General features: G+C 50.2%; 62 protein-coding genes and 2 pseudogenes (1 of these 64 running past the window's edge). 54 read left to right on the plus strand and 10 right to left on the minus strand.

Annotation, left to right across the window (positions count from 1 at the left end; genetic code table 11):
* Nucleotides 1-89: 89 nt before the first annotated feature.
* The 5 genes from SK50_RS24240 to umuD form a co-directional block, all read right to left on the minus strand.
* Complete coding sequence (locus SK50_RS24240; RefSeq protein ID WP_004197636.1) at nt 90-392, minus strand: hypothetical protein; 303 nt, start codon at nt 390-392, stop codon at nt 90-92.
* Nucleotides 389-1015: a ParA family plasmid-partitioning AAA ATPase gene (locus SK50_RS22385; protein ID WP_004197649.1), complete on the minus strand. Its 627-nt coding sequence runs from the start codon at nt 1013-1015 to the stop codon at nt 389-391. The genes SK50_RS24240 and SK50_RS22385 overlap by 4 nt, the downstream gene beginning before the upstream one ends.
* 631 nt (nt 1016-1646) lie before the next feature.
* Nucleotides 1647-2522: a RepB family plasmid replication initiator protein gene (locus SK50_RS22390; RefSeq protein WP_004197644.1), complete on the minus strand. Its 876-nt coding sequence runs from the start codon at nt 2520-2522 to the stop codon at nt 1647-1649.
* 411 nt (nt 2523-2933) lie between these two features.
* Complete coding sequence (locus tag SK50_RS22395; RefSeq protein ID WP_004197646.1) at nt 2934-4205, minus strand: Y-family DNA polymerase; 1272 nt, start codon at nt 4203-4205, stop codon at nt 2934-2936.
* Nucleotides 4205-4636 carry a translesion error-prone DNA polymerase V autoproteolytic subunit gene (gene umuD, locus SK50_RS22400; protein ID WP_001568036.1) on the minus strand — a complete coding sequence of 144 codons (432 nt, stop codon included), beginning with the start codon at nt 4634-4636 and terminating at the stop codon, nt 4205-4207. The genes SK50_RS22395 and umuD overlap by 1 nt, the downstream gene beginning before the upstream one ends.
* Nucleotides 4637-5042: 406 nt before the next feature.
* On the opposite strand from umuD, the gene ltrA reads away from it, so the two are divergent.
* The 16 genes and pseudogenes from ltrA to SK50_RS22475 all read left to right on the plus strand — a co-directional run bounded on the left by ltrA (nt 5043) and on the right by SK50_RS22475 (nt 15883).
* Nucleotides 5043-6530 (plus strand): group II intron reverse transcriptase/maturase, encoded by a 1488-nt coding sequence (gene ltrA / locus SK50_RS22405; protein WP_162781987.1) that lies wholly within the window; start codon nt 5043-5045, stop codon nt 6528-6530.
* A gap of 248 nt (nt 6531-6778) precedes the next feature.
* The gene (parM, locus tag SK50_RS22410) at nt 6779-7750 is read left to right on the plus strand and encodes a plasmid segregation protein ParM domain-containing protein (protein WP_001568038.1); all 972 of its coding nucleotides are present in this window, start codon (nt 6779-6781) and stop codon (nt 7748-7750) included.
* 2 nt (nt 7751-7752) lie between these two features.
* Nucleotides 7753-8424: a plasmid partitioning/stability family protein gene (locus SK50_RS22415; protein ID WP_015345000.1), complete on the plus strand. Its 672-nt coding sequence runs from the start codon at nt 7753-7755 to the stop codon at nt 8422-8424.
* A 62-nt stretch (nt 8425-8486) separates the two neighbouring features.
* Nucleotides 8487-8717 carry a hypothetical protein gene (locus SK50_RS22420; RefSeq protein ID WP_001568040.1) on the plus strand — a complete coding sequence of 77 codons (231 nt, stop codon included), beginning with the start codon at nt 8487-8489 and terminating at the stop codon, nt 8715-8717.
* A gap of 195 nt (nt 8718-8912) precedes the next feature.
* Nucleotides 8913-9082 (plus strand): annotated as a pseudogene (locus SK50_RS23965) (hypothetical protein); the annotation flags it as partial.
* Nucleotides 9083-9153: 71 nt separating this feature from the next.
* The gene (locus SK50_RS22425; RefSeq protein WP_011977792.1) at nt 9154-9855 is read left to right on the plus strand and encodes a DNA methylase; all 702 of its coding nucleotides are present in this window, start codon (nt 9154-9156) and stop codon (nt 9853-9855) included.
* The gene (locus SK50_RS22430; protein ID WP_001568042.1) at nt 9855-10076 is read left to right on the plus strand and encodes a hypothetical protein; all 222 of its coding nucleotides are present in this window, start codon (nt 9855-9857) and stop codon (nt 10074-10076) included. Before SK50_RS22425 ends, SK50_RS22430 begins: the two co-directional genes overlap by 1 nt.
* Nucleotides 10077-10085: 9 nt before the next feature.
* Entirely contained in the window at nt 10086-10505 is a 420-nt protein-coding gene (locus SK50_RS22435) for a DUF1380 domain-containing protein (RefSeq protein WP_001568043.1), read from the plus strand.
* Nucleotides 10506-10558: 53 nt separating this feature from the next.
* Nucleotides 10559-11326: a hypothetical protein gene (locus SK50_RS22440; protein WP_001568044.1), complete on the plus strand. Its 768-nt coding sequence runs from the start codon at nt 10559-10561 to the stop codon at nt 11324-11326.
* A 680-nt stretch (nt 11327-12006) separates the two neighbouring features.
* A complete protein-coding gene (locus tag SK50_RS22445; protein WP_001568045.1) occupies nt 12007-12435 on the plus strand; it encodes an antirestriction protein in 429 nt (142 codons plus the stop codon).
* Nucleotides 12436-12477: 42 nt separating this feature from the next.
* Nucleotides 12478-12984, plus strand: coding sequence for an antirestriction protein ArdA (locus tag SK50_RS22450; RefSeq protein ID WP_001568046.1), 507 nt, complete (start codon nt 12478-12480; stop codon nt 12982-12984).
* 42 nt (nt 12985-13026) lie between these two features.
* Nucleotides 13027-13218 (plus strand): hypothetical protein, encoded by a 192-nt coding sequence (locus SK50_RS22455; RefSeq protein WP_001568047.1) that lies wholly within the window; start codon nt 13027-13029, stop codon nt 13216-13218.
* A 187-nt stretch (nt 13219-13405) separates the two neighbouring features.
* Nucleotides 13406-13660 carry a DNA polymerase III subunit theta gene (locus tag SK50_RS22460; RefSeq protein WP_024191981.1) on the plus strand — a complete coding sequence of 85 codons (255 nt, stop codon included), beginning with the start codon at nt 13406-13408 and terminating at the stop codon, nt 13658-13660.
* 34 nt (nt 13661-13694) lie between these two features.
* Complete coding sequence (locus SK50_RS22465) at nt 13695-14015, plus strand: hypothetical protein (protein WP_001568049.1); 321 nt, start codon at nt 13695-13697, stop codon at nt 14013-14015.
* A gap of 684 nt (nt 14016-14699) precedes the next feature.
* The gene (locus SK50_RS22470; RefSeq protein ID WP_001568111.1) at nt 14700-15521 is read left to right on the plus strand and encodes a DUF932 domain-containing protein; all 822 of its coding nucleotides are present in this window, start codon (nt 14700-14702) and stop codon (nt 15519-15521) included.
* Between the two features lie 32 nt (nt 15522-15553).
* On the plus strand, nt 15554-15883 hold the full coding sequence (locus SK50_RS22475; protein ID WP_011977736.1) for a DUF5983 family protein: 330 nt from the start codon (nt 15554-15556) through the stop codon (nt 15881-15883).
* Nucleotides 15884-15915: 32 nt separating this feature from the next.
* Here SK50_RS22475 and SK50_RS22480 read toward each other — a convergent pair whose 3' ends face one another.
* Nucleotides 15916-16401, minus strand: coding sequence for a transglycosylase SLT domain-containing protein (locus SK50_RS22480; RefSeq protein WP_001568108.1), 486 nt, complete (start codon nt 16399-16401; stop codon nt 15916-15918).
* 421 nt (nt 16402-16822) lie between these two features.
* Between SK50_RS22480 and traM the strand changes: the two genes are divergently transcribed.
* The 35 genes from traM (at nt 16823) to SK50_RS22645 (ending at nt 50579) form a co-directional block, all read left to right on the plus strand.
* Entirely contained in the window at nt 16823-17209 is a 387-nt protein-coding gene (traM, locus tag SK50_RS22485; protein ID WP_001568107.1) for a conjugal transfer relaxosome DNA-binding protein TraM, read from the plus strand.
* Nucleotides 17210-17428: 219 nt separating this feature from the next.
* Nucleotides 17429-18118, plus strand: coding sequence for a helix-turn-helix domain-containing protein (locus SK50_RS22490; RefSeq protein WP_001568106.1), 690 nt, complete (start codon nt 17429-17431; stop codon nt 18116-18118).
* A 174-nt stretch (nt 18119-18292) separates the two neighbouring features.
* Complete coding sequence (locus SK50_RS23575; RefSeq protein WP_071594636.1) at nt 18293-18457, plus strand: TraY domain-containing protein; 165 nt, start codon at nt 18293-18295, stop codon at nt 18455-18457.
* Between the two features lie 78 nt (nt 18458-18535).
* Nucleotides 18536-18904, plus strand: a complete 369-nt coding sequence (gene traA, locus SK50_RS22495; protein WP_001568105.1) for a type IV conjugative transfer system pilin TraA — start codon at nt 18536-18538, stop codon at nt 18902-18904.
* A gap of 79 nt (nt 18905-18983) precedes the next feature.
* Nucleotides 18984-19352 carry a type IV conjugative transfer system pilin TraA gene (traA, locus tag SK50_RS22500; protein ID WP_001568104.1) on the plus strand — a complete coding sequence of 123 codons (369 nt, stop codon included), beginning with the start codon at nt 18984-18986 and terminating at the stop codon, nt 19350-19352.
* Between the two features lie 13 nt (nt 19353-19365).
* On the plus strand, nt 19366-19671 hold the full coding sequence (gene traL, locus SK50_RS22505; RefSeq protein ID WP_024191986.1) for a type IV conjugative transfer system protein TraL: 306 nt from the start codon (nt 19366-19368) through the stop codon (nt 19669-19671).
* 18 nt (nt 19672-19689) lie between these two features.
* Nucleotides 19690-20256 carry a type IV conjugative transfer system protein TraE gene (traE, locus tag SK50_RS22510; RefSeq protein WP_001568102.1) on the plus strand — a complete coding sequence of 189 codons (567 nt, stop codon included), beginning with the start codon at nt 19690-19692 and terminating at the stop codon, nt 20254-20256.
* The gene (traK, locus tag SK50_RS22515; RefSeq protein ID WP_001568101.1) at nt 20243-20983 is read left to right on the plus strand and encodes a type-F conjugative transfer system secretin TraK; all 741 of its coding nucleotides are present in this window, start codon (nt 20243-20245) and stop codon (nt 20981-20983) included. The genes traE and traK overlap by 14 nt, the downstream gene beginning before the upstream one ends.
* Nucleotides 20983-22395 (plus strand): F-type conjugal transfer pilus assembly protein TraB, encoded by a 1413-nt coding sequence (gene traB / locus SK50_RS22520; protein ID WP_001568100.1) that lies wholly within the window; start codon nt 20983-20985, stop codon nt 22393-22395. Before traK ends, traB begins: the two co-directional genes overlap by 1 nt.
* On the plus strand, nt 22388-22624 hold the full coding sequence (locus SK50_RS22525) for a hypothetical protein (protein WP_001568098.1): 237 nt from the start codon (nt 22388-22390) through the stop codon (nt 22622-22624). Before traB ends, SK50_RS22525 begins: the two co-directional genes overlap by 8 nt.
* 18 nt (nt 22625-22642) lie before the next feature.
* Nucleotides 22643-23212 (plus strand): type IV conjugative transfer system lipoprotein TraV, encoded by a 570-nt coding sequence (traV, locus tag SK50_RS23580; RefSeq protein ID WP_001568094.1) that lies wholly within the window; start codon nt 22643-22645, stop codon nt 23210-23212.
* Nucleotides 23213-23325: 113 nt separating this feature from the next.
* Complete coding sequence (locus tag SK50_RS24245; RefSeq protein ID WP_001568093.1) at nt 23326-23739, plus strand: hypothetical protein; 414 nt, start codon at nt 23326-23328, stop codon at nt 23737-23739.
* 4 nt (nt 23740-23743) lie between these two features.
* Nucleotides 23744-24142, plus strand: coding sequence for a hypothetical protein (locus tag SK50_RS23765; protein WP_001568092.1), 399 nt, complete (start codon nt 23744-23746; stop codon nt 24140-24142).
* 462 nt (nt 24143-24604) lie between these two features.
* Nucleotides 24605-27244: a type IV secretion system protein TraC gene (gene traC, locus SK50_RS22545; protein WP_001568090.1), complete on the plus strand. Its 2640-nt coding sequence runs from the start codon at nt 24605-24607 to the stop codon at nt 27242-27244.
* Nucleotides 27244-27621, plus strand: coding sequence for a type-F conjugative transfer system protein TrbI (gene trbI / locus SK50_RS22550; RefSeq protein ID WP_001568089.1), 378 nt, complete (start codon nt 27244-27246; stop codon nt 27619-27621). Before traC ends, trbI begins: the two co-directional genes overlap by 1 nt.
* Nucleotides 27618-28247, plus strand: coding sequence for a type-F conjugative transfer system protein TraW (traW, locus tag SK50_RS22555; protein WP_001568088.1), 630 nt, complete (start codon nt 27618-27620; stop codon nt 28245-28247). The genes trbI and traW overlap by 4 nt, the downstream gene beginning before the upstream one ends.
* 31 nt (nt 28248-28278) lie before the next feature.
* A complete protein-coding gene (gene traU / locus SK50_RS22560) occupies nt 28279-29250 on the plus strand; it encodes a conjugal transfer pilus assembly protein TraU (RefSeq protein WP_176602138.1) in 972 nt (323 codons plus the stop codon).
* Nucleotides 29251-29262: 12 nt separating this feature from the next.
* Nucleotides 29263-29889 carry a type-F conjugative transfer system pilin assembly protein TrbC gene (gene trbC, locus SK50_RS22565; RefSeq protein ID WP_001568086.1) on the plus strand — a complete coding sequence of 209 codons (627 nt, stop codon included), beginning with the start codon at nt 29263-29265 and terminating at the stop codon, nt 29887-29889.
* Complete coding sequence (gene traN / locus SK50_RS22570) at nt 29886-31778, plus strand: type-F conjugative transfer system mating-pair stabilization protein TraN (RefSeq protein WP_048230010.1); 1893 nt, start codon at nt 29886-29888, stop codon at nt 31776-31778. Before trbC ends, traN begins: the two co-directional genes overlap by 4 nt.
* Before the next feature lie 12 nt (nt 31779-31790).
* Nucleotides 31791-32051: a conjugal transfer protein TrbE gene (gene trbE / locus SK50_RS22575; RefSeq protein ID WP_001568084.1), complete on the plus strand. Its 261-nt coding sequence runs from the start codon at nt 31791-31793 to the stop codon at nt 32049-32051.
* Complete coding sequence (locus SK50_RS22580) at nt 32048-32380, plus strand: hypothetical protein (protein WP_001568083.1); 333 nt, start codon at nt 32048-32050, stop codon at nt 32378-32380. Before trbE ends, SK50_RS22580 begins: the two co-directional genes overlap by 4 nt.
* 15 nt (nt 32381-32395) lie before the next feature.
* Nucleotides 32396-33145 carry a type-F conjugative transfer system pilin assembly protein TraF gene (gene traF, locus SK50_RS22585; protein WP_001568082.1) on the plus strand — a complete coding sequence of 250 codons (750 nt, stop codon included), beginning with the start codon at nt 32396-32398 and terminating at the stop codon, nt 33143-33145.
* A gap of 10 nt (nt 33146-33155) precedes the next feature.
* On the plus strand, nt 33156-33389 hold the full coding sequence (gene traQ, locus SK50_RS22590; RefSeq protein WP_001568081.1) for a type-F conjugative transfer system pilin chaperone TraQ: 234 nt from the start codon (nt 33156-33158) through the stop codon (nt 33387-33389).
* 19 nt (nt 33390-33408) lie between these two features.
* Nucleotides 33409-33945 (plus strand): type-F conjugative transfer system pilin assembly thiol-disulfide isomerase TrbB, encoded by a 537-nt coding sequence (gene trbB, locus SK50_RS22595; protein WP_032160235.1) that lies wholly within the window; start codon nt 33409-33411, stop codon nt 33943-33945.
* Complete coding sequence (gene traH / locus SK50_RS22600) at nt 33932-35302, plus strand: conjugal transfer pilus assembly protein TraH (RefSeq protein WP_001568079.1); 1371 nt, start codon at nt 33932-33934, stop codon at nt 35300-35302. The genes trbB and traH overlap by 14 nt, the downstream gene beginning before the upstream one ends.
* Complete coding sequence (gene traG, locus SK50_RS22605) at nt 35302-38151, plus strand: conjugal transfer mating-pair stabilization protein TraG (protein ID WP_001568078.1); 2850 nt, start codon at nt 35302-35304, stop codon at nt 38149-38151. Before traH ends, traG begins: the two co-directional genes overlap by 1 nt.
* A 2-nt stretch (nt 38152-38153) precedes the next feature.
* Nucleotides 38154-38684 carry a hypothetical protein gene (locus SK50_RS23595; protein ID WP_001568077.1) on the plus strand — a complete coding sequence of 177 codons (531 nt, stop codon included), beginning with the start codon at nt 38154-38156 and terminating at the stop codon, nt 38682-38684.
* Between the two features lie 177 nt (nt 38685-38861).
* The gene (gene traT, locus SK50_RS22610; RefSeq protein ID WP_045889127.1) at nt 38862-39593 is read left to right on the plus strand and encodes a conjugal transfer complement resistance protein TraT; all 732 of its coding nucleotides are present in this window, start codon (nt 38862-38864) and stop codon (nt 39591-39593) included.
* 184 nt (nt 39594-39777) lie between these two features.
* Complete coding sequence (gene traD / locus SK50_RS22615) at nt 39778-41985, plus strand: type IV conjugative transfer system coupling protein TraD (protein ID WP_001568075.1); 2208 nt, start codon at nt 39778-39780, stop codon at nt 41983-41985.
* Complete coding sequence (gene traI, locus SK50_RS22620) at nt 41985-47240, plus strand: conjugative transfer relaxase/helicase TraI (protein ID WP_001568074.1); 5256 nt, start codon at nt 41985-41987, stop codon at nt 47238-47240. The genes traD and traI overlap by 1 nt, the downstream gene beginning before the upstream one ends.
* Before the next feature lie 80 nt (nt 47241-47320).
* Nucleotides 47321-48043: a type-F conjugative transfer system pilin acetylase TraX gene (gene traX / locus SK50_RS22625; RefSeq protein WP_001568073.1), complete on the plus strand. Its 723-nt coding sequence runs from the start codon at nt 47321-47323 to the stop codon at nt 48041-48043.
* Nucleotides 48044-48141: 98 nt separating this feature from the next.
* On the plus strand, nt 48142-48726 hold the full coding sequence (locus tag SK50_RS22630; protein ID WP_001568072.1) for a fertility inhibition protein FinO: 585 nt from the start codon (nt 48142-48144) through the stop codon (nt 48724-48726).
* Nucleotides 48727-48844: 118 nt separating this feature from the next.
* Nucleotides 48845-49633, plus strand: coding sequence for a DsbA family protein (locus SK50_RS22635; RefSeq protein WP_001568071.1), 789 nt, complete (start codon nt 48845-48847; stop codon nt 49631-49633).
* Between the two features lie 3 nt (nt 49634-49636).
* The gene (locus SK50_RS22640) at nt 49637-50173 is read left to right on the plus strand and encodes a phospholipase D family nuclease (RefSeq protein WP_001568070.1); all 537 of its coding nucleotides are present in this window, start codon (nt 49637-49639) and stop codon (nt 50171-50173) included.
* A gap of 136 nt (nt 50174-50309) precedes the next feature.
* Nucleotides 50310-50579 carry a replication regulatory protein RepA gene (locus SK50_RS22645; protein ID WP_001568069.1) on the plus strand — a complete coding sequence of 90 codons (270 nt, stop codon included), beginning with the start codon at nt 50310-50312 and terminating at the stop codon, nt 50577-50579.
* Nucleotides 50580-50602: 23 nt separating this feature from the next.
* Here SK50_RS22645 and SK50_RS24305 read toward each other — a convergent pair.
* Nucleotides 50603-50713: pseudogene (locus SK50_RS24305) on the minus strand (replication protein RepA).
* An 82-nt stretch (nt 50714-50795) separates the two neighbouring features.
* Between SK50_RS24305 and tap the strand changes: the two are divergent.
* The 3 genes from tap (at nt 50796) to SK50_RS22655 (ending at nt 53632) form a co-directional block, all read left to right on the plus strand.
* Nucleotides 50796-50870, plus strand: a complete 75-nt coding sequence (gene tap / locus SK50_RS23600; RefSeq protein ID WP_071594637.1) for a RepA leader peptide Tap — start codon at nt 50796-50798, stop codon at nt 50868-50870.
* Entirely contained in the window at nt 50851-51744 is an 894-nt protein-coding gene (repA, locus tag SK50_RS22650) for an incFII family plasmid replication initiator RepA (protein WP_101706504.1), read from the plus strand. The genes tap and repA overlap by 20 nt, the downstream gene beginning before the upstream one ends.
* A 1411-nt stretch (nt 51745-53155) precedes the next feature.
* The gene (locus tag SK50_RS22655; RefSeq protein WP_045341329.1) at nt 53156-53632 is read left to right on the plus strand and encodes a hypothetical protein; all 477 of its coding nucleotides are present in this window, start codon (nt 53156-53158) and stop codon (nt 53630-53632) included.
* 101 nt (nt 53633-53733) lie between these two features.
* On the opposite strand, the gene SK50_RS22660 is transcribed toward SK50_RS22655, so the two are convergent.
* From SK50_RS22660 to SK50_RS22670, 3 genes are all read right to left on the minus strand, one after another.
* The gene (locus SK50_RS22660; protein ID WP_045341327.1) at nt 53734-54654 is read right to left on the minus strand and encodes an AbiTii domain-containing protein; all 921 of its coding nucleotides are present in this window, start codon (nt 54652-54654) and stop codon (nt 53734-53736) included.
* A gap of 507 nt (nt 54655-55161) precedes the next feature.
* On the minus strand, nt 55162-56946 hold the full coding sequence (locus tag SK50_RS22665) for a UvrD-helicase domain-containing protein (RefSeq protein WP_032635024.1): 1785 nt from the start codon (nt 56944-56946) through the stop codon (nt 55162-55164).
* On the minus strand, nt 56943-57671 hold the final stretch of the coding sequence (locus SK50_RS22670; protein WP_032635023.1) for an AAA family ATPase. Its footprint extends 1410 nt past the window's final position; 729 of the gene's 2139 nt are visible here — the last part of the coding sequence; the start codon falls outside the window, past its right edge; it ends in the stop codon at nt 56943-56945. The genes SK50_RS22665 and SK50_RS22670 overlap by 4 nt, the downstream gene beginning before the upstream one ends.

Raw genomic sequence — 57671 nt, forward strand, 5'->3', positions numbered from 1 at the left:
AACAAGATAACAAGATAACAAGATAACAAGATAACAAGATAACAAGATAACAAGATAACAAGATAACAAGATAACAAGATAACAAGATATTATCGTTGTTTCGCTTCTGCGATTAATCTGGATATCTCTGTTTTTGATAAACTTTTTAGTGCCTCTACCGCTGCCCTGACTACGTCAGAACGATTCACTCTGCTTTTACCTGAAATCATTTCACCCGTTATAAGATCATCAATGTCTTTTAAGTTTTCTTCAAAAAAGGAAATGCTCACTGGTTTTGCTTTACTTACAGCCAATGGTCTCTCTGAAGTCACTTTGGTATTATCAATACCAGCAGTACCACCGTTAATAAACGCTGCCTCATCACGAGATGGAGTATTTGCTCTATTTCTCACAGAATAACCTCTTTAACTAACGATTCGATTTCTTGTTGTGCTTTGTCATTTTGCGTTTCAAAAATTGTCATTGATTCTGCCCAAGCATCTCGATGCGCTTTTCGATCACAAACTCGGGAACTAGCCAGACGCATTTCAGGATAATCCTTGAGTACGTCAGCTGCCTGATTTGCTTCATTGACAAACATGTTCGTGGGCGTCATGTTTAAAACGAGATATCCCCGGACGTCCTCATTAAAATCTTTTGCTGCTGTAAAAACAGAGCATGTATGAGGCACTACATCCAGGTCCATCTGAGAAGGCCGCAACGGAGAAATGAATACGTCAGCGGCCATCAACCCACTACGCATTTCTGCACTGTCGCGGCCAGCACAGTCTGCGATGACAAAGTCATAAGATTTCTCGTGTTCCTTTAGCATGGCTTTGATGTTGCCTGTTGCGCCAGTAACCGGAATATGGGGAAGATCTTCAGGACGATTGTTGTACCAGGTCAATACAGATTTCTGGTCATCTGCGTCGACAATGATCACTCGATTGCCCAGTGACATCAGATACGCAGCTATAGATACCGCCAGTGTACTTTTACCAACCCCACCCTTTTGACTACCCAATACTATTATCATCATAGCCTCATATTAAGTTGTTAAGTTAACAACTTAATATTGCCAAACAGGCGACAATATTGCAATTTCTTTATTAAGTTAATATCTTGTTAAGTTGTTAACTGTGTGATTTATAACTGAATTGTTTTTGTATCTTAACAAATTAGTAAGATGTTAGGATGACAAGATAACAAGATAACAAGATAACAAGATAACAAGATAACAAGATGGCAAAGTGGTGCCTTTATCCGAAATCCCCATAGAACCACATAATGCGGCTTTCAACTCCAGGCTACCTTTAGGGAGGGTAGTATCAACCAGTTATGACCGCGTGAAGCAAAAAGTGGGGCGTAGTGGGAAGCCTTTGAATCTTCGGTGTGTCGAAGTGGGGAGTCGGTGAGACAAATTTGGTAAAAGGTGGTGAGAAGCGGGATAGCTTCTCACTTCTATCCAAAAAGGTGTGTTGAAGTGGGAAGGTGCGTAAGTATATACAGATAAAAACACACATTTAACAGGTTCTCATCCCGCTACAACACACCTATTAAGACGTTTAAGGCGAGGCTTCCCCCTACAACACACCTATCAAGATGTTTAAGAAGAGACTCCCGTTTCAACACACCTTAATCGCGTTGCTTTCCCGTTTTGACACACCTTATACAGCTGTTCCTGGTTTCAGATTTGCTGAGCGACGGTGGATCAGAATGAAAGTCTCTTTACCTTTTTTGGTGATGCTGTGGTCAAGGTACCCAATATCCTGCAACTGCTTGAGGGCCAGTTTAATGATACGGTTCTGTTCCTTTACCGGAGAGAGCAATGAGAGCCTGTCTCGTATCCGTTTGAAAGATATGGGGACTGGGTTCGTAGGCAGGCTTTCGATGAAAGTATACAGGGCCTGAGCTGCTTCCTTTCGGGTTAAAGCGTTTATCGGCTTATGTCGTAGCAGAACAGTGTAATCAGTTTGGTAGAGCTCCCATAGTCGCTGATCAGCTTCAAGTTCCACCAGGTCGTTTGCAAAATCCAGTTCACCTGTCTTAAGCAAACCTGTTACGGAAACTTTTTGAAGGCCCTCTGAATCGCTACGGGTAAAGGTAATGGTCTTGCCACGTATCCTGGTCAAAGCTTCTGAAATACTTTTTCTAAGACGGGAATCGAATCTCTTAGACTCAAAGCGGCACATTCCAGCAAACTCATGAAAAGTAAGCTTAATGCTGTTGGTTTTTAAACCGTACTTACTGAAAGCTTCTATGATACCGACCCATACCTTGAAGTCGATGGCCATACTCAACCGTTCACCGGTTATACGAATATCGTCGTACCCCTCCCGCCTTGAGAATTCCAGATCCTTGAGAACAGAGGTCGCATCGATTGATGTTCTGGTGCCCTTTGCAGGCCTGCTTGAGGGAACAAAAACATTTAATCTCATCAGGGCTACAGGCTGAACTGTGGCCTTACTTGTGACGGTGAGTTTATTGTTAACACTTTCACAATCTGGACCTATAACCTCGCCAATATAAACATTCTCATTCATATAGTTATATCCATTCATAGCATATGATCGATATGTGCCTAAATATTAACTATTTCCCGTTTCGACACACCTTTCTTCCCGATTCTACCCACCCTTACCCCGTTTTGACACACCTTTTTCCCGCTTCAGAACACCTTTTTCCCACTACGACACACCTGAAATCGCTACGAAGCCCGTAAACAAAGGTTTTGCCGCTAAAGGGATCAGTTTGGATCTATTTGGATAACTAAGGGTAAGTTATTGGATCTACTCAAAGGATATGTGGATAACTCATTATGGAATCTATAGAACTTAAGTGCGTAAGGTGCTTTAAAAGGCTTCAGCTCCCCTGGTGCTTCCTCGCTCACTCGCGGGCTTCGCCCTGTCGTTCGGCTGCGGCGAGCACTGCTGGCTCTCTCTGAAAGGCAAAATTTAACCGATCCTCGCAACGGGGATATCTCTCCAGCGAGTGGTGTACGCAGGGGAGAGCATATCGCGTTTCATTTGCCAGGATGGCGCAATTCCTCTACCGGCAAACCATACTTTACCCAGCCCTGAGTTGTTGATCCCGTCCAGAACCCTCATCAGCTCAGCACTGTGAGGGCGTGGCGGGCGTTCGTCAAACAGCTGCAGCTGCGAAACGCCGGAGCCGGTGAAGTCATTCAGCATAACTCCGGCTTTGGCATACCGGTGCCCATCCCTCCAGATACGCTCCAGAGCCATTGTGGCGGCTGCAATGATGTCCCTGGTGTCCTGAGTGGGTGTAAGCAGTTTTTCCGTAGCCACGTTGCCGTAGTAAGGCTCTTTAATGGCGAACGGAGACGTTTTGATGAAAACGGAAATATGCCGGCAATACTGGTGCTCTTTACGCAGTTTTTCAGAGGCCCGCTCTGCGTGCTGACAGATAGCCTGACGGAGTGACTCGTACTCCGTGATCTTCACGCCAAAACTGCGGCTGCAGACAATTTGCTGTTTCGTCGGAGGGGCTTCCTCAAGCGAAAGGCAGCTTTCCCCGTTCAGTTCCCGTACCGTTCGCTCAAGGACCACAGAAAAATTTTTGCGGATGAAGGCCGGGTTCGTCAGAGCCAGATCGAGCGCGGTTTTTATGCCCAGCACATTTAGCTTGCGTGCAATACGGTTACCCACCCCCCAGATTTCTTCAACCGGCTGCAGTGAAAGCAGTTTCCGCGTCCTTTGCGGATTTCCCCTGGTCAGCGCGAGTACGCCACGAAACTGTTTCCACTCTTTTGAGGCCCACTGGGCTGATTTTGCGAGGGTTTTCGTTGGTCCGGCGCCCACGCCAATGGTCAGGCGGGTACAGTCATACACGTGCTGACGCAGCTGCCGGCCGAAGTCCTCAAGCCCCATACAGTGCTCCACGCCGGTCAGGTCGAGGAACATCTCATCAATGGAATACTGTTCCACCCTGGGGGCCAGTTCCTCCAGGCAGTTCATCACGCGCGCCGACATCGAGGCGTAAAGTTCATAATTACTTGAAAACGCATATATTTTTTCCGGGTACCTTTCGTTTTTTATCTGAAACCACGGAGTTCCCATTTTGATCCAGGGCTTCGCCTCGGCACTGCGAGCGATTACGTTCCCGTCGTTGTTGCTCAGGACGACTATCGGCTTTCCTTTCAAATCCGGGCGGAAAACACGTTCACAGCTGGCATAGAAGCTGTTCACATCGGCCAGGGCAAACATCAGTACATCTCCCTCGGGCGGTGGATGATATGCGTGACAACGCCAAAGATATCCAGCTCGTCGGGATCAGGATAAATCGGCGACCAGGAGGCATTCATGGGCTGCAGCGTCAGTCGCGGCGTCAGCAGAAGCCGTTTCACCGTAAACTCCCCCTGTACGCTGGCGACAACGATATCGCCGTGCCGCGGCTTTTCAGCACTGTCCACAACCAGCAGATCGCCATTGTACAGACTGCCGTCGGCCATGCTGTCTCCGCTGGCACGCAGGTAGTACGTCGCGCTCGGATGCCGTATGCAGTAATCATGGAGATCCAGATCGGACTCGACATAGTCAGCAGCAGGGCTGGGAAAACCGCAGCTGGCCAGATCGGCAAACAATGGATGGGCCTGTGGCGGGAGTTCTTTCCCGGTGCTGAAAAGTTGTAGTTTCATCTTTCCTCCTGACACTCTAATTTTTACTGGTTATACATACAGTGTGCGCCGGGAGACCGGTAAAGATCAAGGGGTGAAAGTCCCCGACCATTGAAGGACCAGCAATCCACAGGGTCCCCGAGTCATGCGTTGTATACCGTGAGGTATGGGGCGAAGCGTTGACAGGGGTGTTGACAGGCCAGCCATTGAGCCACGAAATGTATATTAAATTCCCGGGTGCCGACGTTGTACTGTTTACGGAAGGCAACATCATAGGGTGCGTTACTGCGAGTGCTATATGGACCCGGCGGGGTCTGAGACCCTGGCATGTCAATACGATCTTTACGCGGGAACCGGGAGATCTCCCCTCTGACCATCTGCCAGTGCCGGAGATGGCCCGCACCGGGAAGGCGAGGAGCCGAAGCCGGTGATGTACGGAGAGGAGAAGTCGGACTCGCTCATAGTAGCTGCGAATCTGGCGAACAATCCGCAAGGAGCGGAGTCAGTGGAGCGAAGGAGCGGGGCCAAGGGAAACGCGGAACAGCCACACATGCGCCGGACGCAGAGCCGGGAAAGTATGTCACAGAGGCTGTCACGCGTGCGGGAAGCTGCGAAGCAGCGGAAGAAAGAACGGTTTACCGCATTGTTCCACCTCCTGACAGCAGAGGCACTGGAGAACGCATTCCTCTCCCTGAGCAGGAAAGCGGCTGCCGGAGTTGATGGTGTCAGGTGGAAGGACTACGCCGAAAACCTGAAGGTCAACATAGCAGATCTGCACCGGAGGCTTCATCAGGGTAGTTACAGGGCTCAGCCCGGCAGGCGGCACTACATCCCGAAAGCGGATGGAAAACAGCGCCCGCTCGGCATCGCCTCACTGGAGGACAAAATCGTCCAGTATGCGCTGGTTAAGATCCTGAATGCAGTCTACGAAAATGACTTTATGGGGTTTTCATACGGGTTCAGACCCGGGCGAAGCCAGCACAATGCGCTGGACGCACTGGCCACAGGGCTGGTTCGGACCAATGTAAACTGGGTACTGGATGCCGATATTAGTCAGTTCTTCGACAAGGTAAGCCATGAATGGCTAATCAGGTTCATAGAACACAGAATCGGCGACCAGAGGGTAATCAGGCTCATACGAAAGTGGCTCACAGCCGGGACCTCAGAGGAAGGAGAATGGCGGGCATCGGAGGAAGGCACCCCACAGGGTGCGGTTATCTCGCCGCTGCTGGCAAACATCTACCTCCACTATGTCTTCGATCTGTGGGCGCATCAGTGGCGACGCCGCCATGCCACAGGCAATGTGGTCATGGTCAGATACGCAGATGACATCGTCATCGGGTTCGACAAACGATACGATGCCCGGCGCTTCCGTATAGCCATGCAGCGCAGACTGAGGGAGTTCGGACTCACGGTTCACCCGGAGAAAACCCGTCTGATGGAGTTCGGCCGCTTCGCTGCCGAAAACCGTGCCATCAGGGGAAAAGGCAAACCAGAAACGTTCAACTTCCTCGGGTTCACGCACATCAGCGGGAAAGATCGCAACGGCAGGTTCATGCTGATACGAAAGACCCGCCGGGATCGGATGACGGCAACTCTGAAAGCCATCAAAGACGGTCTGCGAAGGCGCTGGCATTACTCAATCCCCGAACAGGGAAAATGGCTCAGGAGAGTGGTTCAGGGATACCTGAACTATCACTCGGTACCGGGCAACTTCCCCACCATGCAGAAGTTCAGGACACACGTAACAAACCTCTGGCGCCGGGCGCTGAGGCGCAGGAGCCAGCAGGATGATACGACATGGACGAAAGCAAACAGACTGGCAGCCGTATGGCTGCCGAAGGTTCGGGTTCTGCATCCATGGCCTGTGGAGCGGTTCACCGCCAGACACCCAAGGCAGGAGCCCGGTGCGTGAATCGCGCACGCCGGGATCTGTGCGGGGGGTACCCGGTAACGGGTATCCCTACCGCGACATATTTAACAGCGTGACGATAATCCAGATCGCATGCCTTAAGAACATTTTGAGTAAATAAAGGTGTTCAAAATGCTTATATTAATCATTTTGATGTTTTTATATTGCTCATATTGAGAAATATTGTTTTGATTTTTTCATTTTGCTCTTATAATTGGTATCAAATTGAGTGTAACTAACGGAGCATATTGATGAATATTTACTGCGATGATGGTTCAACTAATGTTAAGCTGGCATGGTTTGAAGGCGATGAGCTTCAGACCCGGGTTTCTGCGAACTCCTTCCGGCATGGCTGGAAAGTGGCGGAATTCAGTGCGGCAACGTTCAACTATCAGGTGGGGACGCTGAAATACACCTGGGACAGCGTCAGCCGGGATGCCATCCCGACAACAAACGTGGAATATCAGTACGGTGATCTCAACCTGCTGGCCGTGCATCATGCGCTGCTGAACAGCGGACTGGAGCCGCAGCCGGTGAGCCTGACCGTGACGCTGCCCCTGAGCGAGTATTACGACGGGGACTGCCAGCGGAACGAGGAGAACATACGACGCAAACGGGAAAACCTGATGCGTGAGCTGGTTCTGAATAAGGGCAGGGCATTTACCGTAACGGACGTGAAGGTGATGCCGGAATCACTACCGGCGGCGTTCTCCCGTCTCGCGGAGCTGAAGCCCGGCCCCGCTGAGACCACCCTGATTATCGATCTCGGTGGCACCACGCTCGATGCCGGTGTGATTGTCGGCCAGTTTGATGATATCAGTGCGGTGCACGGTAATCCGTCTGTCGGCGTGTCACAGGTCACCCGCGCAGCTGCAGGCGCGCTGCGGGCGGCAGACAGTGAAACCAGCGCCCTCATCGCTGACACTATCATCCGCAACCGCAATGATCGTCAGTATCTGCAGCGTGTGATCAACGATGCCGGTAAAATCGACGAGGTTCGGAACAAAATAACAGAGGCGATCACTTCCCTGGGGGCGCGTGTCACCAGTGAGCTGACGGCCTTCAGGAACGTTAACCGGGTATTCCTGGTCGGGGGAGGGGCTTCCCTCATAGAAGAAGCTATCCGTCAGGCCTGGCCTCTGGCTCCTGACCGTATCGAGGTTATTGGCGATCCGCAGATGGCGCTGGCCAGGGAGATTGCCCTTTACAATAAAGAGGACTAAACGTGCCGGACGGCCAGTATTCTTTCTATCTGCACAGCGACGATCGCACCGACATCGCGGCAATGGCAACCATCAGCACCATCTCACAGCCCCTGCGCGGTGAGTTCATCCGTACCGCCGCCACCGCCGGGGCGGTGGTATACCAGGTGGATGCCCGTTTACCGGCGCTGATCCCGGTGTTCTTTGCCGGGCAACTGAGCGCTGTCCGCCTTTGCGCCGTGATGGCCCTGGTCTCCGGAACCTGGTCCTCACTCACCGGCCTTCCGGATGAGCCCGAAAATGGTGAGGCAGCTCTGCCCGTGTCACCGGAGACAGAATACCAGCGCCGGCGTTACACCCTGACGCTTCAGAATGGCCGGAGTGGGGAACGGGTGGAAAGTGTGCTGACGGAAGCGTCATCCCGTCTGCGTGGGGATCTGCTGAGAAACCTGATTATCACCGGTCTTGCCCTCCACACGACGGCGCCGGAACTGCCGCGCCTGCTGGCCAGTATGCCGGTACCGCCCACCTCGGTCAGTGAGCTGCAGGCACTGGTTCAGCAGATGGCCGGCACCGCTGACGTGAACAGGGCTGCAGCTGCAGTACCGGATACGCCGGCAGCATCTGCCGCGCCGGTGTCCGGGGCGGATACCCGGGAAATAAAGAAAAATATGCGGCGTGCATTCGGCGACTAACAGTACGAATCACATCCACTACTACACCGATTTCAAATGACTGGCATCCCAGGGAGGTTCTCATGTCACCAGGATTCAGAAATGTTCTCCGTCTCGCCCGCATTCCCGTCGACAGCAGTGAACCGGTGCGAAGAAAATTTGGCAGCCGGCTGATTGGCATTGTGACGGTATGTCTGCTTCCGCTTCTGGTTTTCGACGTTCCGCAGTGGGTTTTCATTTTGTCGCAGGTCATCTGGGGGGCTGGCGTCTATATTGGCCTGTCCCTGGCCGGGGATAAATCCCTGAACCGCTGATACAAACTTTCCGGTTGTTCAAAAAAAGAACAGACGTGGTGGCGTCTGTTCTCCCGCGCTTCTCCGTCGTTTGCCTTCAGGTTATCCACAATTTTAAGCCCCGGATTTGTGGACAGGTATGCCGGTAATTCCCCGTTCGCCTGGAGTTAACGCCAGCCTGCCGCCCGCTGCCAGTGTCTCGCGTCCGGTCTGGTACGGGACGGGCGGTTTTTCCGCTCCGGCCCGGCGTCGTTGAGAGTGTGCGCCAGTCCCTCGCCCTTTTAAGGAACGCCCTTCAAGCCGCTTTCGCGGCATATCCTTGCCGTCCAAAAGACGGACGGCTGCGGTATTCCACGGTCGGCCTGACCCGTGACCGGACGCGATGAACAGGCAGCGTGCGGCAGGGAACGGTATCGCGGTGATGCCTCCTGCCCCCTCAGACTACAGGAGTGCTGCCATGTCCAGATTCATTCTCGGGAACTGTATTGATGTGATGCGCGGATTCCCCGACCGTGCCGTGGACCTTATTGTGACCGATCCGCCTTACCTCGTCGGTTTTAAGGACCGTCAGGGCAGACAGATTGCCGGGGATGTGACGGACGAATGGCTGCAACCGGCCACGCTGGAGATGTACCGCGTCCTTAAAAAAGACGCACTGATGGTGAGCTTCTACAGCTGGAACCGTGTGGACCGCTTTATGGCCGCGTGGAAGGCGGCAGGATTCTATGCCGTGGGCCAGCTTGTGTTCACCAAAAACTATGCCTCCAACCGTCGTAACGCCAGGGCCCGACGCGGATTTGTGGACTACTGCCATGAAGGGGCTTATGTCCTTGCCAAAGGCCGCCCCGTGCCGCCCCTTAAACCGCTGCCGGATGTGCTGCCCTTCCCGTATACCGGTAATACCCTGCATCCGACGCAGAAACCGGTGGAGGCGCTACAGCCGCTGATTGAGTCATTCAGCGCCCCGGGCGCGATTGTTCTCGACCCGTTTGCCGGAAGCGGTTCGACCTGCGTCGCTGCATACCGTGCCGGACGCCGCTATATCGGCATCGAAATGCTGGCGCAGTACCACCGGGCCGGAACCGAACGACTGGACGCCATGCACCGGGCCGTAAATACCCCGGCGGCGAACGATGAATGGCTCCCGGAGGCCGCGTAATGAATTACGACGGACACGAAGCCCTGCGCCGCGATATGGCCGGGCTGGCGAACAATCTTTGCGACCTGAAAACCACCCTGAAAGTGCTGGAAGACACGTACCACTACCGGTACGACGGACTGGCGGAACGGCTTGCCGGTATCAGTCTGCGACGTCTCAGCGTCCTGATGGATGAGGCGTTCAATATTGCACTGATGCTCGATGAAAGCTTTCTGGATTGAGGAGAGAACATGTACGGAACCCGTGAAGATCTTTGCAGGATGCTGAATGAGCAATATCCCGCAGAAACCCCGCTGAACCTGATTATCTGGACCCCGGCGGATATTGAAGCACTGGCTGACGGGATGGAATATTCCTTTTCAGAACATGACGTAAGGGCAGTACTGGAACGCATGGACACTATACCGGAAGAACAACGGCTTGAGTCGGGCGTGTCAGCCGGCCTGGTGATGGCACTGATAGACCAGGTGAAAGAGAACGGGCAGAGGGTGACTGTGCCGGTTGACCTGCTTGAAACCCTGCTGATTACCGCCGAACAGGCATTGTGGGACAGGGAATGGACCGCACGGGATCGCAATCTCCCGGTGCCGGAAAGCGTAATGCGCCGCCTGGCGGATACAGCAAAAGTGCGGGCATTACTGAAAAGCTGACAGCAGATCGCCCCGCCACGCGGCGGGGTGATATAACCCGGACAGAGACGATAATGATGAAAAAAGAAACCCTTAACACGCTTATTCTGCGTCACGGCGACCGGATGCTGCGCCAGGCTGGCTGGCCCGACACTGTTGATATGGCGCCCGTCGCCCCCGAAACCGTACCCGGCTGGCTTGCCGCCTGCGGCTCTCTCAGTGGCGTGGAAATCCTCACGCTTACGGAACAGCTTTGTCAGCCGCTGACGTATGGCCGGGCAGCGTTGTTGCTCGCCAGCGCCCGGCGGCTGGCGGGAACCCCGGCTCGTCTGCATCTCTTTCCGGTGCAGGCATATCCGCATCCGGAGCGGCTGGCTGACTGTCAGGTTATCCGCCTGCCTTACGCTCAGGAGTGGCTGACAGCGGCGGAATGTGACGATCTGCTGGCCTTCCTGAAAGCCTCCCTCACGCAGATATCGGAAATCGTCCACCGGGATACGAAGCGCATCGCCGCCGCGCTGACGCCGTCCGTCACTCCCCGTCTGATGGACAGGCGGATCGGTGACTGGCGCTTGCTGGCCGTGGAGTATGATCATGATAACTGCCTGGACGAAGACGAAACCGACAGGCTGGATCAGGTCCTCGATGCCATTCTGATTCGCGATGCGCGATTCTGCCCGGTCCTGCTCACCCTGGTTAACGAGCGGGAGGAAACTATCAGGAGCGCAGGGGTTATCGCTGATCAGCTGCGTTTTACGGACACTCCGGTCCGGCGCTGGTTTGATCGCCGGGTTTTAAGGGAAATGGTGAGAGAGGCCCGCGCCAGCAGAACTCAGGAGTGACAGCCCGGAGCGTCAGGGGAGGGGGACCCTCCCTTGTCAGCCTGCCGGCACAGGAGGTGTGGTGCGATAAGGATGTCGCCGTGCCGGCTCCGCGTCCACCCGGCCCGGTTTCCGGGCCTTTTGGGTGAACACAACCCTCTGTTATCGCCGTGCCGTGTGCTGGCTGTGCCGTGCCTTCACTTTAGCCCGGCAGCCGCAGAGGCTGGAGTTCGCTGGCGCCGCCATCCCCGGATAAGGCAGTCGCCGGCTTGCCGTTGCCGCCGGCTCCGCTTCACCCGGCCCCATCCCTCCGGTCCGTGGCCTTATTACTGCGTCTGTCGCGTTGCGACATCTGCTTCCGCTTTTCTCCCGGTGGTCAAAAAACGGGGGAGAGAAACCCTGTATTCAACCTCCTGCATCGCGACGGGTAGTGCCGTGCCTTCACTTTAGCCCGGCCGCTGCAGATGCAAGGGTGCGCTGACGCCGCCATCCTCGCCCGGTCGCAGGTTTTTTATGATGCTCGCCGTTCTTCCCGTCGTTTTCTCGCTCAGGTTTCGCTCGAAAACCGTCCAGACCAGCTTCGCGCTATATCTGCGCTGCGGCCTCCGGTGTCGCCCCTGCATCTTCCGCTTTTCGCCGGGCTGTCGTGTCGGCACGGCACTACCCGGTGCCGCAGTCTATGTGATTACGGAGGTTTATCCATGCAGTATGTGAATACATGCCCGGTCCTGAATGTTGAGGAGTCCGACCGCCTGTCTTTTATGCCGTACCTGTTCGGCACGGATTTCATGCTCGCGGAATTACAGGTGTACGCTCTGGCCAAAAAATGGATGCCCGAATATGAGGGCGGCTTCTGGCATTTTATTCGCCTGCCGGAGGGGGGCGGCTACATGATGCCGGATTGTGGCCGGGTACATCTGGTCAGTAGCGAAAACTGGTTTGATCGCACTGTCAGCGCCGACGCGGCGGGCATTATTCTGACCAGCCTGGCGATTAATCGCCGTCTGGCGGCCCATCATGACAGCAGTAACCCGGCGCTGACCCGCCTTTATATGCTGCGTGATGCCCAGCTCTGGAATCACATCACCTTTCACCCCGAATGCAGTGCTATTTACGCCGCGCTGGACTGATTAACGACCGGGGCGGTTACACCGCCCCGCAGGGAGACAAAAATGACTTCATCAGTAACCGTTCCGGCCGTCTACGTGGGCACATATCACCAGTACAACGGCGGCAGTATTTTTGGCAAATGGTTTGATTTAACCGACTTCGACGACGAAGACGAATTTTATGACGCCTGCCGGGCGTTGCATGCCGCCGAGGATGACCCCGAGTTTATGTTTCAGGACTGGGAAGGGATCCCGTCTCAGTTTGCCTCTGAATCCTCTGTTAAGTGGGCGTTTATCGAGGCATTCCGGCAGGCGCAGGACGAAGGACGCGCTGCCGCGTTTGTGGCCTGGGCGGACTATACCGGCGAGTGCGACTATGACGCCTTTGATGAGGCGTATTGTGGCGAGGCTGAAAGCGAGGCGGATTTTGCTTATGGCTTTGTGGAGGATCACGGCCTGTTAAACGAGGTGCCTGAATCCCTGCGCGTCTATTTCGATTATGAGGCTTATGCGCGGGATCTGTTCAGCAGCGGCTATGTCTTCCATGAAGGCTATGTATTCAGCAACTGATTACTATCCGGCGGGGAAGCCCGCCGGTTAAGGAGAAAGCACATGAAACTTGCACCACAAAGCCGCGATATCCTGCGACAGTACAAAGCCCTGATTAATGCCCGCCGCCGCGATGCCGGTCAGCGGGAACTGACCACTGCGCAGGTGATGGATGAAATCTGCGAATACATGACCTGTCAGTGCGCCGTCTATATTGGCGGCCATTTCATTCTTCAGGGGGGAAAGGCACGATAAATCACAGGGCAGGGGGGAACCTCTGCCGCTTCCGGCCGCGCGAAAACCCGGGCAGGCTGCGCCTGCCGGAGAGAGACGTCGCCGCGCCTCCGGCGCCGCGCACTCTCCTCTCCGTTGTCAGTCGCTGTTGCCCCGGAATTCGCGTATTATCAGGGATATCTTCCTGTAAAGCAGACCGGTGATGCATATGTCAAAGTGGAATATCGCCTCTTTTTCAAAGGAGGAGCAGGATAAAGTTGCCGTCGATAAGGTGGCCGCTGCTGTTGCCTGGCAGGAACGCATGAACAAGCCCGTCATGCCGGAACTTGTTGAACGGGAACAGCCTGAACACCTGCGCGAATATTTCCGTGAACGGCTCTGCGTACATCGACTGAACAGTCAGCAGCTGCCGCGCGCAAATGCGCCCGAATATAATAAACCCGGAGATGAGCAGCAGAAGTGATTCTTATAGTCAGTGTGTCCAGGGAGGAAATTTTATGCGTATGTCTCTGATGTTTGCAGCCGTGACGCTTTTAACCGGTATTAACCTGTTTTTTATTCCGTTTCAGCCTGTTCCGGCTCTGTGGGGGGCTATCCTGGCCGTTGCTTTTGTTCTGATTAATGTCGTGGCGGATAAGCTGCGCCTCTGGAGTGGCATTGCGTGGATTATCGTTGCCGGCATCATCATAACGCTGATGCTGAAGGGGAAAGAGCCGGGTGACGAATTACGCGGGTTGATCACCGTTTTTGCTTTCCTGGCTTCGGCCTGGTACTGCGTTGTACAGTACAGAAAAGAGCAGGGCGAATCTCAGTCCTGACCTGACCGGTACCCTTCATCTTGCTGCTGCTCTTCCTCTGGCTTTGCCTCACTTTCCTTTCACACAATCTGCTCCGGGGCCACCTTCGGCTCCTGACCCGCTGGCGCGGTTCAGTCGTCGAGCCACACTCCGCTAACCGCGAAAAGACGCGGTAAGCTCCGCCGAACCCGCTACGCGGTTTCGGGCCTGGCGGCTAGTGTCTGATGTCTGACGTCAGGGTCAACGGCAGCGCTTGCTGCGACCGTCCCGGTCGCGCCGCTTTCACCGTGCCGGCGAAGGACTGCCGGCACTCTGCGGGGCAACGCCGTTTCGCGCCCGCGCGCTCCGTCGTTGCGGCGGGTGCCTGCTCCTTTCCCCTGGTACCCGTATCACCCGTTTGAGTCCATTCGCCGGGGCTGAGACAAGCACAACCCGTCTTGCTGTCCAGGGGACGGCAGGGCCTTTCGCAATAAATTTTTCCCGGCCATTCCGCTGCCGCTTCATTAGGCCGAAAAAAATTTCCCGCTCACCCCCGGACATCTGCACCGGGCCGTGCTCGTTTACGCCCTCGCGGTGAACGGCTCTCAAACGGGTGAAGGTTATATCCAGGGGCAGGTTCAGCAGGTCCCCGGACAAAGTCAAAACCGCGGCCCCGGCAACTCAACGGGTGATGGTTAAAAAATTAAACAGGTGAAGGAGAATAATATGCGTTTAGCATCCCGATTTGGACTTACTCAATCCATTCGTCAGGAACGCCCACTGACTAACGATGAATTAGTCAAGGTTGTACCTTCTGTGTTTTCAGAAGAAAAGCATAATTCACGTAGTGATCGCTATACCTATATTCCAACTATTACACTGCTGGATAAATTACGTGAAGAAGGTTTCCAGCCATTTTTTGCCTGTCAGTCACGAGTAAGGGATGAGGATAAACGGGGGCATACTAAGCATATGGTAAGACTTCGCCGTGAAGGGGCCAATAAAGGAACAGAAGTACCCGAAATCATTCTTCTTAACTCGCATGATGGATCGTCCAGTTATCAAATGATCCCGGGTATGTTCCGTTTTGTATGCACAAATGGCCTTGTGTGCGGTACGTCGTTTGGTGAGATTCGTGTACCTCATAAAGGTGATATTGTTGGAAGGGTTATCGAAGGTGCTTACGAAGTTCTGGGAATTTTCGATAAAATAACTGAAGGCGTTGATGTCATGAAGTCTATTACATTAACCAGGGAAGAACAGCGTCTGTTTGGACAAGCTGCATTAACCTACCGATATGAAGATGAAAATAAATCTCCGGTCAGTATTGAACAGATAATTCATCCGCGCCGTTATGAAGATAAAAAAGATGACATCTGGACTACATATCAAAGGGTCCAGGAAAATCTGATTAAAGGCGGTTTGCCTGGCCGAACTGAAAAAGGGAAAAGAACAACAACCCGGCCAGTAAAAGCAATCGATGGTGATGTTAAACTCAATAAGGCATTGTGGTTAATTGCGGAGAAATTCCGCACTCTTAAAGGCTAATTATAAGCGCCGGGCAGCTGTCCGGCGTTTTGATGGTGGGAATACTTATGTTTGAATTTAAAGCTGTCTGTATCAGTATTTCACATATGGAAGAAGGTGATATCAGAGTTCTTCAGGTGCTTTCATCAACAACCAATTATCTAACTTGCGATAGTTACTTAGAGTGGATACATGATACACCTTATGGTTGTGTTATAAGGATGTATGATTTCAAACGCCATCTTCTGGCGCTAAAAAGAGGTGGGGTGTCAAAATTTTTACGCAAAAATCTCATACTAATGCACCGGGAGGGCGGGTATCTGCTTTTTCATTTTGATAGTGATGCCGATTATTATCCAGGTATAGATGCCGTAGATTTTTAAGAAATTCAAGCCTTCTTATATCAGAAGGTTTTTTAGTTCATGGCGATTTTCTGATCTTTAGAAGAAGTTCGTTTGCTTGCTTTGATAGCCGTGTAGTAGTAATGGATCTTCTTCGCATACTCGTAACGTCTTGCTGCCTGGCGCGGGGTCTTTTTGAAGCCTGCATTGTATGCCCCGACTGCATCCCACGAAACGCCCCACTTTTTAAACGCCTGAGCCAGATAATAGGCTCCGGTGTAGATGTTAAGACAAGCATCGCTAAGAAGATGATCCGGTTTTATTCCATATCGCGACAGTTCGTTGAAATGCTGCGAGTCAATTTGCATCAAGCCTGATCCATAACCCGTAACAGGATTACGCCCAATCGCATCAATTTTAAATCGTGATTCTTGCCATGATATAGCACGCAGGAGATCCGGATCAATTTTGTAATCCCTGCCAGCCATATCAAAGCAGTCTGCTGCCATTGATGACAATGGTATTAAAGACAGGATGATACCAAACGCTACTCCCTTCATGAATTCCCCTCCGTGCCAAATCCCGGAATAACCTTAACCCATCCAAGACCGAGACTCAACATATATGCACTCCTCACCACAAAATCACCACACCCCACGCAAAATTAAAATTTTGCAGATTGTTCTTTGGTTTCAGTTGCTTATGGTTAGTTATATTATGCTGTGTTATATATTGTTATATATATGCAAGTCGTCAAAGACTTTTCGGTGAGTTTTGTATGAGTCATATAAAACTCGCCTACAACTCGTCTATTAAAAATCAGTGGGTTAACCAGACTTAAGTCGGGACTTAAGTTGTTGAGTGAGTTGTATTGCAAGTTGCTTGAACTCTAGACTTAAGTTTAGAGTTGTTTTAATTGAATGATCACGATATCGTTGTGGCGAATATTGTTCTTGTCACCATATTAAGAAAGGAGTTCATATGGCTAGGGTTCAGGCATATCCCAGTGATGAGGTAGTCGATAAAATCAATGCCATAGTTGAAAAGAGAAGAGCTGAGGGTGCGAAGGAAAAAGATATTAGTTTTTCCAGTGTGGCCACAATGCTCCTTGAACTTGGTCTTAGGGTTTATGAAGCCCAGATGGAACGGAAGGAGTCCGGATTTAATCAGAAGGAGTTCAATAAAGTATTGCTTGAGAATGTTATGAAAACTCAGTTTACTATTTCGAAAGTACTGGCGATGGACTCTCTTAGCCCACATATAAATGGCGATGATCGTTTTGATTTCAAATCAATGGTTATGAATATACGAGACGATGCCAGAGAGGTTGTGGAAAGATTTTTCCCATCACAGGATGAGGAGGAATAAGATTGTTCCAGTCTCTGTATAGAGACTAATTAACTTTAGTATTTGTGCCTGTCTAAAGTTAATAAAAAAGAATAATGATCTAGGTGCTGGAAGTGACACGGAGAGTCAGGAGTTATAAAATGGAATTAGTGCAGTGATTAAAATTTGTTGAAGCGTTAGCGCCTGGGGTTTGCCCCCCCAGACGCCAACTATCCATAGTGTCCTTTAGTGGAGGCGCCTATGTGTGCGAAGGATCGTAGTCAAAATACGTTTGTCAGTCAAACGGATTCCATTCATTCTTTAGGTGAGATGCTTAACATTTCATCTTCCCTGTCATTTATTCGTAATGCCCGTGGTGAGTTAATTCACACCAGCCCACTTTTTGACAAGGTTTTCTTAACACGTACCGATGTTGACTCATGGTTTTCCTCTCTTCCACTTGAAACAGGTATGGAGTTGGTAAAGTCAGAGATTAATGTTTTATCAGAACGTTCTGCTTGCATTGTTAGAGATGTTCGCATCGATGGCTACGTATGGGATGTTTTTATAGAAAGCCTATCAGTTAATAATGAGTTCTACAGTAAATGGGTCTTTGTCAGGGAAACCTACGATGTTGGATTTATTTCTAACCCTTTTGCTGACGTGGGGAGAAAAATTGAAAAGTATATCTCTAGTTTGTCTTCAAGAAAGGATGATAAATGGAAAATACTCAATTTGTATGCCATAGGTTTAACACATTCAAAAATTTCTGCTATCACTGGCGTATCAGAAAAAACATCAAGAAATGTTGTGAGTGATTTTAATAAAGAATTTGCTTTCGATAGCAGGGATAACCTTATACTCTCGTTATTTTATTCTGTAAGTTATTACAGGCTGGCAATGAATATCATGGATATATTAAAGCCTTGTGTTAATGATTTGTTAAAGTGATAGGGACATTTCCGGTAAGGGAATGTAAAAATAATTTACTCACATTCCCTGGATTATTTGTTTACTTTAGTCGTTCGTAATGTAAAGATTTATTATGTGATATTAATATTTCTATGGGAGGCATGATTGGCAAGAGCGGTTAGGAGTAACTCAAGACCAGCACCAGGGCTTCATGTGCTTCTTCGTCTTGATGAAGATACAAATCGTCTTTTAATAAAAGCAAAAGACAGAAGTTCAAGAAGTAAGACTGCAGAAGCTTACATGCGTCTTAGAGACCATTTAGAGAGGTTTCCAGACTTCTATAATTCTGAAACTGTGGAGGGAAAAAAAGCACAATAAAACTTTCTTAAAATCAATGGACTGTTCTAAACAGGTTATGTCTGATATTTAAATCCATTTTATTCATTGGGTATAAACATGAATACTGTATTAACTGTGCAGGGTAGCTCTGTAGCTGTTGAAAACAAAAAGTCTGTTCTTTCGCGCATCTTTAATAAAAAGAATGTGCTGAAAGCTGCTAAAGGAATTTTGCCGCTTGCCGTTCTGGCTGCTGTATTCCCACAAGCAGCACTGGCCACTACTACCGGTACGGATTTAATGAAGACCGGTGATGGCACTGTAAAAGCAACTTTTGGTTCAGGTTCCAGTGTCGTGAAATGGGTGATTCTGGCTGAGGTTATTGTCGGCGGCATCATGTACATGATGACCAAAAACGTTAAGTTCCTGGCCGGTTTTGCCATCCTGTCGGTATTCGTTACCGTCGGCATGTCTGTTGCTGGATATTAATTTTCCTGCGGCAGATTTTCCCCTGTCTGTCGTTCTCCGGCAGATGTAATACCACTCGTTATTAAAGAAGGATTTTTACATGACTACAGCATTATCCATTCAGAGTGCTGAAATGAGTAAGGGTGTTAAGCCTTCTCTGCGTACCCGTCTCTTCAGCAAGGCCAAAATGCTGAAGGCGGCAAAAGCCGTTCTCCCTGTTGCTGTTCTTGCGGCAGCTTTCCCTGAAGTAGCGATGGCCACCACCACCGGTACCGATCTGATGAAGTCAGGTGACGGTACGGTTAAAGCCACATTTGGTAAAGGGTCAAGTGTCGTCAAGTGGGTGATCCTGGCGGAAGTTATCGTTGGCGGCATCATGTACATGATGACCAAAAACGTTAAGTTCCTGGCTGGCTTCGCCATTCTGTCGGTTTTTGTCACCGTCGGAATGTCGGTCGCTGGTTACTAAGAGGGCGTGAATGATGACCGGGGACGAACTCAAAAAGTACCGTTTCCCGGAAACATTGACGAACCAGTCCCGTTGGTTCGGTCTGTATCTCGATGAACTAATCCCGGCCGTAATCTGTCTCGGCTGGGGTTTCTGGACCAGTAAGTTTTTGTTCGGTCTGGTAGCGGCAATTCTGGTTTTCCTGGGCATCAAAAAACTGAAAAAAGGGCGGGGCAGTGCCTGGTTACGCGATTTGATTTACTGGTATCTGCCTACGTCCCTTCTTAAAGGGATTTTCCATGATGTCCCGGACTCCTGTTTCCGGCAGTGGATTAAATAATAGTACGGAGTAACTAACATGGAACACGGCGCTCGTCTCAGTACCACCCGTGTCATTGGTCTGGGGTTTATCTGTCTCGGTACCGTCACAGTACTGAGCCTGGCCACCAATGTTATTCAGGGCATCAATAACTACCGCCTGCAAAATGAGCAAAAGGTTGCGGTGACGCCCATGTTATATAACGCCCCTTTCGCGGTATCACAGAACCAGTCTGATGCATCCTATCTGGAACAGATGGGCCTGAGTTTTGTTTCATTGCGCCTGAATGTCACCCCTGAAACCGTGGATGCTCAACACGAACAGCTGCTGAAGTATGTGTATCCGGCATCGCAGAACAACCTGAAAATTCAGCTTGCTGAGGATGCAAAACGGATTAAGGACAATAACGTTAATTCCAGTTTTTACTGGACGTTTGTCCGTGCCTACCCGGTAGAAAACCGTGTTGAAATTCGAGGGGAGCTGAAGACCTGGATTGGGGATTCCAGGCCTTATTCAGAAATTAAACATTATGTTATTCAGTTTAACCGTTTAGATGGGATCAGCTGGCTGACACGTTTTGGAGAGGTGACTGATGAAAATCGTTAAACCCCTGTGTGTATCCGCCTGTCTGAGCCTTTGTCTGATGACACCGGCAATGTCTGCCACGGTAAGCGGAACGCTTGCACCCACAGTGGTACCACTGACAAATGGTGGTCAGGCAAACATCGCGGTCAGCAACACGGATCCTAATCTGTTTATGGTTCCGGGCGATCGCATCACCGCCATTAACAGTCTGGATGGCGGTCTGACGAACCAGGAGCAGACAGACAGTGGCGGAGCCATCCTGGCAACCGTCAGTAAAAAACCATTCACTTTCATTGTTGAGACAGAACGCGGACTGAATTTCTCAATTCGTGCCGTTCCGCGCGCGGGGGCAGGCCGGACTATTCAGCTGGTCTCCGAACTGGCCGGTACTCCCGGCCCGGCGAAGTCCTGGGAAGAGTCTTCACCGTATGAAAGCCTCCTGGTATCACTAAATCGTGCCGTTCGTCAGGGTGGAATGCCTGAAGGGTACCAGCCCGTTCCTGTCACGTCGGAAACCTTAACCGTTCCAGCAGGGCTGAGTGCAAAGGCAGAAAAAGTGTGGACAGGGCATCACCTGAAAGTGGTTCGTTATGCCGTGGATAACGTGTCGCTTTCTCCACGTATGGTCAAAGAAAGTGATTTCTGGCAGCCAGGTACGCGCGCCATCATGATCAGCGGGACAGCGGGTCCCCTGTTGAGTGGCGGACGCCTGCAGGTCTGGGTCACCACAGCAGAGGGAGATCGCTGATGGCCAACATTAATAAGCTGGTCAAGAACAAACAGTTTATGTGGCTGGGTGTCATCGCCGTATCTGCTGTCGCCATTATCGGTGGCGGTATGTATCTCTCTGATCTCGAGGTTGGTTCCGATGATGCCGCCCAGACGCAGAACGAACCCGCGCCGGACATGACGGGGGTAGTGGACAGTCGTTTCGATACCAAAGTTCAGCAACATGCGACAACTGAAATGCAGGCGACAGCAGCTGATCTGACAAAGCGTTTTGATGCACTTCAGAACGAAGTGAACCTGTTGAATAAAGGTCGCGGTGAAGATCAGAAGCGTATTGAGCAACTCACTACGGAAAACCAGGCAATGCAGGACCAGTTAAACAAGCTGGGTGTGAAGCCGACCACGACCAGTGGTGAGCCTGTTCCGAAACCACCGATCCCTGCACCGGGACCGGAGGGTGAGCCGCAACCGGCGAATTTCCCGCCGCAACCTGCAGGTGCTGTTCCACCACCCACGTCATTCTATCCGGGTAACGGGACTACACCGGCGCCACAGGTCAGTTATCAACCTGTACCGGCCCCTAACCAGATCCAACGACGTACATTCAGTTATGACAAAGGTAAGAAGGCAAAAACACTGCCGTACATTCCTTCAGGTAGTTTTGCGAAAAGCATTCTGATTGAAGGTGCGGATGCGAATGCCTCTGTCACCGGTAATGAATCTACGGTTCCGATGCAGGTCCGTCTGGTCGGCCGTGTGGAAATGCCTAACAGCAAAACTTATGACCTGACTGGCTGTTTTGTTGGCCTCGAAGCATATGGTGACGTTTCAAGTGAGCGCGCGATTGTCCGTACCCGAAATATCAGCTGCATCAAAGGTGATAAGACTATCGATCAGCCAATTTCAGGCCACGTTTCCTTTATGGGGAAAAACGGTGTGAAAGGTGAAGTCGTGATGCGTAACGGAAAAATCCTCGGCTGGGCGTGGGGAGCTGGTTTTGTTGATGGTATTGGTCAAGGGATGGAACGTGCGGCACAACCTTCTGTTGGAATTGGTGCGACGGCATCCGTTGGAGCCGGTGATGTGCTCAAAATGGGCGTTGGAGGAGGTGCATCTAAAGCAGCGCAGACACTGAGTGAGTATTACATCAAACGTGCAGAACAGTATCACCCTGTCATTCCAATTGGTGCCGGTAATGAGGTGACCGTTGTGTTCCAGGATGGATTCCAGTTGAAAACGATTGAAGAACTGGATGCAGAGAAAAACGGTAAGCAGCAGGAACAAAATCAGGAACAGCAGCCGCAACAACCTCAGCAGGCAGGTGCATCCCTGAACGGCTTCAGTACTGACCAGATGCTGAAACAACTCGGGAAATTAGATCCCCACCAGTTTTCACCTGGTGCCATGTCAGAGGGGAACAACAATGGCTAGGCAGAAAATGGAGAAAAGTAATCCGCTCCCGGAAACGTCTGGTCATACCGTTCCTGTCGGAGATACGGGGGCCGGCAAAACAACCATTATGTCGAAAATGGTATTTGCCTTGTCAGATACAAACCAACTGGAGAAAGTTTATGGTGCCATGAGTTCGGAAGAGAGAGACAGATTTACTCAGGAAATTAAAGCTAACACCCTATTCAGGATGAACCTGAAAAAGAGCTAATAACAGGCGGAGAATATTATGAAGGAATTAATTCTGTTAATTCCTCTGGGCAGCGCATTGCTTTTAACCGGATGCGCAGGAACGGAGACTGATTTTCAATGTAACGCAACAACATCGGATACCTGTATGACGATGGAACAGGCCAATGAAAAAGCTAAGGCGAAAGAGGAACGCAGTGAGGCAAAGCCGGTTGCGGCCGGGTTGCCTCGACTGGCTGACGGTAATTTCAGAACGACGTCAGTAAATTCATACCCGTTGCCGCCACAACCTGATTTAGTACAGGCGAAAGCCCCAGCGGCTGTAGTAGTAAATAAAAGTACCCCGTCATTATTAAATGTCAGGGGGTCGGTAAATAAGCCTGGGTATATACAACCCGTTACACCCCAGGTTATGCGTCCGGTGACAGTATCAACATTTACATCACCTCAAACTGTACCGGGCCAGTATCCGAGACCATTAAGAAAAGGTGAGCAGACAACATCATTATGGATCGCTCCCTATGTGGATTCCGATGATGTATATCATCAACCAACGACAGTGTTATTTGTGGTGACCCCATCAACCTGGGGACAACCTCGTCTTAATTAATTATCAGCGCCATGACTGGCGCTGCTGGAATGCTACTGCTGGATTAAAACGAGTGCCCTCTGCGTTGAAAGGGATGGGCGGTAGCGTGTTTGTGATGTCAGGGATTTCAGTTTATGGTGTTAAATATTGATTTTATAAAGTATCTGTATTTACTGATGAAAGAAGATTCATCGTATGTCATTCTGAGCATTGCCCTTTTTGGGGTGATTCCAGCACTGTTGATGTCAAGCGTATTACGGATTAAAAACAGAACGAAGCGCTTCCTGTCGTTAATCATTATTATGGTGGTTTCATTTGGAACTCTTTCATTGCTCCAACCAGAAAGTAAGTACAAAGCAATATTAATCAATAAGCAAAATACTGAATATACATTACAACACTGCAAAGTATCGGCATTTAACGCGCAGCCAGAAACACCATTTACCAGTGCAAAAGATGCCTGGTCTTGTCCGGATAGCGTAACACGGTATATGGATGTGAAATACAGGGATAATGGCATTCACAGCCTTTCTGATAAAAAGGAGTAACGGTATGCATGCTTACATAAACGGTATGGATGTGTGGTGGATTTTAGTCATTGATCTGGTGATGTTAATTGCAGGGATCATCGGGGTGTTCTTAGCACTTATTCTTCCCGAACATTATCAATTCAGGGGCAAGCTTTTTCTGACAGGCGCGTTCACTGCGATTATTGGCATTGCAATCTGTTTCGTTATGGTGAGGTTAACCTATAGTGCCAGCGAGATCGATGCTGGCCGGCACTGGAAAACAGAGTGCTCACTTATTGAAGCCAATGTGCAGACCGGTTTTTTGAATGACGCCGTCAACAAATTAAGGTGTGAGGGAGTTATTGTTAATGTTCCGGTGTATGCCTATGAGGCCTACACTGAACAGTGGCAGTTATTACAAAAGAAAAAAGGTGGGGAATAAAATGACTTTCCTGAAAAGATACGGCTTTCTAATTTATCCTCTAATGTACTGGTCTGTTTATCTCACTTTGAGGTATCTGCTAACTAAATCTCCAGATCAAAGTACAGAGGAGTTTCATACCACTTTGCGTCGTGAGCTGGTTTTTATTATATGTAGCCTTGGTGTGTATTATTTCTTGTGTGTGTCGGTAACGAGTTATTATGAGGTTCTTCGTCTCGGTATCTTATCAACACTGATTATTCATAGTGCATTGCTCATTATCACGCTTCTGGTATCACTCTGGAACGGAAAGATTGTTATGGGTGAGGTGATATTTGCACAGTTGATGGCGGCAAGAATAATTCTTTTCTTTATGCCGTTTACTTTATTTTATTATCGGGAAAGATAAATATCGAGCATCTTGACTTTCCCCCTCAAAAAAATATGAAAATCTATTTTTGTTCCTCAAGAAGGAGTTAACCTGTGAGTCTGAACCCTATTGAGTCGGTAGCCAAAGCAGTTAATACATTACTCACAGCGCTGAAGCTACCTGATGAATCTGCAAAAGCAAATGATGTTCTGGCCAGTATGGATTTCCCTCAATTCAGTCGCGTTCTGCCATATAAGGATTACGACAGTGAAACAGGGTTGTTTATTAACCAGAAGACAGTCGGTTTTATTCTGGAAGCCAGGCCTCTACCAGGCGCCAATGAACATATTGTAGGTTCGCTTGAGAACCTGCTGAGAACGAAATTACCGCGTAATGTTCCGGTCACCATTAATCTGGTTTCCAGCAAGCTGGTTGGCGATGATATCGAATATGGCCTCCGTGAGTTCAGCTGGAGTGGTCCTCAGGCAGAAAAGTTTAACGCCATTACGCGAGCCTATTATGTGCGTGCAGCAGAGAAGCATTTTGCGCTGCCACCGGGAATGGATTTACCGCTGACGCTCAGAAACTACCGTGTATTTATCTCCTGCAGCATGCCGCGTAAGAAAAATTCGAATGCGCAAATCATCGAGCTTCAGAACCAGGTCAAGATAATCCGGGCCTCACTGCTTGGCGCGCAAATACCGACTAAGGCACTGGATGAGAAGGGCCTTGTGGAAATGGTCAGTGAACTGATTAATCCAAATCCAGGTGAGATGTACCGGAGGCCTAAAAAGCTGGATCCTTACCAGGAGCTGAATTACCAGTGTGTTGATGACAGCTTTGATATGGAAGTGATGGCGAATCATCTCAACATTGGCCTGCTGGACAAAAATGGGGTGGAACGTCATACCCGGGTGCTCAACTATCATCTTGCACGCGACCCGGAAATTGCGTTTTTGTGGACCAGTGCAGACAACTACGCCAACCTGCTGAACCCGGAATTGTCTATTTCCTGTCCCTTTGTCATTACGCTTACCCTGATGGTGGAAGACCAGGTTAAATCACAGAACGAAGCGAACCTGAAGTTTCTCGACCTGGAGAAAAAGAGCAAAACGTCATACGCGAAGTATTTCCCCTCAGTTGAGAAAGAAGTTAAGGAGTGGGGGGATATTCGCCAGCGACTGTCTTCCAATTCCTCTTCACTGGTGTCCTATTTTTTCAACGTTACGGCGTATACCGAAGACGATCCGGAAGCGGCACTGGCCACTGAACAGGAAATACTGAACAGTTTCCGTAAGGGGGGCTTTGAACTCATCGCCGCTCGCTATCAGCAGATGCGTAATTTCCTGTCGATTCTGCCTTTTAAGGCGGGAGAGGGGATATTTAAGGAACTGCAGGCGGCGGGGGTAGTTCGCCGTGCTGAAAGCTTTAATGTGGCAAACCTGATGCCGGTGGTGGCCGACAGTCCACTGGCTCCTTCCGGTCTGCTGGCGCCTACATATCGTAACCAGCTGGCTTTTATCGATCTCTTCTACACCGGCATGAATAACACCAACTTTAACATGGCGGTATGCGGTACTTCCGGTGCGGGGAAAACAGGCCTGATACAGCCGCTTATCCGTAGCGTCATTGATGCCGGTGGTTATTCCTGGGTATTCGATATGGGGGATGGTTACAAATCACTGTGCGAAAACATGGGGGGTGTGTATCTCGATGGCGATACGCTGAAATTTAACCCGTTTGCGAACGTGCTCGATGACAATAACTTCGATGCATCTGCAGAGCGTATCCGTGACCAGCTTTCCGTCATGGCCAGTCCCAATGGGAATCTTGATGAAGTCCATGAAGGCCTGCTGCTTCAGGCGGTCAAAGCGGCCTGGCTGACCAAGCATAACAAAGCCCGAATTGACGATGTGGTGGATTTCCTGCAGGAAGCCAAAGACAGCGAAACCTATGCAGACTCACCGACGATCCGCAGCCGTCTGGACGAAATGATTATTCTGCTCGACCAGTACACGGTGAACGGGATTTACGGCAGCTACTTCAACTCTGATGAACCGTCACTCAATGATGATGCCCGTATGGTTGTGCTGGAGCTGGGGGGGCTGGAGTCCCGGCCATCTCTGCTGGTTGCTGTGATGTTCTCGTTGATTATTTATATCGAGAACCGCATGTACCAGACACCCCGTAACCTGAAAAAACTGAACGTCATTGACGAAGGCTGGCGCCTGCTGGACTTCAAAAATGAGAAGGTCGGCACCTTTATCGAGAAGGGCTACCGTACCGCACGCCGTCACCTGGGTTCGTATATCACTATTACACAGAACATTGTCGATTTTGACTCAGATACGGCTTCCAGTGCTGCACGTGCCGCCTGGGGGAACTCCTCATACAAAATCATCCTTAAACAGTCTGCCAAAGAGTTTGCCAAGTACAACCAGCTTTACCCCGACCAGTTCACGCAGCTGCAGCGCGACATGATTAACCGTTTTGGTTCGGCTAAAGACCAGTGGTTCTCCTCCTTCATGCTGTCGGTGGAGGCGCATTCATCGTGGCACCGGTTGTTTGTCGATCCACTCAGCCGCGCCATGTATTCATCCAGTGGTGCTGACTTTGAGTACATCACACAACGAAAACGCGCCGGGGTGAGTATTCACGATGCCGTGTACGAACTGGCCTGCCGTAACTTCCCGGATGAAATGGCAGACCTGGAGGCCCGGGTGGCCATGAATAATACAAGGAGTGCTGCCTGATGGAAAAAAATATCAGAAATCGTCTGTTTACCCGACGTGCCCTTATCACTGGCGGGCTGATGGTTGCCATTCTTGCCGCCAATGCCGTGGTGACCCGGATCATGATAGCGCACAGCACACCTCGTGTTGTCGCGTTTGATATGAAGAAAACGCTCGATAACTTCATGGACAGTGTCAGCCGTAAGCAACTGACGGAAAGCCAGTCTAAGGCACTGTCGGATCGTTTTAACGATGCGCTGGAAAAAAGTCTGGATGACTGGCAGCAGAAAAACCATGTGCTGATTCTTGTTTCTCCTGCCGTGGTTAATGGGGCGCCTGACGTCACGCTGAGTATTCAGCGTGATATTGCGAAGCGGATGCAGGGAGGCAGGGAATGAAAATGATCCGCGGGTCGCTCTTTGCTGTATGTCTTGTCTCCCCGCTTACCCGGGCAGCTGATCTGGGTACATGGGGCGACCTGTGGCCCATACAGGAACAGGATATGTTATCGCTGATAACCCAGCGCCTTGAAGCGCTGGAGAAGTCCGGGCGATGGGGGCAGGAGATGGAGGCCTTTAAGGAGCGGGTGAAGACCAACAGCCAGCGCCCGGCTCCCGTCGAGGGGATAAAGAAAGCGGATAAATATGAGCAGCGCTGGTTTGATCCCAGCATCAAATTAACTGAAGACCTGAAGGATCAGAACGGTGTGCTGTTCGCCCGGAAAGGGCAGGTGCTTAATCCGCTTAAAACCGTTCCTTTTATGCAGACGCTTTACTTCATTGACGGTGATGATCCGGACCAGTTGGCCTGGATGAAACGCCAGGTACCTGAGACGTTAATCAGCAAGATTATCCTCGTTAAAGGCAGCGTCCCGGATACATCGGCGGCGCTCGACAGCCGGATTTATTTTGACCAGAACGGCGTGCTGAGCCAGCGCTTTGGACTGACGGCAGTACCCGCGCGGATCACCCCGGCCCCCTCGGGAGAACGACTGAACATCGAATACTTTCCACCCACGCGATAAGGATGTTTCTGTGAAACGTATTTTGTTTTTCATGGTGGCCTGCCTGCTATGGAGCCACAGTATGAATGCCGCTGCCGACCCGTCGTGTGAAGGACGATTTGTAAATCCCATTACAGATGTCTGCTGGCGTTGCATTTTCCCCTTATCGCTGGGGAGTGTGCAGGTGGGGAAAGGAGATCAGCCGGACACGCCTAATCCCGGCAGCCCGATACAGTATTGCCCGGCCCCACCCCCAATCTTTGTACGCATTGGTCTGGCTATCGGTTACTGGGAACCGATGGCCATGACCGACGTCAGCCGATCACCTGGCTGCATGGTGAATCTGGGGGGATTCAGTATCAATCTCGGTAAAACAGGGATGGGGACGGCCAAAAAGGACGACAAACAGGTCAACGGGGCGTTCTATCACGTGCACTGGTACAAATACCCACTGACGTACTGGCTGAACATCATCACATCAGCAGGTTGCCTGGAAGGCGGAGATATGGACATCGCCTATCTCTCTGAGATTGACCCGACCTGGGTGGACAGCAGTCTGACCACGATCCTGAATCCGGAAGCCGTACTGTTTGCCAACCCGATCGCTCAGGGGGCCTGTGCGGCCGATGCCATTGCCAGTGCTTTCCACTTACCACTTGACCCGTTGTTCTGGTGTGCCGGCTCGCAGGGCTCCATGTATCCCTTCAGTGGATGGGCCAGTAACGAATCCAGCCCGCTGCAATCCTCGGTTCTGCTCAGTGAGCGTATGGCCTACAAGCTTCACCGACAGGGCCAGATTATGGAAACGGTCGGCGCCGATACCGCAGTCTGTTACGAATATCCGTCGCCGATTATCCCTAAAGAGCGCTGGCGCTATCAGATGGTGAATATGTATCCGGACAGCGGGCAGTGCCATCCCCTCGGGCGCAGTGTGATGCGCTGGGAGGCCGGTCGCAACCCGCCTAATACCCGGAAGAATTTTGGTTACCTCATGTGGCGCAAACGTAACTGTGTTTTCCTCTGAAAGGAGTCTTCTGTGACACAACTGAATATTTTTATCCTCACGCTTTTACTCACCGGTACCGCTGTGGCAGCTGGCAGTCCGGGGAGCCCGACAACGGCTGACCGGGAGTGGCTGAAGCACCAGGAAGACTTCAGCGAGCAGTTACGCCAGCACCCGGACAAGCAGCTGCAGCAGGAACTGGAAGCGCAGATTAACCGTAACCCCCTGGCGAAAGCCGATCGCCAGTACATCGATAATCTGGCCAGCCAGCAAAGGGCGTCAGCACAGGGAAAACCCTCTGAAGGTGCGCTGTACTTCGTGTCGTTTTCTGTGCCGGAGGAAGGTCTGAAACGCATGCTGCATGAAACCCGCCAGTATGGCATTCCGGCCACGTTGCGCGGACTGGTCAATAACGACATGAAGGCAACCACCGATGCGGTGATGCGGCTGGTTAAGGATGGAGTTACAGACGGCGTCCAGATCGACCCGACGCTTTACTCACAATACAACATTCGCAGCGTGCCCGCCCTCGTGGTGCGCTGCAAAGCAGGGTTTGATGTGGTTCGGGGCAATATCCGGCTGAAACAGGCGCTGGAAAAGGTGGCGGAGAAAGGGGACTGTGCGGATATCGCCCGTCATATGCTGGGAGGTAACCAATGAGAACACTTCCGGCCATTCTCTTTGTTCATGCCCTGGTTCTGGGGACGTTTATCTGGTTTGCAGGACCAGCCTGCGCGGACAGTAACACGGATTACAGGGCAGGTTCTGACTTTGCAAAACAGGTACAGGGGGGCGGTCTTGATGCCCTGAAAAACTTCAACGGCGAGCAGAATCTGCCGGGGTATACGAAAGATCCCGAGCAAAAGAAATACTACGGTGGCGTGACAGCCGGTGGCGACAGCTCACTGAAAAATGACTCTGCTTCCCAGTGGGCCGGGAGTGAAGTCGGACAAAGTATTACCGAGTCATTTACCAACCGTCCTCCGGACAGCATCTCTCCGGACGCCCCGTTTATCCAGAACGCCAAAGATATTGAATCACGATCCGACACTATCATCGGCAATACCGGACAGGAGTGTAAGGCGGAAATCGTTAACCGGAGTGAATTTAAAAACTACACCTGTGAACGTGACCTGCAGGTTGAGCAGTACTGTACACGAACAGCCACGATAACCGGACACTATGAGGAAACCACGGTTATCAAAACGTATACCGTGCCGAATAACCAGTTCAGCTACAGCTATGACGGTAACAAAAGTGTGATGCTGACATTCCGCGCTCCGGCCACGGGAACGGTCCTGAGTGCATCAGCAGCGCTGCATTTTAATGACAAAAATATGTACTACCGCATGACCTGGTGGGGAGTAAATGAAGACTCCGTTGCCAAGAGGGACAACAGCTGGTCCCTTCCTGGGGCGACTGGCGCCTATCTGACCGAGGGCGGCTCTTCTCCGCAGGGCGTCATCCTCAACAAGAACTGCCTTAGCGGTAAGCAGAGTCGTTGCCGGGAATATGCCCGCAAGACACAAAACTGGTTACAGGGCGGTTCAGAGGCCTGGATGAGTGTCACGCTGACCATGCGTGTGACGGAAAAAAAATGGGTTCCGGACGTGAAATGGGTCGAGTTCTGTCCATTCAGTAAAGACGAAGGCAAGCAGACCACGACGGAATGCATTGAGCCAGGCGGAAACCGGACGGTTAACCAGGATGGTAATGTTTACCAGGTCTACCAGGCCTGCTGGAAATACCGTGATACGTATATTACCCAACCTTCTGATTACGGTTCATGCCAGACACTGATGGACAACCATAATTGTACGCTGGCATCCCGGCAATGCGCATTCACTTCTGATGACGGAACCTGTCTTCATGAATATGCCACGTACTCCTGCGAAACCAGAACCACCGGTAAACAGATGATTTGTGGCGGGGACGTGTTCTGTCTCGATGGTGAATGCGATAAAGCGGCCAGCGGCAAAAACAATGATTTTGGTCAGGCAGTGGCGGAGCTCGCCGCCCTGGCGGCGGCAGGGAAGGACGTTGCGGCACTGAACGGGGTGGATGTCAGGGCGTTCACCGGGAAAGCGAAATACTGTAAAAAATTTGCAGCAGGCTTCAGTAACTGCTGCAAAGACAGCGACTGGGGCCAGGATGTGGGGCTGGCGCGCTGCAGCAGTGACGAAAAAGCCCTCGCTAAAGCCAAGAAAGATAAGCTGACCGTCAGTGTGGGGGAATTCTGCTCTAAAAAGGTGCTGGGTGTTTGCCTGGAGAAAAAAAGAAGCTACTGCCAGTTCGACTCAAAACTGGCGCAGATTGTTCAGCAACAGGGCCGGAATGGCCAGCTGCATATCAGTTTTGGTGGCGCCAGCAGTCCGAATTGCCGCGGTATCACGGTTGATGAACTCCAGCGTATTAATTTCGACTCACTCGATTTCACTAATTTCATGGAAGACCTGATGAAGAATCAAAAAATTCCGGATAACGATGCGCTCACCAATAAAACCAAAGAGCGTATAAAAGAAATTATGAGTCAGCAATCCTCGAAATAATCAGGGGGTAAAATGAAAGTTATATTCTCTTCAGGCTGTGTTACGGATTTCCTGATTAGATTATGCCTCACTGTTATTGTCTCATCACCGGTAATTATATGGTCATGGGATACGGTAAAACAAACCACGGGCAGTGATATTATCACTGCTGTGTTTTTCATCACTATCCTCGGTGGGTTCTGGTTTCTTCTGTACGGCTTTTTATCTTCACTGATAGACCTGCTGAAACCCGCTGGCGAAAACAGAACAAAAAGAAAAGAGAGGGGGGAATGAAAGAGGAAAACCCTAAATGGCCGGTTATCGCGATCGTTGCTGTGTTTATCTTATTTATGACGGGTATGATGTGTTACGGACTCATCCGGGATAAGCGAGAGGTACTTTTTCATATTACCAATCAGTTTTATGGTGTTAATTGTGAAAAAAGTTCAGGTATCGCCTGGGTAATAAAAAATGACTATCGTCAGGATTTAACGTTTCATGATTATGCGGTGTTCTGCAATGACACTGGTTTTTCAGGGAAGCAAATTAACACAGGTCACGAAATTCAGATAAATAAAGGCGTTATCTATAACGCTTTGTCCGGTAATAAACATCAGAAATAAAGATGAAGGTGTCCCATGAAAATGAAACGGCTCGTACTGCTGCCCGTTGTGCTGGGTTGCGCCGTTATGTCTGCCTGGGGGAAGGATGCGGGATGGCAGTGGTATAACGAACCACTGAAAACAACCGACCCGGATCCACAGCCGAACCCGCAGCCACCCCAGCAAATGGATATTCTGCAGAAGCAGGCAGCTCTGCAGCAGGCAACGAAAAAAGCATTAGCCGAAGCCATTATGTATCCATCGGTACCGGCTTTTGTGAAATATTTCCGCCTCCAGAATTACTGGACGCAGCAGGCAGGCTTATTTTCGATGAGCGCCAAGAAAGCGTTTCTTGAACATCCGGAGCTCGATTACAACCTACAGTTCAGCCACTACAACGGCACGGTTAAAAACCAGCTCGCGGCCGATTACGCGGAACAGCGTAAAGCCATATCGGCCATTGCTCAGCATTTCGGTGTGATGTTCTTTTACCGCGGCCGGGAGCCAATTGACGGGCAACTGGTTCAGGTGCTGAGTAACTTCCGTGAGACCTACGGGTTGAGTGTTATCTCCGTCTCTGTTGATGGCGTGGTTAACCCGTTACTACCGGACTCACGCGTGGACCAGGGACAGGCAGAACGGCTCGGCGTGAAGTATTTTCCGGCCATGATGCTGGTTGACCCGAAAAGCGGACAGGTTAAACCGCTCAGTTACGGCTTCATCAGCCAGGACGATCTGGCGAAGCAGTTTCTCTATGTTTCCAACGACTTTAAACCCAATTTTTAAGGAGAGCGTGATGCGTAAATTTCGCATGCCAGATCTGGATATCACGGGAACATGGGTGGTGGCCGTCGGCGTGTTTTTCCATCTCATTGCCCGTCTGGTGCGTAAACAACCGGAGATGGCTGTTGAGATGGGAGAAGGACTGGGTATAGCCATGATGATTTTCGGTGGTTACCGCATCATTAATGCCCTGATTGCGCAGGCTGAGAAAGAGGAAAAGGACCGTGAAAATCATCCTGAACATTAATCACCGCGCGCGGCCGGTAATGCTTTTCTTCGTCCTGCTGCTGTCAACATTTGCTCAGGCCGGCACGCTTGATGAGGTGAAATCGTTGTACAACCCGAAAGGTCTGACCGGAGAGTCGGCAGATCAGGCGCCAGTGGTAACCGCCACACCACCCCGGACCGGAGCGGCTCCTGTCTGGTACCGCCTCAGTAACGGTCGTCAGGTGAATCTGGCGGAGTGGAAGGTGGTGCTGTTTATGCAGGGGCACTGTCCGTACTGTCATCAATTTGATCCGGTACTCAAAACGCTGTCAACGCAGCATGGGTTTTCGGTCTTTCCTTACACGCTGGATGGTCAGGGCGATCAGGCATTCCCGGAGGCGCTACCCGCTCCACCTGAAGTGATGAAGACCTTTTTCCCTAACATTCCGGTCGCCACGCCAACCACGTTTCTTGTCAACGTGAACACGCTCGATGCTTTCCCGATATTGCAGGGCGCAACGGATGCTCAGGGCTTTATGGCCCGGCTCGATACCTTATTTCAGATGATGGAGACACCGAAAAATGGACAAGGTTAAGTCGGTAACATTGCTCAGCGGCCTGTTGCTCGGGTTGTCCTTCTCGGCAGCCGCAGACGTCAACGGCGACATGAACAACTTTTTCAATAAGCTCGGGTTTGCCTCAAATACGTCTCAGCCGCAGGTATGGCAGGGGCAGGCCGCGGGCTACGCTTCGGGCGGTTCTCTGTATGCCAGAACACAGGTGAAAACCATCCAGCTGGTCAGTATGACTCTGCCGGATATTAATGCCGGTTGCGGCGGTATCGATGCGTATCTCGGTTCATTCAGCTTTATCAACAGTGAACAGCTGCAGCGCTTCGCCAAACAAATAATGAGTAACTCCGCAGGATACTTTTTCGATCTGGCACTGCAGACCACAGTTCCTGAAATTAAAACGGCAAAAGACTTCCTGCAGAAGATGGCCAGCGACATCAACAGCACCAACCTCAGTTCATGCCAGGCTGCGCAAGGCATCGTCGGTGGTCTGTTTCCCCGAACTCAGGTTGCGCAGCAGAAGGTCTGCCAGGACATTGCCGGTGAAAGTAACATCTTCGCTGACTGGGCTGCATCCCGACAGGGATGCACTGTGGGCGGAAAGATGGACAGCGTCCAGGATAAAGCGAGCGATAAAGACAAGGAACGCGTGATGAAAAACATCAACATCATGTGGAACGGTCTGTCAAAAAACCGGCTCTTTGACGGTAATAAGGAGCTTAAAGAGTTCATCATGACCTTAACCGGGACACTGATATTCGGTGAGAACGGCGAAATCACACCGCTGCCGGCGCGCACTACCGACCAGGATTTGATCAAGGCCATGATGGAAGGGGGCAGCGCTAAAATCTATCACTGCAATGATTCGGATAAATGCCTCAAGGTCGTGGCAGATGCCACCGTCACCATCGCCTCGGATAAGGCGCTGAAGAACCAGATTTCGAAACTACTCAACAGTATCCAGAACAAGGCCGTTGCTGATGAAAAACTGACTGAGCAGGAGAAAGGGTTTATTTCAAGCACTACTATCCCGGTATTCAAATACCTGGTAGATCCCCAGATGCTTGGGGTGTCTAACTCGCTGCTTTATCAACTGACCGACTATATCGGTTACGACATTCTGCTGCAGTACATCCAGGAACTTATTCAGCAGGCCCGCGCCATGATGGCGACCGGGAATTACCCGCAGGCGACAATAGATATGATCCTGCAGAACCTTGACCAGGCCACGCAGCAAATCGCCACGTTCCAGGCGCGCGTACAGGTCCAACAGGATGCCTTACTGGTTGTCGATCGCCAGATGAGTTACATGCGTCAGCAGGTATCAGCAAGGATGATGACCCGCTACCAGAACAATTACCACTTTGGCGGAGGTATGTGATGCAGGAAGTGTATGTTATCGCCGGGGGCGACTGGTACCGGCATGTACTGAACGCCGTTGCGGCGTTTATGCAGACCGAAAACTGGAAAATTATCGAGAGAATGTGTATCGGTTTTTCCGTTTTGATCGTGGCAGGGAGCTGGATTAAAAAACACAGCGTGATGGATATGCTGGGATGGGTATTCTCGCTGACACTGGTATCGATGCTCGTTTTAATAAAAACCCCAGTACAGGTCATCGATTACTCTGAACCCTCATCGGTGTATCAGGTGGATAATGTGCCGATTGGCCTTGCGATTCCGGCATCCCTTACGACGCGCATCGGGAACGCGTTTGTACAGAGCTATGAAATGGTGATGACACTGCCGGACAGTTCGGTCTACAGCAAAACGGGCATGCTCTTTGGCAGCAACCTGGTGGCGAAAAGTACCGATTTTATGTCGCAGAATCCGGAGATTGTCACGCTGTTCTCCGATTACGTTCAGAACTGCGTTATTGGCGATATGCTGCTGAATCACAAATATTCGTTCGAAGACCTGATGCATTCAACAGATCCCTATACGCTGATTTTTTCTAACCCCAGCCCGTTAAGAGGCATATTTGACAAAAACAACCAGTTTAAAACCTGTCTTGAAGCGTCAGTCGATCTGAAGTCAGCGCTGGCGCTGGATACCCAGACGGGTGGAAAAACCTGGAACTATTATGTCCGCCAGATTTTTGGTGGCCGTCCGAACCCGGATGTGCTGATGTCCAGTTTACTGGGCGATAGTTACCAGACGTTCTATCACAACAGCCAGTCTGCCAGCCAGATTATCCGTCAGAATGTCACCATCAATGCCCTGAGAAGTGGGATACAGAGTTATGCAGCCCGCAGTGCAGATTCGGCGAGCCTGATCAATATTGCCACCACATCATCACTGGAAAAACAGCGTCTGGCGCAGGCATCAATGGGGCAGCAGGCACTGAGAACGTTGCCGATGATGCAGACCGTTATTCTCGGGATGATGATTGGCATGTTCCCGATTATTGTGATGGCGGCCATGTTCAACATGCTGACCATGCAGGTGCTGAAGGGGTATGTTGTCGCCCTGATGTGGCTGCAGTGTTGGCCGATTTTATACGCCATCCTGAACAGTGCCATGGCGTTCTATGCTGCCAAAAATGCCACGCCGGTGGTGTTATCTGAAATGTCACAGGTACAGTTGCGTGACTCTGATATTGCCACGACCGCAGGTTACATCTCGCTGATGATTCCTGGCCTGGCCTGGATGATGATAAAAAGCGTGGGGGCAGGTTTCTCAAATATCTACAGCCATTTTGCTTCCTCTGGCCTCAGTGCCACCTCTCAGGCGGCTTCCGGTGTTGTAGACGGGAATTACTCTTACGCCAATATGCAGACTGATAATGTCAGCGGGAACAGCTGGAATACTAACAGCACCACTGCATTTGGCCAGATGACCCGGCAGCTCTCTAACGGTGGTATGGGAACCCAGACACGGGATGGTTCAATGGTCTGGGATACCAGTGGCGCCATGTCGAAACTGCCGGTAGATATCAACGTCGGACGTCAAATTGCCAGCGCACAGCAGCAGATGGCCAGAGAATCAGAAGTACAGGCTGAAAGCGCCCTGCATGGTTATAACCAGAGCGTAACGAGCGCCTGGAATACCCTGAAGCAGTTCGGTACCAATATGGGGACCAGTTCCTCAATGACGACGGGGGCAGACAGTACTGAATCCTCTCAGGATACGATGGCCAGAAGCAAAATGTGGAATGCTGTTGTTGCTAATGCTAAAGCAAATAACATCAGCAATGAGGAGTCGTTCCAACAATTAATGGATGATTCGACTAAAAGTTCTCAAGCTGCGGATATTCATGCATCTGGTAAGTGGAGCTCAGGAGATCAACTATTCGGTAAATTAGGCAAGTGGGGAACTGGGCTATCTGCGGAAGCGGGTGTAAAAGGGAGTGCCGGGTGGACCCATAGCTCGGGCGATACTGATAATGTCAGTTCTTCAGGGCGGGAGTCACATGACAGTAGACACGATACTAGCAGTCAGGCAGCCAAAGACTTCAGAGAAGCTTCTGATTACTTTACTAGCCACAAAACTACAACTTCTGGAAATGTTACTGATAATAATGCATCTTCCCGTGTTGACCAGTTTGCAGCATCGTTGTCCAGCGCGAAAAACAGCTATGACCAGTATACAACCAGTAAGACCCGCAGTCATGAATATAGTGAAATGGCTTCACGTACTGAGAGCATGAGCGGACAGATGAACGAAAACCTAACTCAACAGTTTGCTAATTTTGTCCAGAGACAGGCGCCGCAGAATGCAGAGGCTATTCTGACGGATACCAGTTCACCTGAAATTGCCGCACAACGAGAGGCCCTGGCCAGAGACTTTGTAAAATCTCAGGTAGAGCCGAAAATTGATGGGGCATACCAGGAAGCCAGAGGAACGGTCGGAAATAATATGGGCGGTGTTTCAACCAGTGGAGGCAGAGAAGACGTTGCTTCTGACTATGGTCAGCATTCCGGAAGTATTGACAATATGACCGCACATGCAGGCATTAAACAGGATGTTGGTAAGAGCGTGGGTACGTTGGTTTCGGAGAACAGACAGGCTCACCAAAATACTCGGCAGGAAATAATCAACCAAGAAAATGACGTTAAAAAACAGCATGCAGATCTGGAAAACAACCATAAAACAGAGGGAAATAACTTCCATAATACATATAATGAGAAGAAGGGAAAGGTAAGTAATATGCCGGGAGCAGCCTCTTCCAAAGAGCTTGAGGAAAGGGCTACTAAACTTCAAAAGGATTATCTTGATGGGAAGAAATGAGAATGATGATTAACAATAAAGTCATTTTTGAAGAGGTGGAAGAGTTAAAACATATACTTTCACAAGGGGAAGTGGACATACCTTCCTTTTGGACATGTTTATGGCCTGGACTGGTTATAGTTGCTTGGAATGCACTTTGTTCTGTAATTAGTGTCGAAAGTGGTTTTTTTTCAAGCAGATATATATTTAGCGCGATGATTTTTCCATGCGGTGTTGGGTTCATAATTATGCTTGGCGTCGCTAGTGCGCGTTCGCTGTTTTTGTCAGTGCCAAGAACCTTTAGACTTAATTCATTTTTATATCGATTCTTTGGTAAAAAAATTATGGTATACACGATTACATATATGGTTGTGATCGTTCTGCTTGCCTTATTCAATCGTGTGTATTATAACTCACCATTACCTTTTGCATTCATGATTATTTTAACAACTATTTGTTGTGGTGTGGTAATGCATTTAGACTTTGGGCGATATCAACTATCATTGCTTACATCCGCAATAAGTACATTTAAAAGCAATAGGCTTAATAGCTAAGTTTTTCTTGAAGTTAAGTTAATACTATTGATTGGGATTTTTTAGATTAAAGGGCGTTGATGCAGATAATTAACGCCTTAACTCTCCCTTTGTTTGATGTGTCGTTGTTTATCATATGTATCAATAGTTAATTTACATTGCATTTAAAATGATGCTGTTTATATCTGAAGGTGAAAGATGAAAATAAATAATTCTATGGCTATTATTGTCATAAGTTCAGTGTTGGTGTTGTCTGGTTGTGGTGCGATGGGTACTGCAATTAAAAAACGAAACCTCGATGTCAAAACTCAAATGAGTGAGACTATCTGGTTAGAACCCTCTAATAATCACACGGTATTTCTGCAAATAAAAAATACTTCAGATAAAGATATGAGCGGACTGCAGGCTAAGATTGCCAGCGCAGTGACAGCAAAAGGTTACCAGGTGGTGACTAATCCGGATACTGCTGGGTACTGGATACAGGCTAATGTACTGAAAGCAGATAAGATGGATTTGCGAGAGTCACAGGGGTGGTTAAGTAAGGGATATGAAGGGGCTGCGACAGCTGCTGCTCTGGGTGCTGGTATAACAGCTTATAACTCAAATTCAGCAGGGGCTACATTAGGAGTAGGGCTGGCAGCTGGACTGGTTGGAATGGCGGCAGACGCGATGGTGGAAGATGTTAACTATACGATGGTTACTGATGTCCAGATCGCAGAAAGAACCTCGACAAAGGTTCAGACAGATAACGTTGCCGTATTGCGCCAGGGGACGTCCGGAGCGAAGGTACAGACCAGTTCAGAAACAGGTAATCAGCATAAATACCAGACCCGTATTGTCTCGAATGCCAATAAAGTTAATCTAAAATTCCCGGAAGCTCAGCCAGTTCTTGAAGACCAACTTGCGAAATCTATTTCTAATATTCTGTAATGTGTTCAATCCAATTTTCCAGATGATTTCTCTGTTGGATTAAAGTTGCGTCTCTATCCGGTAATGCCGGTGCTTCAGTAAATTCAGATAACGCCTCACAGGCACGCAAATATTTTGTGTGCCTGTGAGGCGTTGCCGGCTGCGGCCGGAATTCTTTTCAGTGGTTAATTGATGGATTATTGCCATGAGTTTTAACGCCAAAGATATGACACAGGGCGGTCAAATAGCGAGCATGCGTTTTCGTATGTTTGGTCAGATTGCCAATATTATTCTATATGTACTGTTCCTCTTTTTTTGGGTGCTTTGCGGGCTGATATTAATGTATCGCCTGAGTTGGCAAACCTTTGTTAACGGTGCCGTATACTGGTGGTGTACAACGCTTGGACCGATGAGAGATATCATCCGGTCTCAGTCCGTATATACCATTAATTATTATGGACAACAGTTGCAGTATACGTCGGAGCAAATACTCAAGGATAAATACACTATCTGGTGTGGGGAGCAGTTGTGGACCGGGTTTGTCTTTGCCGGAACAGTTTCCCTGATTATTTGTATTGTTGCTTTCTTTGTCGCCAGCTGGGTATTAGGTCATCAGGGGAAACAACAAAGTGAAGATGAAGTGACGGGAGGCCGTCAGCTATCAGAAAAGCCAAAAGAAGTAGCCAGAAAGATGAAGCGGGATGGTATGGCCTCTGATATTAAAATCGGTGACCTGCCTATTTTACTAAACTCCGAAATTCAGAATTTCTGTCTTCATGGTACTGTTGGTTCCGGTAAATCAGAAGTTATCCGACGACTGTTAAATTATGTCCGTGCCCGTGGGGATATGGCCATCATCTACGACCGCTCCTGTGAGTTCGTCAAAAGTTATTACGACCCGTCTATTGATAAAATTCTCAACCCGCTGGATTCGCGCTGTGCAGCCTGGGATTTGTGGAAAGAGTGCCTGACGCTGCCGGATTTCGACAACGTCTCTAATACCCTGATTCCGATGGGAACCAAAGAGGACCCGTTCTGGCAGGGTTCCGGTCGCACCATCTTTGCCGAAGGTGCCTACCTGATGCGTGAGGACAAGGACCGCAGCTATGAGAAGCTGGTTGATACTATGCTCTCCATCAAGATCGACAAGCTGCGCGCCTATCTGCAGAATACGCCAGCGGCAAACCTGGTGGAAGAGAAGATTGAGAAAACCGCCATCAGTATCCGTGCGGTGCTGACCAACTACGTTAAGGCCATTCGCTACCTGCAGGGCATTGAGAAGAACGGCGAGCCGTTCACCATCCGGGACTGGATGCGCAGTGTCCGTGAGGACCAGCCCAACGGCTGGCTGTTTATCTCCTCCAACGCTGACACCCACGCTTCCCTGAAGCCGGTTATCTCGATGTGGCTGTCGATTGCCATTCGCGGTCTGCTGGCAATGGGGGAAAACCGTAACCGTCGTGTCTGGATTTTTGCAGACGAATTACCGACATTGCATAAGTTACCGGACCTGGTGGAGATCCTCCCGGAAGCCCGAAAATTCGGTGGCTGCTATGTATTCGGGATTCAGTCCTACGCCCAGCTGGAAGATATCTATGGCGTGAAACCCGCAGCAACCTTGTTCGACGTGATGAATACCCGCGCATTCTTCCGCTCGCCCAGTAAAGGTATTGCTGAATTTGCTGCTGGCGAAATAGGTGAGAAAGAGATCAAGAAGGCAAGTGAGAACTACTCCTACGGTGCTGACCCGGTACGTGATGGGGTATCCACCGGTAAGGAGCAGAAACGGGAAACGATTGTCAGCTATTCCGATATCCAGACCCTGCCGGATTTATCCTGTTACGTCACGCTGCCCGGGCCATATCCGGCAGTTAAACTGGCACTGAAATATAAACCCCGCCCCAAAATTGCCGAAGGCTTTATTCCACGCCAGCTCAATCAGGCTATTGATGACAAGCTGGCTGCGGTGCTTGCTGCGCGTGAAGCTGAAGGGCAGAGCGCCCGGATTTTGTTTATGCCAGATCCGGTTGAAACTGTGCCGGTTGAGAAGACCGACGAAAAGCCTGCGTCACCGATAGCGGCCGTACCCACCCCTCAGGAGGATAAGGCAAAAGTTCCGCCGGTTACTGCCAGTAACACGTTCCACAAACCTGCAAGTGCAGCGGCAGCCGCCGCAAGCGCATCGGTGACCCAGGCTGGCGGTGTTGAACAGGAACTTCATGAAAAACCTGAAGAACAACTTCCATTACCCCCGGGCGTGAATAAAGACGGGGAAATTGAGGATATGAATGCCTGGGATGAGTGGCAGTCCAGTTCTGATGTTTTGAGGGATATGCATCGTCGTGAAGAGGTCAACATCAACCATAGTCATCATGTTGATCGTGATGATATCAATCTGGGGAGTAACTTCTGATGATGTCAATTGGTTCAGTGAAATCCGCGGGTAAAGCCGGAGATTATTACACCAAAGAAGATAATTATTACGTTATCGGCAGCATGGATGAACGCTGGCAGGGGAAAGGTGCTGAGGCGCTGGGCCTTGAAGGAAAAACCGTGGATAAGGCCCTGTTTACCGAACTGTTGAAAGGGAAGCTGCCGGATGGCAGCGACCTGAGCCGGATCCAGGACGGTATGAATAAACACCGCCCTGGTTATGACCTGACCTTTTCCGCGCCAAAAAGTGTATCCGTCATGGCTATGCTGGGTGGTGACAAACGCCTTATCGAGGCGCATAACCAGGCGGTCACTGAAGCTATTCGTCAGGTTGAAACCCTCGCAGCTACCAGGGTGATGGTGGACGGAAAATCTGAAACAGTGCTGACCGGCAACCTGATTGTGGCGAAATTTAACCACGATACCAACCGCAACCAGGAGCCTCAGATTCATACTCATGCGGTGGTGATAAATGCTACACAGAATGGCGATAAATGGCAGTCGCTGGGTACCGATACGGTAGGAAAAACCGGTTTTATCGAAAACGTGTATGCCAACCAGATTGCGTTCGGAAAAATATACCGTGAAGTGCTGAAACCCCTGGTTGAGGGGCTGGGGTATGAAACAGAGGTGGTCGGCAAGCACGGTATGTGGGAGATGAAAGACGTTCCCGTTGAGCCTTTCTCGACGCGTACCCAGGAAATCAATGCCGCTGCCGGTCCCGATGCATCACTGAAATCTCGGGATGTGGCCACTCTCGATACCCGCAAAGCGAAGGAAACTCTCGACCCGGCACAGAAGGTGACGGAGTGGCTTTCCACTCTGAAAGAGACCGGGTTTAACCTTAAGGAATATCGTGAGGCTGCCGATCAGCGGGCGAAAACACAACGGGAAGTTCCTTCTCCGGAAGCGCCAGCTGGACCAAATGTTGACGATATAGTTACGCAGGCTATTTCCGGGTTAAGCGATCGTAAAGTTCAGTTTACCTATACGGAGTTGCTGGCCAGAACGGTCAGCCAGATGGAGGCCCGCCCGGGTGTCATCGAGACGGCAAGAGCCGGTATTGAAGCCGCCATTGGGAGGGAACAACTTATCCCGCTTGACCGGGAAAAAGGGATTTTCACCTCCGGGATACATGTTCTCGATGAATTATCCGTCAGAGCCCTGAGCCAGGAAGTATTACGCCAGAACCACGTCAGTATGGTCCCGGAAAAGGCAACCGCGCGTCAGACGTCGTTCAGTGATGCGGTTACCGTTCTGGCTCAGGATCGCCCTGCAATCGGGATTGTATCGGGTCAAGGTGGGGCTGCAGGGCAACGCGAACGAGTGACTGAAATGGCCATGATGGCACGTGAGCAGGGACGGGATGTCCATATCATCGCGGCAGATAACCGTTCCCTGGAGTTTCTGCTGAAAGAAGAAAAACTTGCAGGCGAAATCATCACTGGTAAAAGCGCTCTGCAGGACGGTACTGCCTTTGTTCCAGGAGGGACGTTGATAATCGACCAGGCTGAAAAACTCAGCCTGAAAGAAACCATCAATCTGCTCGATGGCGCCATGCGTAATAATGTTCAGATCCTGATGTCAGACAGTGGAAAACGAAGCGGTACCGGCAGCGCGCTGACCGTCATGAAAGAGAGTGGTGTGACGGCGTATAAATGGCAGGGTGGAAAGCAGACTACAGCATCGGTTATCAGCGAGCCGGACAGGAATCAACGCTTTACCAGAATGGCCAGTGACTTTGTTGCCAGCGTCCGGGATGGTCAGGAAAGCGTGGTTCAGATACGCGGTCCCCGGGAGCAGGGGATCCTGACAGGGCTAATCCGTGAAAATCTCAGAAATGAAGGCCTGATAGGCAGTCATGAGGAAACCATTACGGCGCTGACGCCGGTCTGGCTGGACAGTAAAAACCGGGGTATCCGCGATAATTATCGTGAGGGAATGGTGATGGAGCGCTGGGATCCGGAAAAACGCATCCATGACCGGTTTATTATCGATCGCGTGACCGCTGTCAGTAATACCCTGACCCTGAAAGATGAAAAGGGAGAATCACTGAATCTCAAAGTCTCCGCCGTTGATAATACCTGGACGCTGTTTCGTCCTCAGCAGTTGCCTGTGGCGGAAGGAGAACGGCTGGCCATTCTGGGGAAAATTCCGGAAACCCGGCTGAAGGGGGGCGATACGGTTCAGGTGCTGAAAGCGGAGAATGGTGTCCTGACCGTACAGCACCCCGGTCAGAAGACCACCCAGAAGCTGGCCGCCGGCAATACGCCCTTTACAGGGATCAAGGTCGGTCACGGCTGGGTGGAAAACCCGGGCAGGTCAGTCAGTGAAACCGCAACGGTGTTCGCCTCATTGTCACAGCGTGAACTGGACAATGCCACCCTCAATGCCCTGGCGCAGAGCGGCAGCCAGGTTCGACTGTACTCTGCGCAGAATGAGCAAAAAACGGTTGAGAAACTCGGGCGCCATACAGCGTTCAGTGTGGTAACCGAACAGCTGAAAACCCGTGCGGGCGAGCAGGATATCAGCGCAGCAATTGCTCACCAGAAAAGCCAGCTGCATACACCGGCTGAACAGGCAATCCATCTGGCGGTTCCGTCGCTGGAAAGCGATAAGCTCACGTTTACCCGGCCTCAGTTACTTGTCGCCGCTCATGAGTTTTCTGACGGTACCGTTCCGTTCTCCGATATCGAAAAAACTATAGGAGAACAGATTAAATCAGGCGATCTGCTGCACGTTCATGTCGCTGCCGGCCATGGCAACGATCTGCTGATTTCCCGGCAGACCTGGGATGCAGAGAAAAGTTTGCTCACGATGGTGCTTGAGGGTAAGAACGCCGTTACGCCGTTAATGGCCAAAGTACCAGGTACGCTGATGGAAGGGCTGACATCGGGACAACGAAATGCCACCCGTATGATCCTGGAAACCCGGGACAGGTTCACGCTGGTTCAGGGTTATGCCGGCGTGGGTAAAACCACGCAGTTCCGGGCGGTGATGTCGGCGGTGAATTTGTTGCCGGAAGACTCCCGTCCGAAGGTAATCGGCCTCGGTCCAACACACCGTGCGGTGGGAGAAATGCAGAGCGCCGGTGTGGAAGCACAGACCACAGCCTCTTTCCTGCATGATACACAGCTTCTGATGCGAAGCGGCCAGACTCCGGATTTCAGCAACACACTTTTCCTGGTGGATGAGAGTTCGATGCTGGGGCTATCCGATACGGCAAAGGCCATGAGTCTGATCGCGGCCGGTGGTGGTCGTGCGGTTTCCAGCGGTGATACTGATCAGCTGCAGTCTATTGCCCCCGGTCAGCCTTTCCGGCTTATGCAGAAGCGCAGTGCGGCCGATGTGGCCATCATGCAGGAGATCGTGCGACAGGTGCCTGAACTCCGCCCGGCGGTGTACAGCCTTATTGACCGGGATATACACAGTGCACTTTCCACCATTGAAAGAGTCGAACCCGCCCAGGTTCCCCGAAAGGAGAACGCATGGGTACCTGAAAGCTCAGTCATGGAATTCACGCCAGAACAGGAGAAAGCGATTCAGAAAGCCATCGGTGAAGGCGAAGTTCTGCCTAGTATCTCGCCCGTCAGTCTCTATGACGCCATCGTAAGGGACTATACCGGACGCACGGAAAGTGCACAGGCACAAACGTTGATTATTACCCACCTGAATGATGACCGTCGGGTGCTGAACCGTATGATCCATGATGAAAAAATGCGGAACGGTGAGCTCGGGGAGGACAGTGTCACGCTGCCAGTTCTGGTGACCAGTAATATCCGGGATGGCGAACTACGTAAGGTTTCGACCTGGGAAGCACATAAAGGTGCCATCGCATTGGTGGATAACCAGTACCACCAGATAGTGGGCGTCAGTAAAGCAGACCAGCTGATTACGCTTCGTAGTGACGAAGGTACCGAACGCCTGATTTCACCGCGAGAGGCTTCTGCAGAAGGTGTCACGTTATACCGCCAGGAGAGTATTACCGTTTCGCCCGGCGACAGAATGCGCTTCAGTAAAAGTGATACCGAACGTGGCTACGTGGCGAATAGTGTGTGGCGAGTGGAAAGCATATCTGGTGACAGTGTCACGCTGAATGACGGAAAAAGTACCCGAACGGTAACGCCCGCTGCGGATAAAGCTGAAGCGCATGTTGATCTGGCTTATGCCATCACCACACACGGTGCGCAGGGGGCAAGCGAGCCCTTTTCAATTGAACTGGAAGGTGTGACTGGCGCCAGGGAACGGATGGTCAGCTTCGAATCAGCGTATGTAGCGCTCTCCCGTATGAAACAGCATACGCAGGTATATACAGATGACCGGAAAGGATGGACGGATGCGGTAAGCCGTTCTCAGGAGAAAGCCAGCGCGCATGATGTTCTGGAGCCTCTTAACGATCGCGCTGTTAAAAGCGCAGAGCAGATGTTTGGTCGCGCCATTCCCCTGACGGAGAGTCCGGCCGGACGTGCAGCACTGCAACAATCAGGTATCGCCCGCGGGCAGTCCACAGGGAAATTTATCTCCCCGGGGAAAAAGTATCCGTTACCGCATGTCGCGTTACCTGCATTTGACCGTAATGGAAAATCCGCCGGGATATGGCTGAGCCCACTGACGGATAAGGATGGGCGATTGCAGGCTATCGGTGGGGAAGGGCGGGTTATGGGGAATGAAGAGGCCCGTTTTGTCGCCCTGCAGGGAAGCAGGAATGGGGAAAGCCTGCTCGCCGGGAACATGGGAGAGGGCGTCAGAATTGCCCGGGATAATCCGGACAGTGGCGTGGTGGTTCGCCTTGCCGGCGACGACCGTCCATGGAACCCTGGCGCCATCACCGGCGGCAGGGTCTGGGGCGATATAGACGCCGTGGTTACGGGGGGGAGCGGTGCAAATATTCCGCTACCACCTGACCTGCTTGCTCAAAAAACGGCAGAAGAACTGCAACGCAAGCAGATTGAAAAGCAGGCACAGGAAACGGCTCGTGAACTGACCGGTGAAAAGCGTAAACAAGACGAAGTGGGTGAGCAGATCAAGGACATTATCACGGATGTGGTTCGCGGTCTGGAACGACAGAAGGGGCAGCATGAACGATTCCAGCTTCCGGATGAACCAGAAAACCGTCTCAGAAATGAGGCTGTTCAGAAAGTGGTAGCCGATAATCAGCAGCAGGACAGATTGCAGCAAATTGAACGGGATATGGTCCGGGATCTGACCCGGGAAAAAACACTCGGAGGCGACTGACGCGCCTGCGGCTTGTCTGCTCCGGCATGTTCCCCGATTAAAATCGGGGAACATGCCGGAGCGCTAAAAAGGAATATGATATGAGAGCACAGGGTACCTTTCTCAGCATGACGGACAGTTGGCTGCAACGCCTTTTGACCTGGACTCCCGGACAGACGGATATGATTAAAACCGTCGCTCTGGTACTGATGGTGATTGATCATACCGGTCTTCTACTGGCAGGAAACAATGAAGTCATGAGACTGCTGGGCCGCGGTTGCTTTCCGCTGTTCGGGCTTGTCTGGGGAATGAACCTGGCCCGGCACGCTGTCATTCGCCAGTCACAACTGAACCAACTCTGGTGCTGGGCGCTGATAGCTCAGGGGTCGTTTATTCTGGTGGGGTATCCCTGGTATATGGGGAATATCCTCTTTACGTTCGCCGTTACCGGACAGGCGATGCGCTGGTTCAGTCTGAGAAGCCGCAACGATATGCTGCTGGCGCTCGCGATAGTGGTGGCCTGGTTGCCGCTCTCCACTGACAGCTATGGTCTGGCCGGAGTATTCATGTTGATCAATAGTTACCGGCTTTGTCGTGCCACAGAGCCGGTGGAAAGAACAGGCTATGCTGTACTCTGGGCGGTCATGGTTTTGCTTATGAATATCCATGATGCCGGGCAGGCTGTGGCGGGGTTGGCAATTGCACTTCTTGTTGTGGGTGTCTGCTCGGATATCGGGAAGCAGGTAAAGCGATTCTGGCCAGCGCATTTTTTTGTCCTGTTTTACACTATTCACCTTGCGGTGCTCGGTATTCTGGCCGGGTGACGGACAGAACGTAGTCGGGCGACAGGCAGAAGGATGATCAGGCAGGCAACCTGGCGTATCTTACCCGCACAGTATTAACTGCAGGAAAACCTTAACCTATGACGGAAGATAAACGTCCCACTCTCAGCCTCAAAAGAAAGCCGGGGGAGAAAACACCGGAATCCGGTGCTGATACAGCCCGTGTTGTCCGCCGTAAGCAGGTGGTGAATGTGACCACCCCGCCGGCATGGAAAGTGAAGAAAGAGAAACTGGCCAGAAAAACGGAACCGGTGGCACCTGCTGCCCCCGTGCCGACAACACCAGACAAACCGGAAAGGATCGTCCGTCCAGTTCGTTATCTTTGCCTGCCGGAGCTGCAGGATGCAATTGATACCCTGAAGGTGTGGTGGCCTGGGCTGTTCAAGGGGGAAGCGCCTCACCTGCTGGCCATCGGCATCCGGGAGGCCTTTTTTGAGGATATTGCCGAACGGGGAATACCGTTGTCCCATAAACAGGCCATTAAATGCCTTAAAAGTATTACACGGTCTGAACTTTACTTGTCATCGATGATCGCCGGTGCTGAACGAGTTGACTTACACGGTAACCCGGTGAGTGTCGTGACCCCGGATGAAGAAAAGTATGCTCAGCTGCGTCTGGAAAAACAGCGACAGCAACAGGCCAGAATTCAGAATGAAATCATTTAAATTGTATTAATTCTTTTTATTTAATCTGTATTCCCTTTTTAACTCTGCTCGCGTAATTGAATACGCTGGCAGAGTGATAATATCTGCACGTTACACTTTGTCATTGAAAAGGATATTTATGAAGCTTAAAACTGTTTTAGCAGCTCCGCTTATTACCGCCATGTTATTTAATTCCTTACCTTCATTTGCGAGCGACACGAGTTCTGCATTTACTCCCGAGCAGGAAAAGCGGATTGGCGAAATAGCCGCAGATTATATGCGTGCACATCCGGATATTCTTATCCAGATGAGTGAGTCGTTACAGCAGGAACAACAGGAAAAACAGGCCCGGGGATTAAAAACGGCCGCACTCGCACAACAGGCCCGGATAATGGCGGATAAACGCATCCCCTCCTGGGGAGCAGAAGGCGGATCTGTCATGGTGGTCGAGTTCTTTGATTATCAGTGTATCTGGTGCAGTCGGCTGGCGCCTGAGCTGGAGAAGGTCATGAAGGCCAACACGAACGTGCGCTACTACTTCATGGAGTGGCCGGTGTTTGGCAGCCGCTGGCCAGAATCTTTACTGGCAGCGAAAACCGGATTGCAGGTCTGGAAAGAAAAAGGCGAGGAGGCTTACCTCAAATATCACAATGGCATTTATAGCTCCGGACTTAATGAAGGAAAACTAACCCAGGATGCTATCGGGAAATATTCAGAAAATATGAAGTTCAGTAAAAACACGATCGATGAAATTAATTCCACGCTGACCGATATCAATGATATTGCCACCACCATTGGTTTGACCGGGACTCCGGGTATTGTCATCATGCCCGTTAAGGGGGCAACAGAAGATAATACGACGGTTTTCGCTGGAATGACTGAGGCTGAAAATATCCAGCAGGCGATTAATAAAGCGCAGGGGAAATAAAGAATGAAACGTTCAACAGTGTCTGGTCTCCTGGCGGTCTGTTTAATAGTTTCAGGTGGTGCAGTCGCTCAGCCAACGGTACAGGCAGGATTTTCACCCGAGGGTTCTGCGCTGCAGCTGGTGCTGAACACTATCGATACCGCACAGGAAAGTATTCGTCTGATGGGGTACAGCTTTACATCGCCGGAGGTCACCCGGGCGTTGATTCAGGCAAAACAGCGTGGGGTAGATGTGAAGGCTGTTCTTGACTGGAAAGCGAACAGTACAAAAGGCAGTGCTGGTGTGGCTGCAATGAATCTGCTGGTGAATGCCGGCATCCCGGTACGTACCGTCAGCCAGTTCAAAATCATGCATGACAAAGTCATCATCACTGACGGCCGTAACGTCGAAACAGGCTCGTTCAACTTCAGCCGGGCGGCGGCGCGCAGTAACTCCGAAAATGCTCTGGTCATCCGGGATTATCCTGTTCTGGCAAATACCTACCTGCAGCACTGGCAAACTCGTTGGGAGATGGGAAAAGACTGGAGTTCTTCGTATTAACCCCCTCGCTGAATAACCTGTTCATTGCGCCAACAAGGGCAGGTTATATAACAAAAAATAACATAGACTCTCGCTGCATCTGGCTACGTGTAGTATCTTTGTCCAAGTATTTTGTTAAATGCTTGAGGAGGCAGAGATGTCACAGGTCGTTAACGCAGTTACTTCCTCATCTAAACGTCCCTACAGAAAAGGGAATCCGCTTTCTGCTGCAGAGCGTCAGCAGAAAGCTGTTGCACGTAAAAAAGCCACGCATAAAGAAGTGAGGGTGTTTGTGCGTGACTCGCTTAAAAGCCAGCTTCAGTTAATGTGTGAAAATGAAGGGATCACCCAAGCGGAAATGATTGAAAGGCTTATCGAAATGGAATCAGCCAAGCTTGGAATAGGCGTAACGACGTCACATTCTTGATCCTACTGGCTATGAGTGCTAGATTACTGATCGTTTAGAGATTTCTGGTTGGCCACGCCGTAAGGTGGCAGGGAACTGGTTCTGATGAGGTGTCTACCCAGAACCAGAAAAGCAAAAACCCCGATAATCTTCATCTAGTTTGGCGACGGGAAGAAGATTAACGGGGCCTACTTAAACTGTATAGAAGCTGTTGCTCTATGCAGGGAGTATAGTTTTATGCTCAGAAAACTGCAATACCTTCTGTGCTCAGTGCTCCTTCCGTGCAACATAAGTGCGGGAAGGTGTGACTGACGCCAAGGCCCTGTTCTCTCATTACCGACAGGTAAAAAATCCTTTCCCACAATTCGTAGTGCCGAAGAAAAAAGGCAGCGATGAAGAGAAAGCGACACTACCGTTCTGTCGTAAGCTGATGGCGAAAGCCGAAGGCTTCACGTCCCGTTTTGATTTTTCCGTTCATGTGGCGTTCGTGCGTTCACTCGGTAAGCGTCATCGCATGCCGCCACTGTTGCGCCGTCGGGCCATTGATGCCCTTCTCCAGGGACTGTGTTTCCACTATGACCCGCTGGCCAACCGTGTCCAGCGTTCCATCACCAATCTGGCTATTGAATGCGGACTGGCCACCGAGTCGAAAACCGGCAATCTGTCCATCACCCGTGCCACACGGGCGCTGAAGTTTATGGCGGAGCTGGGGCTGATTACCTACCAGACCGAATACGACCCCCAGATTGGCTGCAATATACCGACTGATATCACCTTCACACCAGCACTTTTCTCGGCGCTCGATGTCTCTGACGTGGCTGTTGTGGCTGCCCGCCGCAGCCGCGTGGAATGGGAAAATCAGCAGCGCAAAAAGCAGAACCTGAAGCCGCTGGAGATGGACGAGCTGATAGCGAAGTCCTGGCGGTTTGTGCGCGAACGGTTCCGCAGCTACCAGTCCGAACGTAAACAGCATGGCCTGAAACGTGCCCGTGCACGTCGTGACGCGGAAAGAACCCGCAAGGACATTGTGACCCTGGTGAAACAACAGCTGACACGGGAATACGCCTGCGGACGCTTTACCGGTGGTCTTGATGCCATGAAGCGGGAGCTGGAGCGGCGAGTGAAAGAGCGCATGCTAATGTCGCGCGGTAACAACTACACGCGGCTGGCCACCGTCCCCATATAACCCTTCCTGTGTGAAAAATCCGGCTGGCGCCGGAGGGTTCCGCACGTCTGCTTCCCGCCACAGCTTATTATCTGAGCTAAGTGGCGGGGCTGTTAACCAAATCCCATGTTTTCCGACCATCAGAATGGCCAGAAATTTCATCGCTGGCGTCACTTTCGGCCGCTGAATTCAGTTATCCACAAATAACTGCAAGGGAAGTTTCCATAAGGTTACAACCGTTATGCTTACAAAGCGCCAGGCGAAGTAATTTCAAAGTGCGTGGTTTCTTTTAAAAACCAGATCTTTACTTCTTTTAAATAAAGACTTTTTCTCTCTTATAAAGATATAACCTGTTCATCGCCTGACCTGTGGACAGGCTCCTGAGAATGCCCGCCCTTGCAGCGACCTGACGGTCGCGCCGGTTCGGAAACAACATATGTACCTCCCGTCGCCTTGCGACGGGCCCCGGAACCAGTAGTTACAACATACAAACAATCCCTTATGGCAGAAAACCAGCGCCGTTCTGACATCCCGTGCCCCTCCCCACCACTGAAAAGCGCCGCCGCCCCCGGCCAAAGGCCGGGGAACACCATCGCTTATAATGATGGGTGTTGTAACTATTCTTCTTCATCGTTGTGGGTGAAGCTGTGGTCAGTTGTTTAGTACACGCTCGTAAGCGGCCCTGCGGCCCGCTAATGCGGAGATACGCCCCGACTGCGGCTGTCGCCTTGTCGGGACCACTCCGACCGCGTACAGAGGCGTCTGAGCTGTTTTAAGCGGATATGGCTTTGCAGCTACCGTGTTAAGTTCCCTGGTGTCGCTGAAATAACTGAAGAACATCCCCCTAAGCGTCAGCAGCAAGCTGCCGCCGCCAAGGCCCCGGAAATCACGCCCTTTACGTCGTAAACGCCGTAAAGCCCGCTCACCGGGGTTAAAAGGGATTACCTTAATTTCTTCATTGCTGATAGCGGGTTAAGGCTAATCAGGGCAGGGGGTAGGGTGGCAGAATTTATAGCCCGGTAACCGGCTACGCCGGGCTTTCGGCGCCATTTGACTCTACAGACACATGTAACTTCGTCTGGCGCCTCCATACCGCTAACGCGGCATCCGATGCTGTAGTCTTTTATGTCTGCTTTGTGCTGTGAGCGGGCCTTTATTCATGAATGGAATAAAGCCTAATATCAAGAATTGTGATAATCACAATCTGGTCGTGCAACATGGGGATGCTTAGTATTGAAATTATTACTGAGTGATTATAGCCGTTTGATCTAGAAAGCTAAATTTTCGTAATGTGGCAAATCTGGTAGTAGTGCATTCCAAACGATCGTAGTATTATCTATAGCATCCTAACTCAAATGGACACTTCTACTTTTCGAGACTTAGAAATTAAAAAAATAGTCTAATTATCTAAATTATCATCAGGAGGCCGAAATTGTTTTTAGAAATAATAGGTGGTTTAGCAAGTGTCGCATCCATCTCGGGCATCACAGCTAAAGAGTTGATTCCATTTATATCTGATCCGGATAAGAAACTGTTTGAAAAATATTTCAGTTACCTTGAAGGTAAAAAGGTTTTAATTGCACCATTCGATTCAGAGGTTTCCCACGCAGTAATCAAAAGTTTAGAATCAATCAAAGAGAAAACAGAGCAGCTAAGATTAGACATTAAATCCAAGCAAGCGCAACATTTATTATTAGATTTAATCCACACTCTAAGCCAAAATTTAATGTTATTATATAAGCATCAAAATTCGATAGATGAAGTACTTTTTTATAAATCTTTGCAAAAAGTACGAGTTAAATTTGCAAGAGTATTATCTTTACTATGTTTTACGTATGAGGTCGATTTATCAAATCAACAAACTGATTTAGCAAGATTGGTGTTGGAACATGCTTACCGAGTAAGATAAAATCACACGAATAAATTTTCATAAATGGGCACTAACTACTTTTGAATGAACATTTAGCTTTACTGTACATATTAATATGGCCGCGAAATGCGGCCCATGATTTACTGCAAACCATAGTATTTCAGTGCAGCCTCCGTCAGAACTTTGGTTGCAACTGCCATCCCGACTTTCCAAGTCCCATCGGCAGCTTTTCTTATATTTGATGCAATCCAATTTTTTGCACCTTCCCCAAAAGGTTCTTCAGAACTTGATGGTGTTTCAGACGCTACAATCAGTGAAAAATCACGAGCATCTTCTTCAGAAATACCTGAATCTTTCAGGTAGTTTGCTACCGATTCTTTATTGTGTGATTGTATATTTACGTTAATAGTTGATTCGCTGCCACCAGAGATGGCATTACCAACGTTACCATAGATTATTTGTTGTGTTATTTGCTGGGCTTTTGATGCATTATCTTTATCCATGCCTTGAGTACCAAAAGTGATGTGTGCTGCTGAGGGAATTGATTTTTCAAATTCAATTGTTAATTCAAGAACTCTATTACGAACGGCTTGTGAAATTTCTGATAGTGATACTACTGAAATATCTCCAGAGATATCATTACAAGCATAACCTTTATATATCTTCCCTTGTAGAAGAAGGATTAAATTTGACGCATTAATCCCCAAAGAACCACCTTTTGTACTAACTTTAACAAGTTCGTCAACAGCAGCAATGCTTTCTCTGACGGAGTAGTTATTCCAGCTATCATTTGCAAACGTTTTTATTAATATTGGTGGGATAGGCGCATTTTTTATACCAGAGCCAAAAGGGCCAGAAAACGTGCCTTTATAAGTTACTCCTACTATTCTGTAATCGGGAAGCACAGCATCCTGAGGATAGCCTTCCGACTCATGTTTGACCCATTCTTCTAAATCGTTACTTCCTAATCTTGCTGCCAAGAGTCGGAGTTTGAGCAGTATTGGACCCAAGCTTGATCCATCTTGAACCACAGACTCTTGAATCTGATGTAGCAGGGACATTGTTCATCTCCGTATTAAAACCTATTTTGCCAGTTTATATGTATAAGTAATCGACATACAGTACTATGCCTAGTAAAACATCAGCCTTAGACGGTTGACGGGACAACACCATTCCCACACTATCCCGAGGATGTTATGTCCGCTCCTCGCAGACCTTCGGTGCTGGTAGACTGGCCCCATGAATCTCCAGACAGTTGGTATCACTTAAATTACCTGAACTTCTTCATTGTTGATAGCTGGTTAAAGCTAACCAGGGCAGGGGGCAGACAGGCAGAATTTATAGCCCGGTAACCGGCTACGCCGGGCTTTCGGCGCCATTTGACTCCACAGACACATGTAACCTCATCTGGCGCCTCCATGCGGCTGACGCGGCATCCGAAAGTATCCCGATGCTGTAGTCTTTAATGTCTGCTTTGCGCCATAAGCGGAAGTTGGTTACATCGTGCTATGTTAGTTTGTCGGGAGCTGCTCAATGTGACAGTCTCAGCGTCCCATCCTACTAATGCCTTACTCCTCGTCATAATTAAAGATGCAGGCCGCGAGTAATTCGGTCGCGGAATAGCTACTGTATCTTCCTCTCTGACGTTCTGACTCCGAGATTAAATGAAGATTTTTCCGAGCACGAGAGCTCAATACATAGAGGAGCTTGCTTGCGGCAACATGTCCATTCACTTCATTGAAGTGCGGTACCATGCCCTCCAATAATCCAAAGGCGATGACGACGTCGAACTCGGCACCCTTGACACCATGAATGGTGGAGACAGTGATGCCGCTTCTTTCGCGAAAGACTTTTTTGAAGACGGATATTTGATTGATGTATGTCGCCCCTTCCTTTTGCAGACGCTCTATTCGCGCAGCTGAGCTGCTGAAAAAAGCCTCTCGATGAGTCAAGAGCGCAGGATGAATTTCCGGAGAAATATTGAGCCTCTTGAGCAGCTCGGTGAAGGCCTGGTCCAGGTAGCGGAGTCCGTCCAACTCATTGACCGTGAGCGCGTTACTCTCCCGCAGCAAGATTCTCGGTGTCAGTGTCTTAGTATCAACGCCGAAACTATCAAGATCTTTTATTACTTCGTTTGCCCAACGCAGTCGCCTGATAAGTAATGCTGGGGAAGAATCCGTCAGTAAAACCTTGGAAACCTTGAACCAGAAATTATCGAAGTTATTACTGAAAGGTATGAGGCCTGGGCCATCAAATTGCTGATCAGGCAACATTGCAACTAGTTTTCGAGTCGTGGAGGCAAGCAAAACCCACTGTGGAGCGAGGACGCAGATGTTTTCGGGTGAGTAGCCGTTGTCTAGACTCTTCCGAATCAGCCTTACAATCTCATCATGAACATTGCTGCGTGTAACCTTTTGATTATAGGTAATCCGGCTGGGAAATTTAGCATCTTTGCCAGCACCGGTGATTTTGCTAGCGTGTACGCTGTAGTTCGAAAAATAGCTGATGATTCGCTCACTGGAGCGATAGTTTAGGCTGAGCGCAAACTCCTTTATCGGGATTCCGGCTTGCGCACGGAATTCATCTAATGGCATAGCGTAGCCACCCAGTGAGCCATAGATTGCTTGATTCGGATCACCAACGATGAGTATTTTGGTCTCCCCCCTTCCAGCGCGAAGTATCGACGTCAAAATAGAGTACTGAATCTGTTTGGTATCCTGATACTCATCCACGAGGATGTGGGAAAACACGCGAGAGAGCAGTACTGCGATAGGAGGTCTGTCCCGCATCAAGCAGTACGCATACCAAAGGATAAGTTCGAAGTCGATCTGTCGGCTTGATGAAAGCTCTTTAAAATATTCCTTCAAAACGTTTTGAATAATAGGATGTTTTCTCGTATCGACACAGCCAAGTTGATAACCCGTTTCAGTAACGTAGTAGTCACAATCCCAGTGAGTGATACCTTTATACTGAGCGCACAGCCTCTCCAGCAGACGCTCACGATCGTACGGGTCGATAACGCGGTAACCACGCGCTAGTTCAGGCGAATAAATGCCATATGGCTTAAGGATCCACTCCAGGCAAAAGGCATGGATGGTACCAATCCATAGCCCAGAAGTATCAACGCCCAAATCCTCAATACGTTCTTGGATCTCATCGGCTGCACGGTGGGTGTAGGTAATGGCAACAACCATCCGCTTATCAGTTCGACGAGAGAGTTCATAGGCAATTTTGTAGGTCAGGGTGCGCGTTTTTCCGCTACCCGGGCAAGCGATCAGAAAAATGCTCGATGGCTCTGTCACTGCTGCCGCCTGTTCAGGATTGAGGTCACTTGGATCCCAAATGAACCTCATTGCAACTTCCCTAAGAATACAATAATGGGGTCTCCCGGTAATAAACGTCCAATTGTTATCCTGAACTCAGCCAGGCCAATATCTCCTTGCGCAAAACGATTTATCTCCTGAAGAAATAATTGTTTCGCTGGCAGATTTGCCACATCTGCTCCATATCGGTATTCAGCGCGATACTGGAGAATTCTGACAATAAGGGAACGCGGAAATTTGCCATGTGCAAAATGGATGGCCTGTATGATGTATTCAGGTATCTGGACTTGGGGAGTGAGGTATTCAGCGAGCAAAAGCGCGAACCACCCCTTACCCTCTTGCCGAGCCATTGTCAGCGTACGACTACCCATTTGTTGCAGGTCTCCGGACTTGAGTTGCTGCTTCGCCTCTTCCCTGGTTCCCTGATCCTTGTAAACCACCGGAATGGTCTGGACGATAGCCTCTTGGTTGCCGGCTGCGACAAAGTCGACCTCGAAGGTGTGTTTGGCGTAAAAGGTTTCAATCCATGGATTTTCTGCCGTGAACTCTGTCAAATCGGCCTGCCGTTCTAAACCGGCTTTCTGAGATCCCGCAGCTTTTGCCTTTATCTTTGCCACAATGGCATTATCAGTTGCCTGTACGGTGATATTAAAGAAGGCCTTATCCAAATCAGTGATGATGGCGCATCGTTTCTTAATACGTAGGTCATGGAAGAGAACCGCAACATTCTTGAATCCTGTGCTACGAATGTTGAT

This window comes from Enterobacter sp. BWH64 (genome assembly GCF_001037645.1).
GTDB classification, from domain to species: domain Bacteria; phylum Pseudomonadota; class Gammaproteobacteria; order Enterobacterales; family Enterobacteriaceae; genus Enterobacter; species Enterobacter hormaechei_C.

Bases quoted from the DNA above. Each gene is read 5' to 3' on its own strand.
- traA (WP_001568105.1), top strand. From the start codon at position 18,536: ATGAATACTGTATTAACTGTGCAGGGTAGCTCTGTAGCTGTTGAAAAC.
- traB (WP_001568100.1), top strand. From the start codon at position 20,983: ATGGCCAACATTAATAAGCTGGTCAAGAACAAACAGTTTATGTGGCTG.
- traL (WP_024191986.1), top strand. From the start codon at position 19,366: ATGACCGGGGACGAACTCAAAAAGTACCGTTTCCCGGAAACATTGACG.
- SK50_RS22470 (WP_001568111.1), top strand. From the start codon at position 14,700: ATGCGTTTAGCATCCCGATTTGGACTTACTCAATCCATTCGTCAGGAA.
- traN (WP_048230010.1), top strand. From the start codon at position 29,886: ATGAGAACACTTCCGGCCATTCTCTTTGTTCATGCCCTGGTTCTGGGG.
- traE (WP_001568102.1), top strand. From the start codon at position 19,690: ATGGAACACGGCGCTCGTCTCAGTACCACCCGTGTCATTGGTCTGGGG.
- SK50_RS22490 (WP_001568106.1), top strand. From the start codon at position 17,429: ATGTGTGCGAAGGATCGTAGTCAAAATACGTTTGTCAGTCAAACGGAT.
- SK50_RS24245 (WP_001568093.1), top strand. From the start codon at position 23,326: ATGGTGTTAAATATTGATTTTATAAAGTATCTGTATTTACTGATGAAA.
- traW (WP_001568088.1), top strand. From the start codon at position 27,618: ATGAAAATGATCCGCGGGTCGCTCTTTGCTGTATGTCTTGTCTCCCCG.
- SK50_RS22580 (WP_001568083.1), top strand. From the start codon at position 32,048: ATGAAAGAGGAAAACCCTAAATGGCCGGTTATCGCGATCGTTGCTGTG.
- SK50_RS22525 (WP_001568098.1), top strand. From the start codon at position 22,388: ATGGCTAGGCAGAAAATGGAGAAAAGTAATCCGCTCCCGGAAACGTCT.
- traQ (WP_001568081.1), top strand. From the start codon at position 33,156: ATGCGTAAATTTCGCATGCCAGATCTGGATATCACGGGAACATGGGTG.
- traK (WP_001568101.1), top strand. From the start codon at position 20,243: ATGAAAATCGTTAAACCCCTGTGTGTATCCGCCTGTCTGAGCCTTTGT.
- SK50_RS22430 (WP_001568042.1), top strand. From the start codon at position 9,855: ATGAATTACGACGGACACGAAGCCCTGCGCCGCGATATGGCCGGGCTG.
- SK50_RS22385 (WP_004197649.1), bottom strand. From the start codon at position 1,015: ATGATAATAGTATTGGGTAGTCAAAAGGGTGGGGTTGGTAAAAGTACA.
- traM (WP_001568107.1), top strand. From the start codon at position 16,823: ATGGCTAGGGTTCAGGCATATCCCAGTGATGAGGTAGTCGATAAAATC.
- traI (WP_001568074.1), top strand. From the start codon at position 41,985: ATGATGTCAATTGGTTCAGTGAAATCCGCGGGTAAAGCCGGAGATTAT.
- SK50_RS22420 (WP_001568040.1), top strand. From the start codon at position 8,487: ATGTCACCAGGATTCAGAAATGTTCTCCGTCTCGCCCGCATTCCCGTC.
- traD (WP_001568075.1), top strand. From the start codon at position 39,778: ATGAGTTTTAACGCCAAAGATATGACACAGGGCGGTCAAATAGCGAGC.
- traX (WP_001568073.1), top strand. From the start codon at position 47,321: ATGAGAGCACAGGGTACCTTTCTCAGCATGACGGACAGTTGGCTGCAA.
- SK50_RS22440 (WP_001568044.1), top strand. From the start codon at position 10,559: ATGATGAAAAAAGAAACCCTTAACACGCTTATTCTGCGTCACGGCGAC.
- traA (WP_001568104.1), top strand. From the start codon at position 18,984: ATGACTACAGCATTATCCATTCAGAGTGCTGAAATGAGTAAGGGTGTT.
- SK50_RS23765 (WP_001568092.1), top strand. From the start codon at position 23,744: ATGCATGCTTACATAAACGGTATGGATGTGTGGTGGATTTTAGTCATT.
- SK50_RS22450 (WP_001568046.1), top strand. From the start codon at position 12,478: ATGACTTCATCAGTAACCGTTCCGGCCGTCTACGTGGGCACATATCAC.
- SK50_RS22465 (WP_001568049.1), top strand. From the start codon at position 13,695: ATGCGTATGTCTCTGATGTTTGCAGCCGTGACGCTTTTAACCGGTATT.
- traU (WP_176602138.1), top strand. From the start codon at position 28,279: ATGGTGGCCTGCCTGCTATGGAGCCACAGTATGAATGCCGCTGCCGAC.
- SK50_RS22390 (WP_004197644.1), bottom strand. From the start codon at position 2,522: ATGAATGAGAATGTTTATATTGGCGAGGTTATAGGTCCAGATTGTGAA.
- traG (WP_001568078.1), top strand. From the start codon at position 35,302: ATGCAGGAAGTGTATGTTATCGCCGGGGGCGACTGGTACCGGCATGTA.
- SK50_RS22645 (WP_001568069.1), top strand. From the start codon at position 50,310: ATGTCACAGGTCGTTAACGCAGTTACTTCCTCATCTAAACGTCCCTAC.
- SK50_RS22425 (WP_011977792.1), top strand. From the start codon at position 9,154: ATGTCCAGATTCATTCTCGGGAACTGTATTGATGTGATGCGCGGATTC.
- parM (WP_001568038.1), top strand. From the start codon at position 6,779: ATGAATATTTACTGCGATGATGGTTCAACTAATGTTAAGCTGGCATGG.
- umuD (WP_001568036.1), bottom strand. From the start codon at position 4,636: ATGAAACTACAACTTTTCAGCACCGGGAAAGAACTCCCGCCACAGGCC.
- traT (WP_045889127.1), top strand. From the start codon at position 38,862: ATGAAAATAAATAATTCTATGGCTATTATTGTCATAAGTTCAGTGTTG.
- traF (WP_001568082.1), top strand. From the start codon at position 32,396: ATGAAAATGAAACGGCTCGTACTGCTGCCCGTTGTGCTGGGTTGCGCC.
- SK50_RS22395 (WP_004197646.1), bottom strand. From the start codon at position 4,205: ATGTTTGCCCTGGCCGATGTGAACAGCTTCTATGCCAGCTGTGAACGT.
- traH (WP_001568079.1), top strand. From the start codon at position 33,932: ATGGACAAGGTTAAGTCGGTAACATTGCTCAGCGGCCTGTTGCTCGGG.
- SK50_RS23595 (WP_001568077.1), top strand. From the start codon at position 38,154: ATGATGATTAACAATAAAGTCATTTTTGAAGAGGTGGAAGAGTTAAAA.
- SK50_RS22455 (WP_001568047.1), top strand. From the start codon at position 13,027: ATGAAACTTGCACCACAAAGCCGCGATATCCTGCGACAGTACAAAGCC.
- SK50_RS22435 (WP_001568043.1), top strand. From the start codon at position 10,086: ATGTACGGAACCCGTGAAGATCTTTGCAGGATGCTGAATGAGCAATAT.
- trbE (WP_001568084.1), top strand. From the start codon at position 31,791: ATGAAAGTTATATTCTCTTCAGGCTGTGTTACGGATTTCCTGATTAGA.
- traV (WP_001568094.1), top strand. From the start codon at position 22,643: ATGAAGGAATTAATTCTGTTAATTCCTCTGGGCAGCGCATTGCTTTTA.
- SK50_RS22640 (WP_001568070.1), top strand. From the start codon at position 49,637: ATGAAACGTTCAACAGTGTCTGGTCTCCTGGCGGTCTGTTTAATAGTT.
- SK50_RS22460 (WP_024191981.1), top strand. From the start codon at position 13,406: ATGTCAAAGTGGAATATCGCCTCTTTTTCAAAGGAGGAGCAGGATAAA.
- trbB (WP_032160235.1), top strand. From the start codon at position 33,409: ATGCTTTTCTTCGTCCTGCTGCTGTCAACATTTGCTCAGGCCGGCACG.
- SK50_RS22445 (WP_001568045.1), top strand. From the start codon at position 12,007: ATGCAGTATGTGAATACATGCCCGGTCCTGAATGTTGAGGAGTCCGAC.
- SK50_RS22630 (WP_001568072.1), top strand. From the start codon at position 48,142: ATGACGGAAGATAAACGTCCCACTCTCAGCCTCAAAAGAAAGCCGGGG.
- trbI (WP_001568089.1), top strand. From the start codon at position 27,244: ATGGAAAAAAATATCAGAAATCGTCTGTTTACCCGACGTGCCCTTATC.
- SK50_RS22480 (WP_001568108.1), bottom strand. From the start codon at position 16,401: ATGAAGGGAGTAGCGTTTGGTATCATCCTGTCTTTAATACCATTGTCA.
- SK50_RS22635 (WP_001568071.1), top strand. From the start codon at position 48,845: ATGAAGCTTAAAACTGTTTTAGCAGCTCCGCTTATTACCGCCATGTTA.
- SK50_RS22665 (WP_032635024.1), bottom strand. From the start codon at position 56,946: ATGAGGTTCATTTGGGATCCAAGTGACCTCAATCCTGAACAGGCGGCA.
- SK50_RS22660 (WP_045341327.1), bottom strand. From the start codon at position 54,654: ATGTCCCTGCTACATCAGATTCAAGAGTCTGTGGTTCAAGATGGATCA.
- SK50_RS22475 (WP_011977736.1), top strand. From the start codon at position 15,554: ATGGTGGGAATACTTATGTTTGAATTTAAAGCTGTCTGTATCAGTATT.